51 protein-coding genes and 1 tRNA gene (1 of these 52 running past the window's edge) are annotated in these 57,671 nt (G+C 41.5%); 24 read left to right on the top strand and 28 right to left on the bottom strand.

The window, feature by feature from the left end; genetic code table 11:
* Nucleotides 1-2,052, bottom strand: partial view of a translocation and assembly module lipoprotein TamL gene (gene tamL / locus C5745_RS03930; protein ID WP_243403261.1) — the 5' portion only. It extends 261 nt beyond the left edge of the window; the window shows 2,052 of its 2,313 coding nt (coding positions 1-2,052); it begins with the start codon at nucleotides 2,050-2,052; its stop codon lies beyond the left edge, outside the window.
* 45 nt (nucleotides 2,053-2,097) lie between these two features.
* On the opposite strand from tamL, the gene C5745_RS03925 reads away from it, so the two are divergent.
* From C5745_RS03925 to C5745_RS03915, 3 genes are read left to right on the top strand one after another with little or no spacing between them, the layout of a single operon-like run.
* On the top strand, nucleotides 2,098-2,853 hold the full coding sequence (locus C5745_RS03925; RefSeq protein ID WP_105715681.1) for a TrmH family RNA methyltransferase: 756 nt from the start codon (nucleotides 2,098-2,100) through the stop codon (nucleotides 2,851-2,853).
* Nucleotides 2,846-4,027, top strand: a complete 1,182-nt coding sequence (locus tag C5745_RS03920) for an MFS transporter (RefSeq protein WP_105715680.1) — start codon at nucleotides 2,846-2,848, stop codon at nucleotides 4,025-4,027. The genes C5745_RS03925 and C5745_RS03920 overlap by 8 nt, the downstream gene beginning before the upstream one ends.
* Before the next feature lie 30 nt (nucleotides 4,028-4,057).
* The gene (locus C5745_RS03915) at nucleotides 4,058-5,320 is read left to right on the top strand and encodes an AI-2E family transporter (protein WP_105715679.1); all 1,263 of its coding nucleotides are present in this window, start codon (nucleotides 4,058-4,060) and stop codon (nucleotides 5,318-5,320) included.
* On the opposite strand, the gene holA is transcribed toward C5745_RS03915, so the two are convergent.
* Entirely contained in the window at nucleotides 5,304-6,314 is a 1,011-nt protein-coding gene (gene holA / locus C5745_RS03910; protein ID WP_105715678.1) for a DNA polymerase III subunit delta, read from the bottom strand. The genes C5745_RS03915 and holA overlap by 17 nt on opposite strands.
* Before the next feature lie 37 nt (nucleotides 6,315-6,351).
* Between holA and C5745_RS03905 the strand changes: the two genes are divergently transcribed.
* From C5745_RS03905 to C5745_RS03890, 4 genes are all read left to right on the top strand, one after another.
* Nucleotides 6,352-6,882: a type I restriction enzyme HsdR N-terminal domain-containing protein gene (locus C5745_RS03905; RefSeq protein ID WP_449448534.1), complete on the top strand. Its 531-nt coding sequence runs from the start codon at nucleotides 6,352-6,354 to the stop codon at nucleotides 6,880-6,882.
* A 58-nt stretch (nucleotides 6,883-6,940) separates the two neighbouring features.
* A complete protein-coding gene (gene clpP / locus C5745_RS03900) occupies nucleotides 6,941-7,636 on the top strand; it encodes an ATP-dependent Clp endopeptidase proteolytic subunit ClpP (protein WP_105715677.1) in 696 nt (231 codons plus the stop codon).
* A gap of 10 nt (nucleotides 7,637-7,646) precedes the next feature.
* Entirely contained in the window at nucleotides 7,647-8,897 is a 1,251-nt protein-coding gene (gene clpX, locus C5745_RS03895) for an ATP-dependent Clp protease ATP-binding subunit ClpX (protein ID WP_105715676.1), read from the top strand.
* Between the two features lie 184 nt (nucleotides 8,898-9,081).
* Nucleotides 9,082-9,900: an AMP nucleosidase gene (locus C5745_RS03890; RefSeq protein WP_105715675.1), complete on the top strand. Its 819-nt coding sequence runs from the start codon at nucleotides 9,082-9,084 to the stop codon at nucleotides 9,898-9,900.
* 11 nt (nucleotides 9,901-9,911) lie between these two features.
* Here the strand turns inward: C5745_RS03890 and C5745_RS03885 are convergent, their stop codons facing one another.
* The 9 genes from C5745_RS03885 to C5745_RS03845 form a co-directional block, all read right to left on the bottom strand.
* Nucleotides 9,912-10,211 (bottom strand): FtsB family cell division protein, encoded by a 300-nt coding sequence (locus tag C5745_RS03885; protein WP_105715674.1) that lies wholly within the window; start codon nucleotides 10,209-10,211, stop codon nucleotides 9,912-9,914.
* A gap of 76 nt (nucleotides 10,212-10,287) precedes the next feature.
* Nucleotides 10,288-11,583 carry a phosphopyruvate hydratase gene (eno, locus tag C5745_RS03880; RefSeq protein ID WP_105715673.1) on the bottom strand — a complete coding sequence of 432 codons (1,296 nt, stop codon included), beginning with the start codon at nucleotides 11,581-11,583 and terminating at the stop codon, nucleotides 10,288-10,290.
* A gap of 139 nt (nucleotides 11,584-11,722) precedes the next feature.
* Nucleotides 11,723-12,823 carry a glutamine-hydrolyzing carbamoyl-phosphate synthase small subunit gene (gene carA / locus C5745_RS03875; RefSeq protein WP_105715672.1) on the bottom strand — a complete coding sequence of 367 codons (1,101 nt, stop codon included), beginning with the start codon at nucleotides 12,821-12,823 and terminating at the stop codon, nucleotides 11,723-11,725.
* A gap of 242 nt (nucleotides 12,824-13,065) precedes the next feature.
* Nucleotides 13,066-13,260: a YwbE family protein gene (locus C5745_RS03870; RefSeq protein ID WP_105715671.1), complete on the bottom strand. Its 195-nt coding sequence runs from the start codon at nucleotides 13,258-13,260 to the stop codon at nucleotides 13,066-13,068.
* Between the two features lie 324 nt (nucleotides 13,261-13,584).
* Complete coding sequence (gene rseP, locus C5745_RS03865; protein ID WP_105715670.1) at nucleotides 13,585-14,904, bottom strand: RIP metalloprotease RseP; 1,320 nt, start codon at nucleotides 14,902-14,904, stop codon at nucleotides 13,585-13,587.
* Between the two features lie 66 nt (nucleotides 14,905-14,970).
* Nucleotides 14,971-16,125, bottom strand: coding sequence for a 1-deoxy-D-xylulose-5-phosphate reductoisomerase (locus tag C5745_RS03860; RefSeq protein ID WP_105715669.1), 1,155 nt, complete (start codon nucleotides 16,123-16,125; stop codon nucleotides 14,971-14,973).
* Between the two features lie 9 nt (nucleotides 16,126-16,134).
* Nucleotides 16,135-16,878 (bottom strand): hypothetical protein, encoded by a 744-nt coding sequence (locus C5745_RS03855; RefSeq protein WP_133166284.1) that lies wholly within the window; start codon nucleotides 16,876-16,878, stop codon nucleotides 16,135-16,137.
* A 131-nt stretch (nucleotides 16,879-17,009) separates the two neighbouring features.
* On the bottom strand, nucleotides 17,010-19,130 hold the full coding sequence (locus C5745_RS03850) for a S9 family peptidase (RefSeq protein WP_105715667.1): 2,121 nt from the start codon (nucleotides 19,128-19,130) through the stop codon (nucleotides 17,010-17,012).
* A gap of 90 nt (nucleotides 19,131-19,220) precedes the next feature.
* Entirely contained in the window at nucleotides 19,221-19,544 is a 324-nt protein-coding gene (locus C5745_RS03845) for a DUF3276 family protein (RefSeq protein ID WP_105715666.1), read from the bottom strand.
* A 268-nt stretch (nucleotides 19,545-19,812) separates the two neighbouring features.
* Between C5745_RS03845 and C5745_RS03840 the strand changes: the two genes are divergently transcribed.
* From C5745_RS03840 to purN, 5 genes are all read left to right on the top strand, one after another.
* Complete coding sequence (locus C5745_RS03840) at nucleotides 19,813-20,682, top strand: LiaF transmembrane domain-containing protein (RefSeq protein ID WP_105715665.1); 870 nt, start codon at nucleotides 19,813-19,815, stop codon at nucleotides 20,680-20,682.
* Nucleotides 20,683-20,687: 5 nt separating this feature from the next.
* Nucleotides 20,688-21,725 carry a sensor histidine kinase gene (locus C5745_RS03835; RefSeq protein ID WP_105715664.1) on the top strand — a complete coding sequence of 346 codons (1,038 nt, stop codon included), beginning with the start codon at nucleotides 20,688-20,690 and terminating at the stop codon, nucleotides 21,723-21,725.
* Nucleotides 21,718-22,455, top strand: coding sequence for a LytR/AlgR family response regulator transcription factor (locus tag C5745_RS03830; protein WP_105715663.1), 738 nt, complete (start codon nucleotides 21,718-21,720; stop codon nucleotides 22,453-22,455). The genes C5745_RS03835 and C5745_RS03830 overlap by 8 nt, the downstream gene beginning before the upstream one ends.
* Before the next feature lie 113 nt (nucleotides 22,456-22,568).
* The gene (locus C5745_RS03825; RefSeq protein ID WP_105715662.1) at nucleotides 22,569-24,014 is read left to right on the top strand and encodes a serine hydrolase domain-containing protein; all 1,446 of its coding nucleotides are present in this window, start codon (nucleotides 22,569-22,571) and stop codon (nucleotides 24,012-24,014) included.
* Between the two features lie 101 nt (nucleotides 24,015-24,115).
* Nucleotides 24,116-24,691, top strand: a complete 576-nt coding sequence (purN, locus tag C5745_RS03820) for a phosphoribosylglycinamide formyltransferase (protein ID WP_105715661.1) — start codon at nucleotides 24,116-24,118, stop codon at nucleotides 24,689-24,691.
* Nucleotides 24,692-24,743: 52 nt separating this feature from the next.
* On the opposite strand, the gene C5745_RS03815 is transcribed toward purN, so the two are convergent.
* A complete protein-coding gene (locus tag C5745_RS03815) occupies nucleotides 24,744-25,505 on the bottom strand; it encodes a 3-keto-disaccharide hydrolase (protein WP_105715660.1) in 762 nt (253 codons plus the stop codon).
* 218 nt (nucleotides 25,506-25,723) lie between these two features.
* Between C5745_RS03815 and purH the strand changes: the two genes are divergently transcribed.
* Nucleotides 25,724-27,250: a bifunctional phosphoribosylaminoimidazolecarboxamide formyltransferase/IMP cyclohydrolase gene (gene purH, locus C5745_RS03810; protein WP_105715659.1), complete on the top strand. Its 1,527-nt coding sequence runs from the start codon at nucleotides 25,724-25,726 to the stop codon at nucleotides 27,248-27,250.
* Nucleotides 27,251-27,465: 215 nt separating this feature from the next.
* Here the strand turns inward: purH and C5745_RS03805 are convergent, their stop codons facing one another.
* From C5745_RS03805 to C5745_RS03775, 7 genes are all read right to left on the bottom strand, one after another.
* Nucleotides 27,466-28,419: an MBL fold metallo-hydrolase gene (locus C5745_RS03805; RefSeq protein ID WP_105715658.1), complete on the bottom strand. Its 954-nt coding sequence runs from the start codon at nucleotides 28,417-28,419 to the stop codon at nucleotides 27,466-27,468.
* Nucleotides 28,416-29,012 (bottom strand): dephospho-CoA kinase, encoded by a 597-nt coding sequence (gene coaE / locus C5745_RS03800; protein ID WP_105715657.1) that lies wholly within the window; start codon nucleotides 29,010-29,012, stop codon nucleotides 28,416-28,418. The genes C5745_RS03805 and coaE overlap by 4 nt, the downstream gene beginning before the upstream one ends.
* A 1-nt stretch (nucleotide 29,013) precedes the next feature.
* Nucleotides 29,014-29,961 carry a CdaR family protein gene (locus C5745_RS03795; RefSeq protein WP_105715656.1) on the bottom strand — a complete coding sequence of 316 codons (948 nt, stop codon included), beginning with the start codon at nucleotides 29,959-29,961 and terminating at the stop codon, nucleotides 29,014-29,016.
* A 238-nt stretch (nucleotides 29,962-30,199) separates the two neighbouring features.
* Nucleotides 30,200-30,520, bottom strand: coding sequence for a preprotein translocase subunit YajC (gene yajC, locus C5745_RS03790; RefSeq protein ID WP_105715655.1), 321 nt, complete (start codon nucleotides 30,518-30,520; stop codon nucleotides 30,200-30,202).
* A 57-nt stretch (nucleotides 30,521-30,577) separates the two neighbouring features.
* A complete protein-coding gene (locus C5745_RS03785; protein WP_105715654.1) occupies nucleotides 30,578-31,009 on the bottom strand; it encodes a DUF1573 domain-containing protein in 432 nt (143 codons plus the stop codon).
* Nucleotides 31,010-31,013: 4 nt separating this feature from the next.
* A complete protein-coding gene (gene nusB / locus C5745_RS03780; RefSeq protein ID WP_165793012.1) occupies nucleotides 31,014-31,961 on the bottom strand; it encodes a transcription antitermination factor NusB in 948 nt (315 codons plus the stop codon).
* A 62-nt stretch (nucleotides 31,962-32,023) separates the two neighbouring features.
* The gene (locus tag C5745_RS03775; protein WP_317046831.1) at nucleotides 32,024-33,139 is read right to left on the bottom strand and encodes a Leu/Phe/Val dehydrogenase; all 1,116 of its coding nucleotides are present in this window, start codon (nucleotides 33,137-33,139) and stop codon (nucleotides 32,024-32,026) included.
* A 45-nt stretch (nucleotides 33,140-33,184) separates the two neighbouring features.
* Here C5745_RS03775 and C5745_RS03770 point away from each other — a divergent pair, with 45 nt between their 5' ends.
* From C5745_RS03770 to C5745_RS03760, 3 genes are read left to right on the top strand one after another with little or no spacing between them, the layout of a single operon-like run.
* The gene (locus tag C5745_RS03770; protein ID WP_105715652.1) at nucleotides 33,185-34,960 is read left to right on the top strand and encodes an ABC transporter ATP-binding protein; all 1,776 of its coding nucleotides are present in this window, start codon (nucleotides 33,185-33,187) and stop codon (nucleotides 34,958-34,960) included.
* A 47-nt stretch (nucleotides 34,961-35,007) separates the two neighbouring features.
* On the top strand, nucleotides 35,008-36,303 hold the full coding sequence (locus C5745_RS03765) for a BamA/TamA family outer membrane protein (RefSeq protein WP_105715651.1): 1,296 nt from the start codon (nucleotides 35,008-35,010) through the stop codon (nucleotides 36,301-36,303).
* Between the two features lie 11 nt (nucleotides 36,304-36,314).
* Nucleotides 36,315-38,399: a TonB-dependent receptor gene (locus C5745_RS03760; RefSeq protein WP_105715650.1), complete on the top strand. Its 2,085-nt coding sequence runs from the start codon at nucleotides 36,315-36,317 to the stop codon at nucleotides 38,397-38,399.
* A gap of 8 nt (nucleotides 38,400-38,407) precedes the next feature.
* Here C5745_RS03760 and C5745_RS03755 read toward each other — a convergent pair whose 3' ends face one another.
* Nucleotides 38,408-39,595 (bottom strand): class I SAM-dependent methyltransferase, encoded by a 1,188-nt coding sequence (locus C5745_RS03755; RefSeq protein ID WP_105715649.1) that lies wholly within the window; start codon nucleotides 39,593-39,595, stop codon nucleotides 38,408-38,410.
* Between the two features lie 42 nt (nucleotides 39,596-39,637).
* On the opposite strand from C5745_RS03755, the gene C5745_RS03750 reads away from it, so the two are divergent.
* Nucleotides 39,638-40,426: a Cof-type HAD-IIB family hydrolase gene (locus tag C5745_RS03750; RefSeq protein WP_105715648.1), complete on the top strand. Its 789-nt coding sequence runs from the start codon at nucleotides 39,638-39,640 to the stop codon at nucleotides 40,424-40,426.
* Between the two features lie 37 nt (nucleotides 40,427-40,463).
* Here C5745_RS03750 and trxB read toward each other — a convergent pair whose 3' ends face one another.
* From trxB to pyrE, 4 genes are all read right to left on the bottom strand, one after another.
* Nucleotides 40,464-41,432, bottom strand: a complete 969-nt coding sequence (trxB, locus tag C5745_RS03745; RefSeq protein ID WP_105715647.1) for a thioredoxin-disulfide reductase — start codon at nucleotides 41,430-41,432, stop codon at nucleotides 40,464-40,466.
* A 98-nt stretch (nucleotides 41,433-41,530) separates the two neighbouring features.
* Nucleotides 41,531-42,469, bottom strand: coding sequence for a 3'-5' exonuclease (locus C5745_RS03740; RefSeq protein ID WP_105715646.1), 939 nt, complete (start codon nucleotides 42,467-42,469; stop codon nucleotides 41,531-41,533).
* Nucleotides 42,470-42,624: 155 nt separating this feature from the next.
* A complete protein-coding gene (locus C5745_RS03735; RefSeq protein ID WP_105715645.1) occupies nucleotides 42,625-43,023 on the bottom strand; it encodes an SRPBCC family protein in 399 nt (132 codons plus the stop codon).
* Nucleotides 43,024-43,043: 20 nt separating this feature from the next.
* Nucleotides 43,044-43,688: an orotate phosphoribosyltransferase gene (pyrE, locus tag C5745_RS03730; RefSeq protein ID WP_105715644.1), complete on the bottom strand. Its 645-nt coding sequence runs from the start codon at nucleotides 43,686-43,688 to the stop codon at nucleotides 43,044-43,046.
* 22 nt (nucleotides 43,689-43,710) lie between these two features.
* On the opposite strand from pyrE, the gene C5745_RS03725 reads away from it, so the two are divergent.
* A complete protein-coding gene (locus tag C5745_RS03725) occupies nucleotides 43,711-44,295 on the top strand; it encodes an NUDIX hydrolase (protein WP_243403242.1) in 585 nt (194 codons plus the stop codon).
* A 74-nt stretch (nucleotides 44,296-44,369) separates the two neighbouring features.
* Here C5745_RS03725 and C5745_RS03720 read toward each other — a convergent pair whose 3' ends face one another.
* Entirely contained in the window at nucleotides 44,370-44,840 is a 471-nt protein-coding gene (locus tag C5745_RS03720; RefSeq protein WP_105715642.1) for a hypothetical protein, read from the bottom strand.
* Nucleotides 44,841-45,063: 223 nt separating this feature from the next.
* Here C5745_RS03720 and C5745_RS03715 point away from each other — a divergent pair.
* From C5745_RS03715 to C5745_RS03705, 3 genes are all read left to right on the top strand, one after another.
* Nucleotides 45,064-45,145: transfer RNA gene (locus C5745_RS03715), tRNA-Leu, on the top strand.
* 182 nt (nucleotides 45,146-45,327) lie between these two features.
* The gene (locus tag C5745_RS03710) at nucleotides 45,328-47,562 is read left to right on the top strand and encodes a bifunctional alpha,alpha-trehalose-phosphate synthase (UDP-forming)/trehalose-phosphatase (RefSeq protein ID WP_105716019.1); all 2,235 of its coding nucleotides are present in this window, start codon (nucleotides 45,328-45,330) and stop codon (nucleotides 47,560-47,562) included.
* Nucleotides 47,559-49,367 (top strand): glycoside hydrolase family 15 protein, encoded by a 1,809-nt coding sequence (locus tag C5745_RS03705; protein WP_105715641.1) that lies wholly within the window; start codon nucleotides 47,559-47,561, stop codon nucleotides 49,365-49,367. Before C5745_RS03710 ends, C5745_RS03705 begins: the two co-directional genes overlap by 4 nt.
* Before the next feature lie 38 nt (nucleotides 49,368-49,405).
* Here C5745_RS03705 and C5745_RS03700 read toward each other — a convergent pair whose 3' ends face one another.
* From C5745_RS03700 to alaS, 3 genes are all read right to left on the bottom strand, one after another.
* Nucleotides 49,406-50,095, bottom strand: a complete 690-nt coding sequence (locus C5745_RS03700; protein ID WP_105715640.1) for a response regulator transcription factor — start codon at nucleotides 50,093-50,095, stop codon at nucleotides 49,406-49,408.
* A 95-nt stretch (nucleotides 50,096-50,190) separates the two neighbouring features.
* The gene (locus C5745_RS03695) at nucleotides 50,191-51,285 is read right to left on the bottom strand and encodes a TlpA disulfide reductase family protein (protein ID WP_105716018.1); all 1,095 of its coding nucleotides are present in this window, start codon (nucleotides 51,283-51,285) and stop codon (nucleotides 50,191-50,193) included.
* Nucleotides 51,286-51,300: 15 nt separating this feature from the next.
* Nucleotides 51,301-53,913, bottom strand: coding sequence for an alanine--tRNA ligase (gene alaS, locus C5745_RS03690; RefSeq protein ID WP_105715639.1), 2,613 nt, complete (start codon nucleotides 53,911-53,913; stop codon nucleotides 51,301-51,303).
* Nucleotides 53,914-54,154: 241 nt separating this feature from the next.
* Here alaS and C5745_RS03685 point away from each other — a divergent pair, with 241 nt between their 5' ends.
* The 3 genes from C5745_RS03685 (at nucleotide 54,155) to C5745_RS03675 (ending at nucleotide 57,381) form a co-directional block, all read left to right on the top strand.
* Nucleotides 54,155-55,003 carry a universal stress protein gene (locus tag C5745_RS03685; protein ID WP_105715638.1) on the top strand — a complete coding sequence of 283 codons (849 nt, stop codon included), beginning with the start codon at nucleotides 54,155-54,157 and terminating at the stop codon, nucleotides 55,001-55,003.
* Nucleotides 55,004-55,014: 11 nt separating this feature from the next.
* Nucleotides 55,015-55,875, top strand: coding sequence for a universal stress protein (locus C5745_RS03680; RefSeq protein ID WP_105715637.1), 861 nt, complete (start codon nucleotides 55,015-55,017; stop codon nucleotides 55,873-55,875).
* 159 nt (nucleotides 55,876-56,034) lie between these two features.
* The gene (locus tag C5745_RS03675) at nucleotides 56,035-57,381 is read left to right on the top strand and encodes an OmpA family protein (protein WP_105715636.1); all 1,347 of its coding nucleotides are present in this window, start codon (nucleotides 56,035-56,037) and stop codon (nucleotides 57,379-57,381) included.
* The last annotated feature ends 290 nt before the right edge of the window (nucleotides 57,382-57,671 follow it).

Here is a 57,671-nt window from a genome sequence, read left to right as displayed (position 1 = left end):
AGTCGTTATTTCATTATCTCTAAGCAACCAAATGTTTCCAGCATCTACAAATGTCGCTCCGTTCAGCTTCGCACCCAAAAAATTATTCAGCATCCTGAAACGATATTCGGCGTTTGCTTCCAACTTGAGCTCACCCAGTTGGTCCAGATTCCGCAAGTTTAGTCGTAAACGTTCCGGTAAATCTGCCCGGTTGTAATTACCAGGTCCCAACGTCCGTGCTTGCCACGCCCGAATACCGTTCATCCCTCCCCCAAAGAAGCTTTTCTCAAATATCAATAACTGAGAATTGTTACCATATGGAACAGCGACACCACCGTTGAATCGCAACACAAATTGTTTGTTGCCCCCCAGATGGCGGTACCATCTGTAATCGATTTCCGTTTTTGCAAACTGTAAGTAAGGTACACCAAACAGCAGGCGCTCGCCTTCGGTCGATGTTTTCAACTTCAACACGTCACTTAGCACCCCCAATACGTTTCCGCTGCTTTCCAACCCTACACGGAAGTAATTAAAATTTTCTTTAGTTAAAAGCTTCGTGGCGTTATACGTATAATTGTACTGCGCACTTAAACCAAAATACTCTCGGTTATTACTTCTGACATAGAGTAAATAACCTTCGTCTTCTAATTGCCGTTGAAATGCCTCATCTAACCTTCCTACCCGGTACTCAACAGAAACCGGCGTTAAACTATGTTGTGAACGCGGACTGGTGTACCATATATAATTCAGGGAATTGGTAAAGTACCTGTTGGAATAGGTTTGGTCCTGTTGAAAAAATTGCAGTGTACTGGAAAAGGTGGTTCGTGGCAAACCATAGGTTCCGGTACTGGAATTTTCAAACGGAATCATCAGGCGTGGAATAATAAGATTGACCCCTACTTGAAAATCATTATTAAAAATCTTATTGGCAAGACTCCCTTCCAAACGAGGATCAAATAACACACCATACCGCATCTTTACTTCCAGTTGTTCCGCACCACCAAAGACATTGCGATGTGAAAAGGTATTCCCGACATTGAAACCACTCATACCCGAACTAAACGTAAACTCGCCTTCTACTTGATTCGCCATAACCGGACGGGGGGTTAGTTCGTAAAATGTATTCAACCGATTGTTCCCGGTTTTTCGATGGTTAATTTTCACGTTCCTGAAACCGTTCATTTCGTAAAGGCGGTCATAAGATTGATTCTCTTTCTTGAGATCATAGCGCATGTCTGGCAGCAAATACATATACCTGGATAATGGTTTCAGCCGAAAGCGTCCAGTTTCGTCGTTATATGTGATCCGTAGGTTCGTATCTACAACCGAATGAGGGTCCCTTGTACTGGTCTGCCCGTACGGCAATATTACTTTCACAAAAACGCTATCGATTTGGTAAACGGCATGCCGTGTGCTATCCGTTGGATCTTGTATTTCTACCTGGAGGTCAGCTTGTTTCGAAACAGTATTTGTATCAATCCCTACCCGCATGTATTGTCGCACGTAATCATAATACCCGCGTTCTTTCAATTTTTCATACAGCTTCTCGCGCTCATCAAGCAAATCTGCGCTGTCGAACTGCTTTCCAGTTTTGGCCAGCGATTTCGGTCTTACCTCTTGTACGTATATATCTTCAATCGCGGGATCGTCGGCACGATAGCGGATATGGCCAAACAGAAAGGGCTTTCCCAACGAAACATGAAAATCAATATGGGCTCGCTTTTTTTTCACGTCGACCTGAGGCGTTACAAATGCATTGAAATATCCCTTGGTCTGGAGATACCTATTAATTTGTTGTGCAGACAGTTCCACCAAGGATGAATCGAGTACGTGCGGAGGTTCTCCGACATTCCGTCTGTTTTCCTGTTTGTATTTCCCCTTCCGTGTATTGAAAAAATTGTATATCGTGAGATTTAGTCTCGAATTCGGCTTGATTTCATTTGATATATAAGCCGCCGCCCTTTCTTTTATATCCGGAGGAACGCCCGTGATATCCACGTCCGTCACCAACGCTTGCCCCTCTTCTAAGTATCTCGCCGAACGACAGGATGCAAAAAATAGCAACAAAAGCATTATACTTGCACAAACAAAAAAACGGTACTTATTAATCATTAAGCAATGTTATCAAAAGCGCAAATTAGTTTAATTACGTCATTGCAACATAAAAAGTTTCGCAAACAGCATGGACTTTTTATCGTCGAAGGTGTGAAGTCAGTACTCGAATTCCTATCCTCTGAATACCAAATCCACAGCTTATACACCACGGCGGAAGCTCGAACAAAAATGGGCAATTTACCGCAAAAATTAAAATGTATAACGATTACCACGAACGAATTTCAAAAAATTTCCGGTTTGAGCAATCCACAGGGGGTACTGGCACTCGTTCATCTACCAACCTCCGAAAGCTTCGATTGGGCCAGCTTAAAGCAGCAACACAGCCTGCTTCTGGATGATATACAAGATCCGGGAAATCTAGGAACTATCCTCCGAACCGCTGAATGGTTCGGCATAACCCACATTATCTGCTCTATGGGCACCGTTGACGCGTACAATCCCAAAGTTGTGCAAGCAACAATGGGCTCGTTGGCGCGCATTAAAATATACTACACACCGTTAACGGATTTCATAAATCAGGCCGATATGCCCACTTATGGAGCTCTTCTTGATGGAAAATCTGTATACGAGACAAAATTCGGAAATGCCGGGCTCATCATTATGGGGAACGAGGGAAATGGCATCAGCAAAGAAATTATAGATAAAGTGAAGGTTGCAGTTACCATTCCACGTATCGGGAATGCGGAGTCGTTAAACGTCGCTGTCGCTACCACAGTGTTCTGCTCCGAGATCGCAAGACAAAAATTGGGAAATGACTAACGTGGACGGATCCAAATCGATATATACTTTACCATTTATTTTATTGTGTTTAAGCTCCCTGCTCTTTTGTGCCAGCTTTAATATGATTATTCCCGAATTACCTAACCATCTTAGTGAGATGGGTGGAGCAGAGCATAAAGGGCTAATCATCGCCCTTTTTACGTTAACAGCAGGAATTTCCCGTCCTTTCAGCGGCAAACTGACAGATCGTTGGGGGCGCGTCCCTGTAATGGCTATCGGCTCTATTGTCTGTTTTGTTTGTGGGTTCCTGTATCCTATCTTAAGTTCAGTAGCCGGTTTTTTCTTTCTTCGGCTCGTCCATGGCTTTTCGACGGGGTTTAAGCCCACGGCGACAGCAGCCTATATTGCCGACATCATTCCACAAAGTCGTTGGGGAGAAGCCCTAGGGATGCATGGCCTTGCGTTTGCGGTTGGTAGTGCCATCGGTCCTGCTATCGGTAGCTACATCGCTAAAGATTATGGTATTGAGTTTATGTTTTACTGTTCATCCGCCTTTGCCTTGCTTTCTATTCTCATCGTAATGCGCATGGGCGAAACATTGGCTGACAAACAAAAATTCTCCTTGAGCATGCTTCGGATCAACAGCGGAGAGATTATCGAGTGGCGTGCCGTTCCGGCCGGTATCGTAACACTGCTCTCCTATTCGGGATACGGCGTAATTCTTACATTGATACCAGATTGGAGCGACTATTTGGGTATCAGCAATAAGGGCTTGTTTTTTACTGCCTATACCCTTGCTTCGATCAGTATCCGTTTTATCTCCGGCAAAGTATCGGATCGTTACGGTCGGATACGCGTCATGTATGTGGGAATCGTCGTTATCTCCATTTCGTTACTGCTCCTGGGACTAGGCAAGTCTATAGAGGGCTTGATTTTAGGCGCCATAGTATACGGCATAGGTAGCGGTATTCTGTCACCGGCCGTCAATGCTTGGACAATAGATCTCAGTCTACCACAACATCGGGGGAAGGCGATGGCGACAATGTATATTGCTTTAGAGATAGGTATCGGTGGAGGTGCACTGCTAGCAGGATATATTTATCATGATGAGATTAGCAAAATTCCTACTATATTTATACTCAATAGTATCATTATATTTTTAGCATTTTTTTATGTGCTTCGTTGGGATCTAAGAAACAAAAGAAGCCGTTAATCGTTTTGTATACAATTAAAAAACCGTAAGATGGATAACAATTCTAAAAAATACCCCTATTCGCTTGATTTAGCGTCGAGCCTCATAGCTATGGCACTTTTGCTAGCGTTCATGTACGTTACACAAAGTGTCCTCGTTCCGCTTCTGTTCTCCATTCTCATTTCGATTTCATTGTTTCCTCTTGCTCGTTTTCTGGAACGCATGCGTTTAGGCAAAGCGTTTGCCGCAATACTTTCGGTCCTTATCGCCATTGCAATCATCTGGACACTCGGTTGGTTTATTGTCCACCAGAGTATCGTCATCAGCAAAGATGCTTCTGCCATAACAGCCAAGGTGATGTCTTCGTTAGAACGGGCACAGGCTTGGGTTGAACAAAGTTTTGGTATTGAACGCACGGAGATAATGGACCAGCTACGGGACCAAGGCAATAAATTAGCGTCCAACGCGGGCAGCGTCATAACGGCAACATTTGGTTCTATAGGCAATATGGTTGCAGGTGTTATTTTAGTACCGCTATTTAGTTTTTTCTTGCTATACTATCGCGATTTCTTTCGAGAATTCTTTTTTAGAGCATTTAAAAGTGTTCCGCACACCAAAGTCGACACGACCTTGAACAAGATATATGACGTTGTACAAAGTTATCTATTGGGCCTAATCACGGTAATGGGAATTGTTGCTGTATTGAATACCGTCGGTTTGATGGCTTTGGGCATCGGTTATGCGTGGTTTTTTGGCACACTAGCTTCCTTACTGATGCTCCTTCCCTATATCGGGATTGCGATTGGGTCAATTTTGCCGGCGTTATTTGCATTAGCGGTAAAAGATAGCGCGTGGTACGCCGTCGGTGTCATCGCGTGGTTTCAGGTCGTGCAGTTCTTGGAAGGGAATATTATAACACCAAATATCGTAGGCAGTAAGGTTAGTATTAATCCGTTGATGGCGATCATCGCTATCCTGTTAGGAGGCATGTTATTCGGACTTTCCGGTTTGATCCTTGCTTTGCCATTAACCGCGACTATTAAGGTCCTCTTTGACGCAATCCCTTCTATGGAAGCTTTTGGTTTCTTAATAGGCGAGCCGGAGAAGGAACATCTAAAAAGAAATTCAACGCAGGTTCTACTCATGAAATGGGGTGTAGTCAGAAAACCTAAAACTTCAAAAAAGATAGAGGTCGAAACGGAAGTCGACACCGAAGTCGTCCCCGAAACTGTCACGATGAAGTATAAGGAAATTCACGAATCGGAAGAACTACCCAAAGACGATAATGACGTTGACGCTAATTCAAAATCTTGAACACGAGCTCCCGGATCATCTCGCCACTTTCGGTAAATGGCCCTACGTTCAATCCTTTGGTTTTTAAATCATAAGTACTCAAGTGCTGGATGACTTCAAATGTCTTTTTCCGATTGAAATTGCGTGCAGCCATTTCATATTCTTTCAGAAAAAAGGTGTGCACACCGAGTTGCTTTGAGGCGACTTGCGGTGATTTGTCCGGCAGGTAATGATACTTTAATATCTTTGTAAAGTAATTTCCTAAATTTCCGATAACAACGGGCATTGGGTTCGATTTCGGATTTGCAGCGAAATAATCGACAATTTGCATGGCTTTTACCGTGTTCCTTTTTGCAAGCGCAGATTGAAGCTCGAAAACATTAAAATCCTTACTTATCCCAATATTCTGCTCGATATGTAGTGGTTGAATTTCCTGTTCTTTAGGGACATTTAAAATCAGCTTACCGATTTCATTCGCGATTTTCGAGAGGTCTGTTCCCAAATACTCCGCCATCATAGCGGCAGCTTGTGGGTGAATCTGGCGTTGCGCAACACGAAACTGCTCGGTAACCCATTCCCCGACTTTGTTTTCATAAAGCTTGGCCGACTCTAGAACAACCCCTGTTTTTTCGATAGCTTTATAAACTTTCTTGCGTTTATCGAATTTACCGTACTTATAAGCAAATACCAGTATCGTAGTGGGTGTCAGGTTCTCCAGATATTTCAATAATAAGTCTTCTTCCGTCTTCCATTTCAGGTCCTGCGCTTCCTTAATAATAATTAGCTGATAGTCGCTCATCATCGGGTACCGTTTTGCCGCATTCACTACATTTATGACGCTCGTATCTTTTCCATACAATATGGTTTGGTCAAACCCTTTTTGGGCATCATTCAATACTTCCTCTTCCAATGCGTCACTTACCAAATCGATATAATACGATTCGTCCCCATGAAGAAGATACACGGGACTGAATTTTCTTTTCTTGATATCCGATACAACTGTATTTGCATTCATACGTTACGAAAATACGTTTTTTAACTGGGTTTGTTAAATGTTCACATTGACGGTGGTGGAAGATTTTTCATTTTTCCCTTTTAATTTTTTATTTTTGTTTATGTTTGAGCCGATTCCGTTGAATTTACCCCCGTATCTTTCTAGAATAACGCAAAAGCTTGACAAGTTGTTTATTTTCGATGAACTGCGGAGAAAAGATTTGGTGCTTACACCGGAAGAATGGGTAAGGCAGCATTGGGTCCATTACCTCCATAAGCACAAAGGTTATCCGAAATCGCTAATGCGTGTTGAAGGAGGACTCAAGCTGAACGCATTGCAAAAACGAAGCGACTTAGTAGTTTTTAACAATAACGGAGAAAAAATGCTTTTGGCAGAATTCAAATCACCTACTGTCAAAATTACCGATAAGGCATTCCGCCAGATTGCCAACTACAATAGCATCTATAAAATACCGCTACTCGTTGTCAGCAATGGCATACAGCATTATTATTGCAAAATACATTTCGAAGAAAATAGGTTTGAGTTTTTACCCGAACTGCCAAATTATAATTCGGTTCTAAATTTGTAGAGCATATTGAAATTATAGTTTTATATTAGTCTTTTGGAAACAGAAAAAATAGAACAGTATGAATATCGATAAAAACGAATTTAGAAAATATGCTATCAAGCATCATCGTATAGGGAGTCAACATGTAGATGGTTTTATTTCGCGTGTGCAGAACATGCCAACAAATCTTACACCTTATATTATTGAGGAGCGTCAGTTAAATGTCGCCCAGATGGATGTGTTTTCGCGCTTAATGATGGATCGCATTATTTTTCTAGGCGACCCTATTAACGATCAGGTCGCCAATATTGTACAGGCACAGTTATTATTTTTGCAGTCTACCGACGCCCAACGCGATATTCAGATTTATATTAACTCGCCTGGAGGCAGTGTATACGCAGGATTAGGCATTTACGACACGATGCAGTATATAGCGCCTGACGTGGCCACCATCTGTACCGGAATGGCAGCTTCCATGGGAGCTGTCTTGTTAGTAGCAGGCGCAAAAGGCAAGCGTGCTGCCTTAAGGCACGCTCGTGTAATGATTCATCAACCATCTGGAGGAGCGCAGGGCGTGGCCGCCGATATGGAAATCAATCTGCGCGAAATGCTGAAGCTAAAAGAAGAATTGTACACCATCATTTCCGAACATTCGGGTCAACCATACGAATGGGTTGAAAAGTCCTCTGATCGCGACTATTGGATGAAAGCGGCAGAAGCGAAAGAGTTTGGTATGATTGATGAGGTACTATTACCCAAAAAAGAAGTTAAATAACAATTAATCAATGAGTAAGATTAATAACAGGGATGTCCGTTGCTCCTTTTGTGGTGTCAGTAAGAACGACGCGCAGATGCTTATCGCGGGTGACGGGGCCCATATTTGTGATCGCTGTGTGACGCAGGCGGGTGAGATTTTGGCAGAAGAGCTAAAACAACGGAAAAGCAAATCGTTGCAAACCGCCTTAAAACTGGTTCGTCCCACCGAAATAAAACAACATCTTGACCAATATGTAATTGGGCAAGATGATGCAAAAAAGGTAATTTCCGTTGCCGTATACAACCATTACAAACGGTTGAACCAAAAAGTGGATAAAGATGAAATTGAAATCGAAAAATCAAACCTAATCATTGTTGGCGAAACTGGAACGGGAAAAACTTTACTGGCAAAAACAGTCGCGAAGATATTGAATGTTCCGTTCTGTATCGTTGATGCCACTGTTTTAACAGAAGCAGGTTACGTTGGCGAGGATGTAGAAAGTATTTTAACTCGCTTATTGCAAGCTGCAGATTATGACGTTGCAGCTGCCGAAAGGGGGATCATCTACATCGATGAAATTGACAAAATTGCACGTAAAAGCGACAACCCTTCCATTACGCGAGATGTATCGGGGGAAGGAGTTCAGCAAGCGTTATTGAAAATTCTAGAGGGCACGAACGTTAACGTCCCACCTCAAGGCGGCCGTAAACACCCCGACCAGAAAATGATTTCTGTTAATACCAGCAATATCCTCTTTCTTTGTGGAGGAGCATTTGACGGCATTCAGAAAAAGATAGCCAATCGTTTGCGGACGCAAACCGTCGGATATAAAATGAAAGAGGAAGAGCAAGATGTAGATCTTAACAACCTATATAAATATATCACGCCGCTGGACCTGAAGAATTTCGGGCTTATTCCTGAGTTAATTGGTCGTTTGCCCGTACTGACGTATTTGAATCCGTTGGATAAAGAGACCCTGTTAAGTATTTTGACAGAGCCTAAAAATTCCTTAATAAAGCAATATGTTAAACTATTTCAGTATGAGGATATTGAATTGGTTTTCGACAAAGATGTGTATGATTTCATTGTAGACAAAGCGTGGGAGTTCAAACTAGGCGCCCGCGGGCTGCGCAGTATCTGCGAGGCCATCATGCTTGACGCGATGTTTGAATTACCGACAAGTAAGGAGGAAGAGAATGCAACAGTCCTGCACATTACGCTCGATTACGCTAAGCAGAAGTTTGCAAAATCAGACATAAAAAAATTACACGTCGCTTAAAGCGCTATCCTGCATGAATTGCTAGAGGTCATAAATCAGCTGATGCAAGCTTCATTGCCTCTGACTGATAATTTATTTTAATGAAATCCCTCAACAATTTTGGGGGATTTTTTGTATATTATATAACGCATTTAAACGTCTAGAACAATTTTTGCGGCCATTGTTCACTAATCGAAAAACGCTTATGACAAAAAAGAAAAAAACAGTTGAGACGCCGGTCACGCCGGGACTCAACTCGAAAGAAGACATTGTTGCAAACTGGCTGCCTCGTTATACGGGGTGTCCGCTAGAGGAATTTGAGCCCTATGTATTATTGACAAACTTTTCGAAATATGTCAAGATGTTTTCCGAAATGCACGACAACGCGCCTATCTATGGCGAAGACAAGGCCATGCAAGCGTGTACAGCTAGCGGTATAACTATGATCAATTTCGGTATGGGAAGCCCTATGGCCGCTACGGTGATGGATCTTTTATCTGCTATCGCTCCGAAAGCCGCGCTGTTCCTAGGAAAAACGGGCGGATTAAAAAAGAAAATTCCTGTTGGGGAACTTATATTACCTATCGCTGCCGTAAGAGGTGAAGGGACGTCCAACGACTATTTCCCTCCTGAAGTTCCATCACTGCCCGCATTCGCTTTGCAAAAAGCGATTTCCACAACAATCCGAGATTATTCACTTGATTATTGGACGGGTACGGTTTATACGACCAACAGGCGTGTATGGGAACACGACAAAGCATTTAAAAAATACTTGAAGAGTATACGTGCTATGGCTGTCGACATGGAAACAGCGACGATATTTAGTGTTGGTTTCGCCAATAAAATTCCAACGGGGGCGCTACTATTGGTATCAGATCAGCCGATGTTACCAGATGGCGTTAAAACGGTTGAAAGCGATCTTACGGTAACAGAAAAATACGTGGAAACCCATTTAAAAATTGGTATCGATGCGTTAAAGCAACTGATCAATAATGGGTTGACCGTTAAACATTTGAAGTTCTAATAGCTAGGTTCTTATTGTTCTTGTTCAACGTATTGGATGACGTAAACATCTTCGTTATCCTTTTTCATTTTGTAACGCTCTCTTGCTATGCGTTGAATTTCGCCGGGGTTGTATTGGGCATCTTTTATCGCCTTCTCTATCCGCGTAATTTCAGATTCGTAGAATTGCTTTTCATGTTCTAATTTATTCCTTTCTTGCTGATAGGAGAATTGGGTACTGAAATCGTATCGATCGAAAAAGCACATCCAAATAAAAAATGCGATACCCGCGATAAGGTACTTATTCTGAATCAAAGCAAGGAACCGTTCCATAAAACCGCAAATTTAAAATCCAGTATAAAGGTAATATAAATTAAAATAAGCGGAGGCGTGCCTCCGCTTATTTTAATTATTTAATCGCGTATCTGAAATTTTTACCGATAAAGCGTGCATTATCACCCAATTCTTCTTCGATGCGCAATAACTGGTTATATTTTGCCATACGATCGGAACGCGACGCTGATCCTGTTTTGATTTGCCCACAGTTTAATGCGACAGCCAAATCAGCAATCGTAGAGTCTTCGGTCTCTCCTGAACGATGAGACATCACGGAAGTATAATCAGAATTTTGTGCCAATGAGACGGCATTAATTGTTTCCGTCAACGAGCCAATTTGATTTACTTTAACCAAAATAGAGTTTGCGGTGTTGCTGTCGATGCCTTGTTGTAGGCGCTTGGTATTTGTTACAAATAAATCGTCACCTACCAATTGTACGCGGTCACCGATTTTATCTGTTAACATTTTCCAACCAGCCCAGTCGTCTTCTTGCATACCATCTTCAATAGAAATTATCGGATATTTCTGTGTTAGTTCTTCCAAATATGCCGCTTGCTCCGCAGACGTTCGAACGGCACCGTTCGAACCTTCAAACTTCGTATAATCGTATTTACCGTCTACATAAAATTCCGAAGAAGCACAATCTAGTGCCAAACAAATATCAGTACCTGGTTTATAACCTGCTGTTTCAATTGCCTTCAAAATCGTCTCTACAGCATCCTCCGTACCATCAAATGCTGGCGCAAAACCACCTTCGTCTCCTACTGCGGTAGATAGATTACGATCGTGTAAAATTTTCTTCAAGTTATGGAAAACTTCCGTTCCCCACCGTAAAGCTTCCGAAAATGAAGGAGCACCAACGGGCATAACCATAAATTCTTGAAAAGCAATCGGTGCATCGGAATGTGAACCACCATTAACGATATTCATCATCGGAATAGGCAAGGTATTTGCATTTACGCCTCCAATATAACGATATAGTGGTTGATGAGACTCTTGGGCAGCGGCTTTGGCTACAGCCAACGAAACACCGAGTATAGCATTCGCACCTAAGCTTCCCTTGTTTTCCAGACCATCCAAATCAATCATGATTTTGTCAATTGTATTCTGTTCAAACACATCGACACCTTTAAGTGCATCGGCAATTTTTGTGTTTACGTTTTCTACTGCTTTCAAAACGCCTTTACCCAAGTATCTCGTTTTATCACCATCGCGTAATTCCACTGCTTCGTGTACACCGGTAGAAGCACCAGAAGGTACAGCTGCACGACCAACAAAACCATTTTGCGTAGTTACATCTACTTCAACTGTCGGGTTTCCGCGCGAATCAAGAATCTGACGCGCATGAACATCAATTATTAAACTCATTTTTTTATCTTCTTATATTCGTTTTTTCAATCTTAGTGTATAACCAACATCAAGATAGCTTTTATAATTAGCATGACCAAATGTATGCATTTCAATTATGCTGTACAACATTACTTTTACGTAGTCCCTACTTTTCCTATCACGCTTTAATCATTGCGATGAAATCATCAAATAGGTAACGTGAGTCGTGAGGGCCTGGCGAAGACTCAGGGTGGTATTGCACAGAGAAGGCTTTCTTTCCTTTCAACCGAATCCCCTCGATTGACTTATCGTTCAAATTGATATGGGTCACCTCTACTTTATCAGATTTCTCGAGGTCTTCCGCTACCACACTGAAACCGTGATTTTGTGAGGTAATTTCACAACGATTAGCGATTATATTTTTCACCGGGTGATTTATACCACGGTGTCCGTTATGCATTTTTTCGGTACGGATCCCGTGCGCTAGTGCTAGCATTTGATGACCTAAACATATACCAAACATCGGTTTATCCGCTGCCACGACTTCTTTGATGGTTTGGATAGCATAGTCTATTGCTGCTGGATCGCCAGGACCATTGGATATAAAATATCCATCAGGATTCCATTCTTCCATTTCTTTAAATGTCGTCTTTGCTGGAAATACTTTTGCATAGACTTGGCGCGCATCGAAGTTGCGTAAAATATTCTTTTTGATACCTAAATCCAAAACGGCAATGCGCGTAGGTGCCCCCTCTTCTCCGTAAAAATAGGGTTCTTTGGTCGATACGACAGAAGAAAGCTCCAATCCCTCCATGGACGGGACCTGCGCCAGCTGACCCTTTAATTCCGCGACGTCAAGCGTCTCGGAAGATATAATGGCATTCATCGCACCTTTGTCGCGTATGTGACGTACCAATGAGCGTGTGTCAATATCCGAAATGCCAACTAAGTTCTCTTCTTCGAAATAGGTTTGAATAGATTTATCAGCCATCTGACGGCTGTAATTGATATTATAATTTTTACAGACCAAGCCGGCAATCTGAATTTTATTAGACTCCGTATCGTCCTCGTCTATTCCGTAGTTACCAATATGGGCGTTTGTCGTTACCATAATTTGCCCGTAGTAAGATGGATCTGTAAAGATTTCCTGGTAACCGGTCGTCCCTGTGTTAAAACAGATCTCACCTGTCGTTGTACCGATTTTTCCGGCTGCCTTACCGTGATAAACCGTTCCATCTTCAAGCACCAAAATGGCTGGTAGTTTGCTGTAGTTGGTCATTCTCTTATTTCTCTATTAATGTTATGCTGTAATGTTTCTTTCCGTTATGGATATAAAAAAAGCCCAAACGGGCTAAATAAAATTCAAATATGATAGGGATCGATGTTACCACCGAAGCCTTGCGATATTATGACGAGATATGTTACCTCATTTTTCACGGGAGACAAAGATAAACATTAAAATGTGTTTTTACAAATGATGGGTTACAAATTATAAATGATGAGTACATCGCTAATTCATGCCTATTCCAGTATCTCTTGTACTCTACCAATCTGACCGTCTTCTAATCTGACTTTGATACCTCTATGGTGGAACGGCGCAGACGTAAGTAGGTCTTTTACAATACCCTCTGTCAAGATACCTGTACGTTGGTCTTTTTTCAATACAATATTTACCAGCATTCCCGGTTTTATATTTGCTCTTGTTTTTCCGTCCATTTATATTTTGTTTTCATTCAAATAATGATCTATGCGTGTTAGATCTCAATTGTATAGATGAGCTCGTTTCACTCGGTTTGTGTTTTAATGGTGATCTCGATTCGGTATTTTAAACCTGCTGCTCTTAAGCTGGGACCCGCTGCGCTTTGCTTGCTGCTCCAAGGCTTACTCCACAGCAGGTTTAAAAAGAATTCCTTAGACATCGAACTACTAATGACCTGATAGCTTCATTTAAGGCCCTTTGGTACGCATGAACAACCCAGGGGCGTGAGCGGAGCGAGCGTTCCAGTTGCGACGCGTCCCGAAGGGTCAGAAAACAACGAATCACCACTTTATAATATCATTTCCTAGCGTAAATAGCATGAGGGCAATCAGAATAAAGAAACCTACCATTTGCGCTTTCTCAAGGAAGTTGTCACTTAAAGGTTTACCCTGAATCATTTCAACGAGCAGGAATAAGACGTGTCCGCCGTCCAAGGCGGGTATCGGCAGAAGATTCATAAAAGCCAGCGCCATTGAAAGCATCCCCACTAGTCCCCAGAACTTATGCCAATTCACTTCTGTTCCGAACATTTTAGCAATCCCTACAGGTCCGGACAGGGCTTTATCCGCACGTACGTCACCTTTGAAAATCTTACCAAACCCTTTGATATTAACGGTGATAACTTCAAAAGCTCTTCTTGTACCAATAGGCAAGGATTCTAAGAAGCCATATGTATGTGCAATGATGGGTAAATCTTCGGTGATCAGTGAAACACCGACTGTCGCCGTAGAGTCCACCCGACCTGCTAAGCTCACTTCTTGGCCATCTCTCATAACCCTAACGTTTATCGGCTTATGAACATTCTTTTTAATCTCCTCAGAGAACTGATCAAAAAATATTGTTGGCGCACCATTCACAGCAAGAATACTATCACCGACCTGAAACTGCATACGCTCGGCCTCCGACCCTTTCTCAATCTTACCGACGCTTTTCATTTTGCGACGAGGTTCCGCAAATTCAACTACTTTATGCTCCGCCACCTTGTTTAGGATATCGGAAGGCATTTTTATGTCTTGACGATCACCCTGTCTTTCTATTGTCAAAACCGCATCACCCATCATAACTTCTGCGCTTAATATGTCCGAGCCAAAGGCTACTGCGGGTTTACCGTTTACCATTAAAATTTTATCTCCAGGCTGGATACCGACCTCCTTTCCGATAATACCCGGAACTACGCCGTAAGCCAATTTACTATTATCAACATCGCTTTCTCCATAGCTAAACGCCAACATCCAGAAAACAATAATCCCAACAATTACGTTAACAATAATGCCGCCTAACATGACAATAAGACGTTGCCAAGCTGGTTTGGAGCGAAACTCCCATGGTTGGGGCTCCTGCTTTAGCTGCGCAGTATCCATTGATTCGTCAATCATACCAGCGATCTTTACATACCCCCCTAACGGTAGCCAACCTATCCCGTATTCGCAACCCTTATAAGTAAACTTAAAAAGTTTAACACCCCATGCATCAAAGAAAAGATAGAATTTTTCTACTTTAATCCCGAATGCTCTTGCTGCTAGAAAGTGTCCTAGCTCGTGCAATATTATCAAAATAGACAGACCTAAAACAACCTGTCCGATCATTACCAATGTTCCCATTTATTAAACTAACGCTATCGGCCTTGAGTGGCATTACTGTTGGCCATATTAAAAATATTCGTTTTCTTATTTCACTAAACTTCGTGCCACAATACGTGTTTCGCTATCTATTGCTAACAAATCCTCCAAAGAGGGCTTTTTCACTATCTTTTGCTGACACATTGTCGCTTCAATCAAATCACTCATACCTAAAAAGGAAATTTCATCTGCCAAGAACGCTGCGACAGCAATTTCATTTGCAGCATTCAATACACAAGGCCGGTCCCCCCCATCCTTCAGAGCCTGATATGCGAGTTCCAAGTTACGAAAAGTATCTTTATCCACCTCTTCGAAAGTCAAAGAAGCATAATTCCTAAAATTAAAACGTTCATATGAGTTTGACTGGCGACGCGGATAGGTCAATGCATTCTGAATCGGCAATTTCATATCTGGCAGACCCATCTGTGCTTTCATAGAACCGTCTTGAAATTGTACCACGGAATGGATAATCGATTGTGGATGAACAATTACATCAATCTGTTCCACTTCCAAATCAAAAAGCCATTTTGCTTCGATGACCTCGAGCCCTTTATTCATTAACGACGCAGAATCTATCGTTATCTTGGCTCCCATCACCCAATTAGGGTGTTTTAATGCTTGCTGCTTCGTAACGGCAGTAAGGAAATCGCGGTCTTTCCCTAGAAATGGCCCGCCTGAGGCGGTCAAATATATTTTCTCTATTGGATTATCTTGCTCTCCTACCAGACACTGAAATATAGCGGAATGTTCGGAATCTACCGGTAACATTGCCACATCATATTGACGGACCAAATCCATGATCAACGCACCCGCTACCACCAGCGTTTCTTTGTTTGCCAACGCGATATCTTTCTTTCGTTCTATTGCTTTGACCGTAGGTCGCAAACCTGCTGATCCTACAATGGCATTGAGAACCATATCTATTTCTTCGAGCTGTACAACTTCCTCCAGCCCTTTATCTCCAGTATATACGACGATCCCCAGGCCATCCAAGGCGCTTTTAACCTGCGCATATTTCGTCTCGCAAGCAATGACCACGGCCTTAGGTTTAAAAGCTCGCGATTGAGCAATCAACAGGTCAGCATTTACACTCGCAGTTAACACGGAGACCTCGAGCATATCCGGAAATGCCTTTATTACGTCTAAGGCTTGCGTACCTATGCTTCCCGTAGAACCTAATATCGCGATATTCTTCTTCTTCAAAATGCGTGTTTAAATTATATTTTTTAATAATTGTGGGTCATCTCCTCCCTTATAATCCTTCATCATATTATGATAGGCCACTGCCATAACCAAACTAACGGATGGTATGATCACAAAAGTGTTGACTGCACTAAAGATTTTGGCTATAATAAAATACCCTAGATATTCAAATGAGACCTGAAGTATGTATGCGGTACCCACGATCAGCATTAGTAATAACAAATTAATAACGTTGCCTTTGGTCAGCGCGATACTTAAACGACAGGCCCGGAAAAGACCATGCTTTTTATCTACGATAAAATAAGGAAAAAAAGTGATCCGAAGCAATACGAACATCATAATCAAGCCCGTGAGAAACGGATTAACTTCCATACTCAATGTTTCCATATCCGCCCCTAAATACAGCAAAGGAAAACTTAGCGTAGAGGAAAGTAAATAAACTATTCCCAATAGGAAAGAATATAGAATGAAACCCATTAAAAAGTTCACAAATTGTTTTGCCGATGGAATATAGTCTTTAAGATCTGTATGTTCAACTCCTTGCGCAAGTAATAAGGCTCTTTTTATAAGCACCAATTGCGTACCGAAAAATAATGTCACAAAGACAAAGCACAACACCCCCTTAACCACGCCTCCACTTGAGTCTCCCAACGTAAATGCTAAATAGGATGACAGGCTGGATGTTATAAATAACAACAAGCAAAGCCCCGCAATTGAAAAATAATGGCTTTTCAAGATAGCTATTGCTTTCATAAGAACATCGTTTGCCTTAAATGTGCTTTGCTTCAAATGCTGTAACATGCTGAAAAATAATTATGCAAACCTAAAGAAAATGCCCTGCATTCACGAATACCGAAAAGAAAAAAACGATGATAAGTAATATACTATTTAAAATCTTCTGGCACAGGTTTCTCCAACAGATACTGATAATAAAAGCGTACCCGTTCTTTAAAATCATAAGCTGATTTAGAACGTGCAAATCCATGACGACTACCCGGATAAATCATCAACTCAAACGGAATATCCCTATCTGTCAACGCGTCTACCAGTTGCATCGTATTCTGCATATGTACATTATCATCGATGTCTCCATGCATGATGCGCAGCCCTCCTTTGTATTTATCTACATACGTCAATATCGAGCCCGCTTGGTATCCTTGTGAATTATCTTGGGGGGTGTCCATCCATCTCTCCGTATAATGCGTATCATACAGCTCCCAACTGGTCACAGGGGCACCCGCAATCCCATAATCGAAATAATCAGCACCTTTTGTCAATGCCAGACAGGTCATATAACCACCATAACTATGCCCAGTAATCAACAGTTTATCTTCGGCTACCCACGGTTTAGCTTTTAACCATTTTGCTATGGTAATGTAGTCTGTCATTTCCCATTTGCCTAGGTTTCTATGCATCCAAGCCACACCTTGTTTGCCAAAATGGCCAGACGCGCGGTGATCACAGGTAACTTGGATGACCCCCTCTTTCGCCCAGTACTGGTTAGATGTCCCTTTCCACGTGTTCCGCACCGTACCGGCGTCAGGGCCGCCATAGATACTCATAATGACCGGATAAGTTTCAGTTTCATCAAAATCGACAGGGTACGTCATAATAATCGGCAACTCAAATTTTCCGTCTTCTGAACGGACGGTAAAATAGTCAGTTTTCCCGATGTTATAATCGTTAAAATGACTTCCTTTACTGTCTGCCAATTCTTTTATCAGTTTACCTTTATTATCCACTAATGCTACTTTGTTGGGTGTAGAAACATTAGAATAGTTGGTTATAAAATGTTTTCCATCTGGCGAAACTTTTACTTGATGCGTGTAATCTCCGAATGTCAACCGTTTTAATCGCTTTCCAGTATAATCTACACGGTATAGATCTACAGTGGCTGAGTTTTCCTTACGCGCTGTAAAGTACACGACCTTGTTCTTTTCGTCTATCAACTCCAACGCCGTGACTTGCCAATTGCCAAATGTTAATGGATTAACTAGCTTACCATCCAAAGTATACAGATAATAATGAGCCCATCCTGTACGATCAGATTTTAAAATATAATGCTTGTTGTCTGCCAAATAGGTTATGCGCTCACTATGGTCAAGGTTAATCCAAGTAGGTTGTTCTTCATCGTATATCTCGCTTTTATTACCATCGGTCGGATTTACGGAATAGAATTTCAGGTTCGTCTGGTCACGATTCATCCACTGCACCATAATCGACTGACTATCAAAACTCCAGTAAGGCTCTCCAAAATACTGGTCGACTTTTTCGTTAAAGTCCGCCCAAACCACCGGAGACCCTTCCACCTTGACAAAACCTACTTTTACTTCAGGATTAGGATCCCCTGCTTTGGGATAGCGTGTCTCCTCCAAATATCCGTGTTGCCCTTTCGAAACATAAATAGGGAACATCGGTACCTGCGTGTCATCAAAGCGCATAAAAGCTAGTTGTTTACTATCGGGTGACCACCAAAAAGCACGGTAGTTGGTGGGGCGCCCTAAGATTTCTTCGTAATATACCCAAGATGACCAACCGTTATAGATTACGTCTGTACCATCTGAAGTGTAACGAACTTCACTTCCATTTTCCACTTTTACACTATATAAATCGTTATTACGCGTAAACGCTACGTAACGCCCGTCCGGCGATAACGTCGGGTTCTTTTCTTCCTCGTCAGGGGACTGGGTCAAACGTCTGGCTTCGTCATTTCCGTAACGGATATATATGTCTTTATCCTTGACGAAGACTTCCGTATCCGATTTTATAGGTGCTGTATACGGAGTCCGCTGACCTGTTTTAACGTGTACTTGATAAAGCTTTCCGTCTCCAATATCACGTTCGATATAATGATTGTTATCTGCCCAACCACTAAATTGGTTAATTGGTTTTGTAATCGAAGCCTCCTGTCCCCAGGCTTGAGCGAAACTTAGTGTTTTCTTTTGGGCTTGTAACTGTGTAACAAAGAGAAGCCCTATAAGCGAATTTACTAAAATCTTATTCATAATGGATGCTGATGAAGCCACGAAATTAATAATAATCTAATAAAAAAAGCCACTTAATAGTGGCTTCGTATGTTTTTAAGTCCGAATTCGTTAGAAAGAATAGTTATCTTTCTGCGCATATTCAGCGGACTCTTCCTGATTCGGTTCGTAACGTTTTTCGACAACTTCTTGGTTAGCCTTGATATAGTCCACAACCTCTGTCAACCCTTCAGCAAATTTCTCAAAATCTTCTTTGTACAAGAAAATCTTGTGCTTAATAAATTGTCCATCTTCAAAACGCTTTTTGCTTTCCGTGATGGTTACATAGTAATCGTTCGAACGAGTTGCTTTTACATCAAAAAAATAAGTACGTTTTCCCGCTCTCACCTTTTTTGAAAATACTTCTTCACGCTCTTTGTTTTCAAAATCTCCCATTAGTATTGTATTGTAAGTATTTAAGTTTAAATCCTTTTTCGCTATAAATATATAATAAATAATTTCATGTTTCCAAATTTAATTAAAAAAAACCTTTATCATCCAACGGGCAGCTATCATTTGTCTCTTTTTTCGAACGTCGGTTAATAGGAGTTTCACCGAAAAAAGAACGGCGTTTACCGAAAAAGTGCGTTGTATTACCTATTTTGGCTGCACTATTATTAAGTATTGCGCTACTTTTGAATTAAATATAAAAATACTAGTAGTAATGGAAAGAGAAAGAGATCATAAAACACCGCCCCCTACCCCCCCTCGCGGCAATAATAAAAGTGCCAATATCGTTGGGTTTGCGATCGTATTTTTGGGCATGGTTCTCTTGATGCGTAATCTGGATCTAGGTTTTCCGTTCCCGAGAAACATCTTCGGTTGGGAAATGATTTTAATTATCATCGGGATAGTAATTGGCGTAAATTCTAAATTTGAAAAGAAATCTTCGATCGTTTTAATTGCCATAGGTGGACTTTTCTTCCTCAGACGGTTACTCGACTTTTCTTTTGGTGGTGTCGTTATTCCTATACTAGCCATTACGATTGGCATCTATTTTATCGTGCGTAACCGTAATCAGCCCCCTCCACCTTTGCCGCCACCCATGCCATCCGATAGAGATGAATTCGATTGGGACAAGCGTGTGGATGTTGCTAATGAACCTGCCGATGCGTATAAATCCTCATTCGAACGACCGCGTGACGGATACCCTGATGATCAACAACAGACAAAAAAGGCATATACATATGAAGGGGAAAATTACATTAAAGTAGAGTCTATATTTGGCTACGCAAAAAAAATTATTTTCTCGAAAAACTTTCGCGGTGGCACTATGACTAATCTCTTTGGTAGCACCGAAATTAATTTACTGCAGGCTGATATACAGCAACCGGTAGCGTTAGATGTGTTTCAACTATTCGGAAGCACAAAGATAATTGTCCCTCCGCATTGGATCGTCGCAACAACGGCTTCAAGCATATTGAGCGAGAACGACGACCGTCGTGTGATATTGGCCAACGTAACGGATCAGAACAAATGCCTGTATATTACCGGTACATCTATATTTGGAAACATCACTATAAAAAACAGTTAATGTAAATGACGTTTAAGTTAACGACAAAAAACCGTCTAATCCATGTTAGTGCATGGACGATCTGCATTTTGTATTTTGCTGTTTCTTATTTCCTATTATGGTGGGACCTTAGTCCCAAAGCGGTTGCACCTTATGAGCCGATAGTGGGCGCGCTTTCGGTCACCATCTGTTGTTATCTAATTTACAGCACGTTGCAGTTCTATTTACCGCGCAAAAATCAATATGTGAAAATTATATTAATCTGTTTAGTTCTGACCGTTGTGAGTATCGGATTGTCTATATTTTTCCTAAATCAGTTTTTTGACGATTTCTCGTTGTCGCGTTTTTACCAAGTTTTACCCTATCGCTTTATCATTAACTTTCTATTATTACTGTGTGTAACAATTATCAATGTTTTTTGGAATATTCAGGAAGAGTATGAGGAAAATAAAAAAAGAAAAGAGGAGTCAGAACGCATACTGCGGGATGCGGAATTGTATAATTTGCGACAACAACTTCAACCGCACTTTTTGTTTAATAGCCTTAACTCAATCATCGCTCTTATCGGCATTAAGCCTGACGAAGCGCGTAATATGACATTCCAACTCTCTGATTTCTTACGTGGCACGATGCGGAAAGATGATAAACAACTAATCCCGCTTACGGATGAAATCGCCCATTTACGACTATATCTTGATATTGAGAAAGTACGTTTCGGGCATCGCTTAACGACAAAATTCCACTTGCAAGAGGAAGCAAATTACGCGAAAGTTCCGTCAATGATTATCCAGCCGCTATTAGAAAATGCTATCAAATTTGGTTTATATAACGTGATTGGGGAAGTCGAAATCACGATTGATATCCGTATAGAAAACTATATGTTGTATATAAAGATTACAAATCCATTTGATTCCGATCAGTTTGAGGGCAGAAAGGGCACCGGCTTTGGGCTTTCCAGTATCCAACGTCGACTGTTCTTACTGTATAGTCGTACAGATTTATTGGAAACCTCTATTCAAGACCATATATTTACATCAACCCTAAAAATTCCACAATATGATTAAGATTATCGTTATAGACGATGAGCCTTTAGCACGCATGGTTATCTCCGAATATTTGCAACAACACCATGATGTCGAAATCGTTGCTGAATGCGGAGATGGCTTTGAAGGCGCAAAAATGATTCAACAGATACGTCCTGATCTTATTTTTTTGGATATTCAAATGCCAAAATTGACAGGATTCGAAATGTTGGAGATTCTAGACGAGATGCCCAACGTCATCTTTACAACAGCTTTTGACGAATTTGCTATTAAAGCTTTTGAGAAAAACGCTATTGATTATCTTCTAAAACCCATCAATAGAGATCGATTCGAACAGGCATTAACAAAATTCAAAAATAGACATCTTGGCCAAACTCCGAAGGAAACTTCCGCAAAAATCGACGCTGTTAGAGATGAAGAAACATTGGAGCGCATCGTTGTCAAAAATGGCTCACAAATTAAGATAATCCCTGTACAACACGTTGTGTATCTGGAAGCATACGACGACTACGTCAAAATACACACGAAAGACGGCATGTTTTTAAAAAACAAGACAATGAGTTCTTTCGAAAGACAGTTGGATTCCAAGCAATTTGTACGGGTACATCGCTCGTTTATCGCGAAAGTAGATCAACTTGCAAAAATTGAACCGATGGAAAAAGAAAGCTACATCGCCACATTGTTAACAGGGGAAAAAATCAATATCAGTAAATCGGGATATGCGCGTTTAAAACAAGTCATTGGCTTATAAAGCTTTCTTTCTCATCTAAATATTTGTCTTTTAATGGCCATCTAGCATATGTATTTTTATCATTACACGGTTTAGTGTTTTATAAGAAGGGGATATTTCTGTAATTTTGCCGCATGATTCGGAAGTTATTTTTCTTACTGTTGATGTGCACCGCGCTGACGGGATTGGGACAAACGAGGACAGAAGAAGCCAATCGAGCTGTTTTCAATAAGATAGAATTTTTCATTAATATGCAAATGACAGACTCTATTTATAATCTTGGCTCCGATGGTTTTAAAGCACAAGTTAGCAAGGACCAGCTCTCCTTTATGCTGCAGAATCTTTACCAATTAGGTAGAATAACCGATGTGGAAGTGGAAGATTTTAAAGGTAAAACAGCCACTTATCGGGTATATTTTACAGAAGAACGTCAATTACTCGCTAAACTAGCCGTAGACAGTACATATCATTATACCGCATTGGCTTTTACTGCGGCGGCAGACAATAGGACCGAGAAACTCGAAACACCGGAGAAAGAAGAAGTGATTAGTCAAGTGGAAAAAGAAACTCCCTTAGATTTCTACATCGATTCCGTAGCCCACACCTATATCAAAAAAGCGAACACACAGTCTTTGGCTGTGGCTGTTTTTCACAAAAATAAATACAAAACTTTCCTATACGGTGAAACCGAGAAGGGAAACAATACACTTCCCACAGAAAACACATTGTATGAAATAGGGTCGATAACCAAAGTATTCACAGCGACATTGCTTGCTGATCTCGTCACGAAAGACATCATCCAGTTGGACGACTCCATCGCACACTTCCTCCCTGATTCAGTTTCTTCCAATCCGTCATTGAAAGGAATTACCTTTAAAAGTCTGGCCAACCACACATCCGGACTTCCGCGTATGGCCGATAACTGGAACCAGATTACTGGATATAATGAAAAAGACCCATTTGCACGTTATGATCAGGAAGCACTTTTTAGTTATCTAAAGCACTATCAACCGCTGCGTGAGCCGGGCTTGGAATATGAATATAGCAACGTTGGTTATGGGTTATTGGGCGAGCTGATTGCTATTATCAAGAAAAAATCTTACATGGAATGTCTACAAGAGATAATTTTGGATCCTTTACAGCTTACCGGTACAATCGATAAACCAAATGTAAAAAAGGAGCATACAGTTCTCTCAGGATTAGATGGACAAGGAAGTAGCACACCCCTGTGGAGTTGGAAAATAATGATAGGTGCTGGCGGATTAAAATCCAACATTAGCGATCTTATGCTGTTTGCGGTCGAACAATTCAAAATGCCAGAAAACGAACTACAGAACGCGATGGCCTTAACGAGACAATTCACTTTTTTTACGCCAGATAATATGGATATTGGCTTAGGCTGGCACATGAGCATGCTTGACGGTATAATATATTTCCATCACACGGGCGGAACGGCAGGCAGCAGTTCGTTTATAGGCATCTCTCCAGATACCAAAACAGCGGTGGTCATTCTATCCAATGCCTCCGAAAGCGTGCATCCGATCAGTAAGGAAATCATGGAAAAATTGTTGGGGGAATAGGCAAGAGCTTTATTAGAAAGATAAACGCGCACTGGAAAGTATCCGAAAAATTGCCTAAGTTTGGGTAAAAAATCAACTTAATAAATAAAAGACACATTATCGTGAAAAAACGCATTGCTATTTTTGCTTCCGGCTCGGGTTCGAATGCACAGAAAATTATGGAGCATTTTAAGTATTCCAATCTGGCCGAAGTAGCTTTGGTGTTGAGCAATAATCCTGAAGCCTACGTTCTACAACGTGCCGACAACTTTGAAATCCCATCTCATGTTTTTGACAAGAAAACTTTCTATGAAACGGAAGAGATCATTGATATTTTAAAACGTTTGGAAATAGACCTGGTTGTTCTAGCTGGTTTTTTATGGTTAGTTCCTCAAAATCTTTTGAAAGCATTCCCAAATAAAATCATCAATATTCATCCTGCTTTACTGCCTAAATATGGAGGAAAGGGAATGTATGGCGATACTGTTCATAAGACTGTTCTTGCAGCCGGAGACGAAGAACATGGCATTACCATCCATTTCGTGAATGAAAACTTCGACGAAGGGGAAATCATCCACCAAGCTAAGTTCAAGATTGAAGCGGAGGACACATTGGAAGTTATCAAGTTTAAAGGACAGCAATTAGAGCATCAATATTTTCCAAAAATCATAGAGAATCTATTAAAGAAATATAATTAAATTGGAATAATACCGTCTCCCCTATTTTGTTTTTAACAGCCGAAACTGTTCTTTATAGCTGTCTAATTTTAATATTTCGGAAAGACACTCCCCTTGACCAATCTTGTAGCGCAATACGTCCTTTGCTATGTTTTCCGAATGCTGGATAATCCCTAAATGCACTACTGCTGACTAACTTCTTCCATGTTGTCGAATTGAAATCTACTTGAGCCGTCATCTTGCCGTTAAGATAGAATTCCGTTTTTCCATTTATTTGTTTAATCCGGGAATGGTTCCATTTTCCCACTGTTTTTGTTTTTACAAAGTTCTTCTGAGGGAAAAACGTATATAAACAGCCAGGCCGTTTCAACGGTTTGTCAAAGTCGGCATGTGAATCTTCCAGAAGCTGATATTCCGGTCCGGAATGGTAGGTTGCATCAATATGGGGTTGTTCCTGAACGTTCACAAAAACACCACTGTTGCCCGCTTTCTCCAATTGCCAATCAAATGTCAGTTCATAATTTTCAAACTCTTCGTCTGTGACCAGATCCGCCTTTTTGAGATCACTGTTGGGATCGCAATAAAGGACGCCTCCTTGTACTATCCAAGCAGACGGCGTATTCCCTCGGTTATAAACATGCCAATTAGACAAAGATCGCCCATCGAAAAGCAATTCCCATCCTTCGTTTTTCTCTTTTTCGCTCAGTGTATTGGGCTCTGTATTGGCTACATCACCGCACGCGGCGAAAAACGATAAAACTAAAACACAAACGAGCTTAATTACTTTTATATTTTTAATATGTATACAGGTAAAATTATGAATATCTGAAAGCATCTGATTTTTTATTGAGTGGGGCTAAATTTAGAAAATATCCGTGAAATTTAAAAGGCTATGTTTTTTCCACCACTTAAATTCTTATCTTTGTCACTCCAAAAATAGAGCGATGAAATATCCATGTTCACTACAATGCAAATGAGTATAACTGAGCGTAGCGAGCTCTCCGTAGGAAATCTGGATATTCCATATGGCCCTTAAAAATAATGTTTACACATATGAATCATCCTGTTAAAATTAAAAATGCTTTGGTGTCGGTATATTACAAAGACAACTTAGCCCCCCTCATTAAGCTACTGAATAAATACGGAGTTACTTTCTACTCTACAGGCGGTACGGAAGCATTTATCCGTGAGCAGGGAGTCGACGTTGTCGCGGTAGAAGATTTAACTAGCTACCCTTCTATCTTAGGTGGCCGTGTAAAGACACTACACCCAAAAATATTTGGCGGCATATTAGCACGTCGACCATTAGCAGGCGATCAAGAACAGTTAGTACAATACGAAATTCCCGAAATTGACCTCGTCATAGTAGATCTATACCCATTCGAAGAAACAGTGGCTTCTGGCGCTTCGGAGCAAGATATTATTGAAAAGATAGATATCGGCGGTATCTCTTTAATCCGTGCTGCCGCGAAAAACTTCAACGACGTGGTTATTATCTCATCGAAAAGTGATTACCAAGAGCTTGAAGCTATCTTAGCTGCACAAGAGGGACAAACTACATTGGAGCAGCGCAGAGAATTTGCGAAACGGGCTTTTAACACTTCCTCGCACTACGATACTGCAATTTTCAATTATTTCAATCAAGAAAATCCGCTTGCTGTTTTTAAGCAATCAGTTCAACAAGCACAAACACTGCGATACGGTGAAAACCCGCATCAAAAAGGAACTTTCTTCGGTGATTTGGACGCTATGTTCGACAAACTAAACGGAAAAGAGCTTTCTTACAACAATTTAGTGGATGTAGACGCGGCCGTTGCTATCATCGATGAGTTTGACGACCCTACGTTTGCCATTCTAAAACATACAAATGCCTGCGGTGTTGCTTCTCGCCCTACTATTAAACAAGCGTGGACTGATGCTTTAGCATGTGACCCTGTCTCGGCATTTGGAGGTGTATTGATTACCAACGGAGAGATTGATAAAGAAACAGCGAACGAAATCAGCAACCTTTTCTTTGAAGTACTTATTGCGCCTTCTTATACGGAGGATGCCCTGAACATATTGACATCAAAGAAAAACCGCATCATTTTAAAACGCAAGGATGTCCAGCTGCCTAAAGAACAGTTCAAAACGTTATTGAACGGCGTTATCGTACAGGACAAAGATCACACTGTGGAAGGTCCTGACGCGATGACAACGGTTACCGAAACTCAACCAACATCAGCGCAATTAAACGATTTATATTTTGCGAATAAGATTGTAAAGCACACAAAATCAAATACGATTGTTTTTGCTAAAAACAATACCTTAATTGCTTCTGGTGTCGGGCAAACATCACGCGTGGATGCGTTAAAACAAGCTATTGAAAAGGCACAATCTTTTGGTTTCGATATTAAGGGGAGTGTAATGGCCTCTGATGCCTTTTTCCCATTCCCCGACTGCGTTGAAATAGCGGGCGATGCAGGAGTAGCAGCAGTACTACAACCGGGCGGATCTATCAAGGATCAGCTATCTATTGAGATGGCCAATGAAAAGGGTGTGGCGATGGTCACAACCGGTGTAAGACACTTTAAGCACTAAATAGATATTAGGGCGGTGCATTGCATTGGTTATGGCACTGCCCTCTTTATAAATATCCTAACAGCCAATAAATAATAATAAATGCGATAATTGTTCCAAAACAACCAAGGCCCAATTTTTTAGCTCCCCATCCTGCAATTATTGTCTTAAAAAATCGATTCATACGTTAACGCTTTTTCTTTCGTTTTAAACTACTACAAGAAAAATGCCGATTTTTAAACCGCTATTATATCCCGGACAATAAGTTTCCCGGCGAAATGTTTTTTTAAATATTTCCCATCCCCGTGGATTGTCCATATCTGTTTCGGCTGTACTTTGTCAATGAAATACAGAATATCCTTCCAGTCTACGTGATCAGAAATATATAACTCGATGTCGTTTTGTTTTTGTAACCGCTCCCAACCGGAGGCGAATGCTTTCAATACGTTTTTTGCTTTAAAATAGCTGTTGAACGTAAGCGGAGGTACCAAATAGATTTTGTTGGCACTCCCCTCTTTCATCACTTTGCGATTATATAAGGTAAAGCGAAGTGCCTTATATCCCAATTCATTATATAATTTATGAACAGCATACATCTTATGATGAACCAACACTTCTCTCTCCGGTAATAAATCGTTAATTAATGCCGTTAGGCGCTGCGCTTTGCCTAATGTATAACATCCAAGCATAATATTACTTCGCTTATCTTTTAACTTTAAAATCTCTTCTTTAACGTCTGGATGGGATACGGCAGGATTCGCGAAGGTCGACTCAGTGATCAGCACATCAGCTTTTGACAATACGACCGGTTCACAAGTGGCATCTTCCTGCAGTTTATAGTCTCCCGTATACAAATATTTCACCCTTAGATATTCCATCAAAATCTGTGCAGAACCTAATATATGACCCGCAGGAAAAAAAGTAACACGTACATCCTCTAACATAAAGGAACGTCCGAACGTTATCTCTACAAGATTATTTATCACCATTTTCGCAAACTTATTTTTCATAAATGCAAATGTGGCAGCCGTAGCGTACATTTTTTGATGCCCATTGGTGGCATGATCGCCGTGTGCATGCGATATGATATTTTTTGCAACGGGGTGCATAGCATCTATATAAAAGTTTCCATATCGACAATAGTAGCCTATATCATCTCTTACTAAAAAATCATCCAAAATCTCATTCATACTTTTCGCCCTTCTAGAAACTGGCTGTGTAACGGTAATATCTGCGGAAGTAAGGGGATTGAGCCGTCATTTATAATTGTAAAATCAGCAAGTTTTTGCTTCTCTTCGTCGGGCAGTTGCGCGTTTATACGATCCATCACCTCTTCCTTTGCTATAGCATCCCGCTGCATAACACGTGTTATACGAACAGCTATTGGTGCTGTCACCAAGATGGTATAGTCCAGTTTTTTATATGAACCGCTTTCAAAGAGCAAAGCTGCTTCTTTCAATGAATATGGAAAGTTTTGTGATAATGTCCAGTCTTCTCCATGCTTAATTACGATAGGGTGAACAATCGCATTCAATTTGTTTAGTTTTTCTTTATCTCGAAACACATGTGAGGCCAAATAACCGCGGTTCAGACGGCCCTCTATATCATAAACCGCTTTTCCGAATTCCGATATCAACGCGTGTATGATAGCTGGATTCGTATTCATTAATTCTTTCGCTTCTTTATCCGCATCGTAAAATGGTACTCCTAGCGCTTTGAAGACTTGCGCTATGTAGCTCTTTCCCGAACCTATCCCTCCAGTAATGCCAATCTTCAATCCCATATCATCTCCTTACAAAAAAATCAACGTTTTGTGGCTCTATACTAATCACCTGACAGTGTTCAGGAATTTTCGTTAAGATTACAGGCAGATTTTGTACTTTATTCCTTTCCCAACTTTCCATGTCTACAATAGCCTCAAAATCCCTTGCCGACCATTTATTATAGTCTTTCAACGACACCAGAAACGTAACTTTAATCTTGCTTGGTAAGGTACGAACGGAAGTATACCGCGAAGCGTTCTCCACTTTGAGTGGCAGCTCGATCACCTTTTCCGTAATTTCTCCCACCGGAATGGTAATCTCTGAAAACGTAGGATAAATCGTTATGTTATTTTTTTGATGTTTGTTTAAATAGGCAATCGTGCGAACATCTGTTGCTACTTCCGTACCTCGGATCGTGTCAGTTTCCAAATAATCTATATTGGCAACATCTTCCAATGGACCTGTGACAGTCACATACTCGGGATTAGCCCGCATGTCACCTATGATGCCGTACTGCTTTTTAAAGTGTATATCATATAGTGGGCGGATTGGCACTTTTCGTTGCGTCTGTTTAGAAAAGTCGAAATACAATGTATCTGGTATTACGCCTATCACTTGGTTATCTGCAGGAAATTGTCGGTTAATGTATCCCAATTGATTCGCAAATACAATATAGTTCCTCGTTTTTAGCCCGCTTAAATCCACTTGCACATGTGGCGTATCTGGGTGCAGTCTTTTCATGAACATTTTCCAACCGCTCATTCGCATCCGGATACTGACTGTATCCGATTGTAATGGATGAAATGCCTTGTTTTCCGGAATATTCACATAGGAAATACCCGCATCGATACGAAATATTTGTTCCGTGGATACGGCAAATAGCAACCACGCAATAAATGAAATACCCAAACACCGTAAAAATATTGCGATTTTTCGACGTTTTATCTTCGTGATGCGCGGTTGTATCATAACGACAAAAATAGTGATTTTTAATTTTCCTTTTTTTAGAAAAAAGGAAACAAAAAAGCGTCACTTCGGATATTTGAAATAATAGTTCATGCAAAAACAAATTTGTGCAAACTTCAAATATCCGGATGTGACAATAGAGCTCAAGGATGGGATTGTACAAACAATATTAGATTAATACTATAAAAAAAGAGAGTGTTTCACTGAAACGCTCTCTTTTTTTATGTTGCACAAACGGATTTTATTTCTTTACCGTCTCACCGTTTGCTGCTTTCGAAGCATCTAAAGCAACGGCAGATTTGTCGAATCGGATTTTCACTCCCGAACCAACATCCACAAGAAACGTCGTTTCACTAACCTCTACAATACGTCCGTGGATACCCGCTGTAGTCACAATTTTTGAATTTACGCCTAGTTCCTCGATATATTTTTTATGGTCTTTTTGCTTCTTCATTTGTGGTCTGATCATGAAGAAATAAAATACTACAACAATTAGAATCATAGGTAGGAAGCTCATCAATCCACCGCCTCCCGGTGTCGCTTGCAATAACGTAGTTATCATATTATATATAAAATTAAAAGTTACAATACTATTTTTTTACTAAAAGCACATTTATCCTTATTTCGGTAAAACCTCTCCTTTTAATTGAATGGTTGTGACCCGGTTATCAGCATTTGAAACAATTGTTACAATTTTTTGCTGTTTGCCCACTTGCCCATTACTGTCAAAGCTTACCTTTACTTCGCCAGATTTACCTGGAAGGACAGGAGTTTGCGTATACGATGGTGTCGTACAACCGCACGACGCAGAAACCTGAGACAAGATTACGGGCGCTGTCCCCGTGTTCGTGTAAGTATATATCCTTTCTACTATGTCGCCCTCTTTCACCTCTCCAAAATCAAAGACAGGCTCATTGAATTCAACTTTACCTCCTTTAGCAGATTCATTAGCTGCCGTATCAACCGTTTGTGCGTCCTTGTTACCAGCGTTCCCGCAAGAAACCAAAGTAGCTAATACAGCACAAATAAAAAAAGATCTAATTATATTCATTATATTAACCTTTAAGTCCTCTACCCGTTTTTTGGATCCGTCCTTGCTGAGTCAGCTCGGCGAATATTTTATCTAAAATACCATTGATAAATGTATTACTCTTTGACGTACTAAATGCCTTTGAGAGCTCAATATATTCGTTGATCGTAACTTTCACCGGAATCGTCGGAAAGTTAATTAGTTCACAAATTGCCATACGCATCAATAACGTGTCGACTAATGCTATACGATCTGCTTCCCAGTTCTTTGTTTTAACAGATATAAGCTGCTGATATTCATCCCCATAACGAATAGTCTGCTTTAAGAGTTCCACGATAAACTCCCGATCCTCATCCCAGTTAGGTGTTAAATCAGCTAATTTGTTTTGCCCCGGATTTTCACTGCTGAAGTTTTTGAACGTTTTAGCTATCATAGCTTGCAACACTTCTTTGTCCACAGGCCAGTTGATAAATTTTGTTTCGAAAGCTTGTTCAATTTCAGGCGACTTCAAGATCACTTTTTTAAAGATAAACTTGATAATATCTTTCTCTGCCGCAATAGATCTATCCTCTTGCTGCAGGTAAGCCATATATTCAGGTGATCCTTTCAATTGCGCGAAGATAGAACGTACTATTTCGGGATCGAACGTCCAAGAGACCTTATATTTCTTTACGTTTTCCAGGTAACTTCTGTTTTGCCGAAGGGACTCTATAAAACTATTACTATTTAATTTCGTCGTATAGATCTTATCCGTTTCGGTTGGCAAAAATTTATTGGCCCTCCCCTCCGCATCGATTAGTACGTATTCCGCAACTTCGTCAAGCAGGTTCAGTGTCCAAATATACATTTGGTTAACTTCGTCAACACTTGTCAAGAGTATCTTTTCGAAATCTTTCACTTGTTTATCCTGAGATAAACTAAACGCATATAGCGTCTGCATAACTTTCACCCTAAGGTGCCTTCTATTAAGCATAATTTAATTTAAAGAACGATTGTATATAAATAAGAACGTATTATACTTTTCCACGCTTTACGCTATTTGATTTTCTTGATGTCAAATATACGCTTTTCCGCCAATTGTTTTGCAGCTTCGTGTGTGGTAATATCATCTTCAATGGATTTTTGGATGACATGACGGGTTGCATTGTAGATATTTTTAATCAACGCTTCTGTACGTTCATTGCCATATCCCTCTAGCTCAGAATAACAACTAATTAACGCACCAGCGTTAATTAAAAAATCGGGTGTATATAAAATATCCCGTTCTTTAAGCAACCTATTCGTTTCCCCCTCTTCTTTCAGCTGATTATTGGCAGACCCGGCGATAATCCGACAACGCATACGTGGCACTGTTTCGGGGTTCACGGTCCCTCCCAATGCGCACGGCGCATATACATCAGCATCAAGTTCGAAACTAGTCGAGTAGGTAATTGGCTCCGCTTTATATTTCGCTGCTATTTTCATCTTGCGTTCTTCGGTCATATCCGAAACGTAGACGCGTGCATTCTCCGCGCGTAACATAGCAACCAATTGCTCTCCAACGCCCCCGACACCCTGTACCGCAATCTTTCGACCCGCCAACCCGTCATCTCCATATAACTCCTTTACCGCTGCTTTGATACCATAAAAAACTCCCCTCGCCGCAAAAATCGTTGTGTCTCCTCCTCCATTTAAAGACGCCGGCAAACCAGCTACGTAGTCCGTCTCAGACAACATGTATTCTAAGTCTTTCTGTGTCGTACCGATATCCGTCGAAGCGATAAAATTTCCATTAAGTCCTTCTATGAACTTTCCGAATCGACGCATTAAAACTTCTGTTTTTTCTGTTCGATGATTACCAATAATAATTGCGCTGCCCCCTCCCAGATTAAGTCCAGCCAACGAAGCCTTATAGGTAATTGCCTCTGACAGGCGCAGCGCATCGTCAACGGCATCTGTTAAAGATTCATATGGCAACATGCGAACACCGCCAATCGCAGGGCCTAATGTCGTATCGTGAATGGCTACAATTGCTTGCAATTGTACCGCTTTATCTTGGCAGAAAAATAAGTTTTGATGACCAGAAATGGCCATCTTGTCAAAAACAGAAGAATCGTTTACCTCCATAACATTGCTTAAACGCCGTATATTAAATACTTTTTGCTTCTGCAAAAGTAGGGAATATTTTTTCAAATTTTAGCCTTACATTTGTTTCCAATGAAGGAGTTGGCTTATCTTAATAAATACTTTTACAAATACCGTTGGAAACTCATTCCCGGTGTATTATTTGTCATTATATCCAACTATTTTGGCATCCTACCAGCGGTCGTTATCCGAGAAGCGTTTGACCTTGTGAAGGAAAACATCGATCTCTATCGGTTATATGATGGTTTTGATAGGCAAGAATTAGTGTACCAGGTATTCGGCAGCAGCCTACTATTTTTTGGTATTGTAGTCCTGGCACTCTCCTTATTACGGGGCATCTTTCTATTCTTTATGCGCCAGACAATCATCCTTACGTCACGACATATCGAGTACGATCTCAAAAATGAGATTTACAATCATTATCAGGAACTGGATTTTTCTTTTTTTAGGAAGAACAATACTGGTGATATGATGAATCGTGCCACAGAGGACGTCAATCAGGTCAGAAACTACCTAGGGCCAGCCATCATGTACGCAATTAACACCGTGGTACTGTCTGTCATGATTATCTATGCCATGTATAATGTGAATCCAAAACTTGCCACCTATTCCTTGCTACCGATCCCCATTCTATCAGCACTTATCCTGTTTATAAATAGGATTATTAATCAACGAAGCGAAAGAATACAGCGGCAGCTATCTACCCTGTCTTCCTTCGTGCAGGAAACTTTTTCGGGGATTCGCGTCATCAAAACCTATTCCCGCGAAGGCCAGAAAATGGACATATTTAGGAACGAAAGTAACGTTTACAATAGGGTGTCACTTGATCTCGTACGTGTACAAGCCATTTTTTTTCCATTAATTATCTTCCTAATCGGTTTCAGCACCATTATCACCGTATATGTTGGCGGTATCGAGGTCACTAACGGAACGATTACTGCCGGAAACATAGCTGAGTTTATCATGTATGTCAATCAGCTCACGTTCCCTGCAATGTCGTTAGCATGGGTAACCTCCTTATTCCAACGGGCTGCAGCATCACAAAAAAGAATCAATGAGTTTTTAAAAACAAAACCCGAAATTAAAGACGGTGATACGACTCCTACACTTCAAGGAAATATACGTGTAGAAAATCTTTCGTTCACCTATCCAGAAACGGGTATCAAAGCAATAGACAATTTATCGTTTACCATAAAACGCGGACAAACACTAGCTATTATCGGAAAAACAGGTTCAGGAAAATCAACATTAGCGAACTTACTATTACGTATGTATGATGCTGACCAAGGCAACATTTATTATGACGGCACACCGTTACAACAAATAAAAATAAAGGCATTGCGCTCTCAGATCGGCTTTGTACCACAACAGGTATTCCTCTTTTCAGATACGATTGCGAATAACATTGCTTTTGGCCTAGATATATTAGAACAAGATAAGGTGGAGCAAGCGGCAAAAGATGCGGCGGTCTACGACAACGTTGTGAATTTCGACAATGGCTTTCAGACCTCGATTGGCGAGCGTGGTCTCACGTTATCCGGTGGCCAGAAGCAACGGGTGTCTATCGCGCGGGCGCTTGTTAAAGACCCACAGCTACTCATTTTCGATGATTGTCTTTCGGCGGTCGACACCAAAACTGAAGAAGAAATTCTCCATAATCTTAGTCGTATTATGCGGAATAAAACGACTATTTTCATCGCCCATCGCATTTCCACTATCAAAAACGCCAACCATATCCTGGTATTGGACGAAGGCCGTATTGTCGAGCAAGGCACACACGAGGAATTGATGGCCTTAGAAGGGGAATACTTTGAATTACATGAAAAACAACTTTTAGAAGCCGAATAAAACGTTATAAATCAAAAAAGTATAACGAATATTTTTATTTTTGTGAGATGCATAAACAGTGGGTCTTCCTATTCTACCTCCTTATTTACTGTTCTGGGCTATTTGGGCAACAGGTAGTATTGAAAGACACACTCAGCACACAAGATACAAAAGACACTACAACGCAGACTTTTGACCATCTATATGATATTGGGGACGGCATAAAGGATATTATTAGGTTCGTCCGCCATGATACGACAACCCGGGTTTCCAAAAAACGTTCCGGGATTTCCATTCTTCCGAATATCAATTATAACCCCAGCATTGGCTTTCAAATTGGAGCAAAAGTTTTCGGCGGCGTGTACGTAGGAGATCCAGAAAACACGACCATGTCAACATTTGCTACCGCGCTAAGCTATACCACAAGAGGAATCGTCTACGGTTACTTGATGCACGATATTTACACCCCCAGAAATAAATGGAATTTAAAGGGGGGAATTGTTATTGCTAAAAGCGTGGGACTAGATTACGGTATGGGCATGGGGAATGTGGTGCAAACCGATATTCCAGAAGAACAAACGCTTAATAACCCGGACCGTACGCGCTTTGTCAACCAATTTATGGTTTATGGTCTTAATGAACGGATTTACAAAAGATTGTCACCAAATATGTTTGTCGGTGCAGGAATATTTTTTGAATTAAAACGTAATGTATATACGCTAGGCAACCATGAAGTTACTCCTTTAGAGGTATATAGCGACTTGACAGGCTATAATGCGGAGAAATATAACAATAATGGATTGATGTTCAATTGGCAATACATGACGCGTGATAATCCTAACAATGCTTATAAGGGCATTTACGCTGATGTTGTTTTGCGAATGAGCCAAAAATGGATGGCAAGCGCCCAAAACGCCTACCAGCTGCAAACCGATTTCAGAAAGTACTGGCAATTATCACAAAATCGTCCCAATCACGTATTGGCATTTTGGCATTGGGGATCGTATAACGTCGGGGGCAGCCAAGCTTATCTTGACCTTCCCGGCACAGGAAAAGATCCATTTGCGCGTACCGGACGCGGATACACCAATGGCTATTTCAAAGGAAATTCCTTTTTCTACTCCGAAGTGGAGTACCGATTTCCTATTTTGCGGAATCAGTTCTTAAGCGGAGTTGTCTTCGCTAATGTCCAAACGGCCGACGATCGGCTGGGCACAAAGCTGTTCCAGCAGTGGCAGCCAGCGGGTGGCACAGGGCTACGTGTGCTATTCAATAAAGCTACCCGAACAAATCTATGTATTGATTATGCCATTGGTCGATTCGGTCAGCGTGGTTTATTTCTTGGGTTAAACGAAGCTTTTTAAATCAGACACACATGCTATCTAAATTTGGATTTTTTCTTTTTACCATCACATTATACATTCCTTTTGCTGTTTGGAGCCAAACAACCGACAGCGTATCGGCTCGGCAAGAAATTAATCCCGTCGATATAAATGCGTATTTCAGCAAGCAACCTATTCTGGAACTAACGTCAGCAGCACAAACGATAAGCTCAGGGCTTATAGAAGCTCAACAAACTACGACTTTACTTCCTGCCCTCAACACCGTAGCAGGTGTGCGGATGGAAGAACGTTCGCCAGGAAGCTATCGTCTGGCGATGCGGGGGAGTCTTATCCGATCTGCTTTTGGGATCCGAAATGCAAAAATTTATGTGGATGATTTTCCCCTGACCGACGCGGGAGGGAATACCTATCTGAACCTTCTCGACCCAGCGGCTATAGATGCTATACATATCATTAAAGGTCCGGATGGTTCTTTGTATGGTGCTAATTCCGGTGGTGTTATTAACATTGCCCCAAACGGCTTCGACGTGCGCAAAAATCGTAGTTCTGTCTTATTAAGTGGTGGATCATTTGGCTTGTTTCAAGAACAGCTTTCTATACAGCGGAACGTGACGGATAATTACAGCTTCTCATTCGATCAGTCGTTTACACGATCAGACGGATACCGTGATAATACGGCACTGAATAAGAAAACGTTCCAAACGGCGCATCGTTGGAAATACATGCCTAGAAACGAAATTCGTTTTTTTGCTCTGTATAGCGATTTAGGTTATCGTACGCCCGGCGGACTGACACAAGCACAGATGAATGAAAATCCACGTATGTCTCGTCCGGCAGCTGGTCGTAATCCAGGAGCTAAAGAGCAACAGGCAGGTATTTACAACAAAACATTTTATGGTGGTATTGCACACCATGCTCAGGTATCGGACAAGCTTTCTCACGTGATTAGCATTTTCGGTTCTAATACCGATTTCGAAAATCCGTTTATTACCAATTACGAATATCGGAAAGAGAACAACCTCGGACTCCGTACCTACCTTTCATATAGAAACATAGATAAATCGCAGTTTCAATGGCAGATGCAACTTGGTTTTGAAGGACAAAAGGGATGGAATAAGATTGACAACTACAATAACGAAGGGGGAATTTCCACATCTCCGCAGGCAAAAGATAACTTAGATAATGTACAAAGTAGCTTCTTCTACAGGGTCATGGCAAAACTACATCAACGATGGACGATCGAAGGCTCACTCGGATTAAACCAGTCGAAAATAACCTATCGTCAACACTATCCGGAGATAACAAATCCAAGCGGTGCTATCGATTTCGGGAGTATATGGATGCCAAGGATAGCGACTTCCTATCTCGTAATGGATAGATTGGCGTTTCGGGGCTCTATTTCCAAAGGATATTCTCCACCAACCATCGGGGAGGTGCGGTCTTCGGACAATATCATCAATACTGAACTAGATCCAGAAAAAGGCACTAGTTATGAAATCGGCGCGCGTTTGGAAACAAAAAGTAGACGATTTATCGCTGATCTTAGTTTTTATAACTATTATATGCAAAATGGTATTGTTCGCCAATTGCGGGAAAATGGTGCGGAATATTTTATCAACGCGGGCGAAATGAAACAGAAAGGTATCGAAGCCGCGGTTTGGGCATATATACTGGCGCCCCAAACGGAAAGATTTATTCAGGCCCTAAATCTACATTCTAGTGTTTCCTATAGTCATTACCGTTTCGGGAAATACAGCGTAGACGACAATGATTTTTCCCGCAATAAGGTCACGGCAGTACCAGACTGGGTTTGGACAAATACGCTAGTTGTGGCTTTCCCGAAACAATTTGGATTGAATATTTCCCATAATTTCACTTCTGCCATGCCGTTAAATGATGCGAATAGTGTTTTTTCCGAAAAGTTTCATTTGATACAAGCCAAAGGAACGTGGAATTCGCGATTAAAAAACAAGCGACAATTGCAATTTTTCGCTGGCGTGGACAATCTCTTGAACGAAAGCTATAGTTTAGGCAACGATATTAATGCTTTTGGCGATCGATTTTTCAACCCCGCTCCTACCCGGAATTATTATGCTGGGGTAAAGGTTACCTTGTAGACCTAGCTTCAACATGACAGTCCCATCAACCGTTCTAGGTAGTGATAATCTATACCAAAATAGGCTTTGGTAGATTTTATTTTTCCCAAAATCTCTTGTCGCTTTTGTTCGGTCGTGGTCTTTTTTTCGCCTACCACCAACACATTTTTTGGTGTGTGGGCATCCGATACGAATTGAAAGACCCTAGTTTGATAACCGAAATATTCCATAATCAACGCCCGTATGCCGTCGGTGACCATTTCCGCCTGGCGTTCCATAAAAATACCATGTTTAAGCAGAAAATCAAACTCGTTCTTTGTTTTGTTCTTTTCCATTTCCCGACGGATTTGTTTATGGCAGCAGGGTGCGACCACAATAAGATCTGCGTCATGTTTAATCCCTTTGGCAATGGCATCGTCGGTCGCTGTGTCACAAGCATGCAAAGCGATCAAGATATCGAGGTCACTTTGGGGTTGATAATCCTCTATCGCCCCCCGCATGAAAAGCAAGTCCTTGAAATTCGATTTCACGGCAATTCGGTTACACAGGTCTACTAAATCTTTACGGTATTCCACCCCCACTAGGGAGGTCCGCTTTTGAAGCGTATGTACTAAATAATCATATAAAGCAAAAGTCAGATAACCTTTTCCCGCGCCCATGTCGACAACATTTAACGTATCTTTCTGCGGTAGTCGTTGTAATATGGCACTTAATATTTCTATATAGTGGTTAATTTGCTTCCACTTATCTTGTGCATTTTTATACACATTCCCCTTTGCATCCGCCAATTTTAACTCGCGTAAATAAATTTTGTCCGTGCTATCCAACTTCCGTACTTTCTGTTTATCGTGGGTGAGAATAACCGGTTTCTTAGCAGTTGGGTTCTCCCTTCTGAGAGACCATATTCCCTTTTTAGTAAATTGACATAATAGGTTTTCCGTTTCTGTGAACAAAGTTGCCACCCGAAATCCTTCTACTTTCAAAAGCCCTTGTATTTCCACGATACCTGTGTCGATCTCAAAGTTTTGCGTAATGTCTTGTGTCTTATAACGAAAAACAAAGGATAACTTCTTTTCCCGCTTTATAATAACCGGTTTGATATATACATTTTTCAAGTACAATTCTGTGCCATTATAATCTCCTAAAGAAATCTTAATAAATTCCTCCTGTTGAATCGACTCTCGAATTTTATCAAAAAAAGCGGCATAATTATCCATAGCGCAAAGATAGGGAATATAAAGAAATCGTACCTTTGTATTATGCAATATCCTAAAATCAAAGCTGTCTTTTTCGATATAGACGGTACCCTTTTAAGTTTCAAGACACACCAAGTCCCCACCTCTACCCGAAAGGCAATTGAACAATTGCAAAAACTTGGAATTAAGGTCATTTTATCAACCGGTCGGTCTATTAATAGCATTGACCATGTTAAGTTTCTGGATTTCGACGGATTCATTACTTTTAATGGGGGGTATTGCGTCACGAAACAAGGAGACCTCCTGTTTAAAAGAGCCATAGAGGCAAATGATATCGAATCCATGCTAGCATATAGCCGTGATCATGCCTTGAGTTTTTCGTTGATGTCTGAAAAAGAAATCTCCATTCACGATGTCACACAGGAAGTTGCAGGGATGTACGCACATCTAAACTTGCCTGTCCCCCCACCCGTAGATCTACAGAACATAGACGTCTCGAGCATTTTGCAAACCAATATTTTTTTGGGACCGGAAGACGAGGAGCTATTTATGAAAAACGTCATGCCTAACTCGGTTGCGTCTAGATGGACTCCTCTTTTCGCCGATGTGAATGCGAAAGGTCAGAGTAAACAAGTGGGGATCGATGTTTTCTGTAAACATTTCGGCCTGGATGTTTCGCAGACTATGGCGTTTGGGGATGGCGGGAATGATATCACCATGCTAAAACACGTCGCTATCGGTGTGGCAATGGGGAACGCAAACCCAGAGGTAAAAGAAATCGCAGATTACATTACAACGGACGTCGACGATAACGGTATTTGGAATGCTTTACAGTTTTTTAAGGTGATATAGAAAGTAGTGGTGTAAGTATCACACCACTACCTGTTCGTTATTCTTCTACAAAACTTTCTTTAGCAGCCAAATAACGTTCGGCCTCTAACGCCGCCATACAGCCTGTACCTGCTGCTGTAACAGCTTGACGGTATATATGATCCTGTACATCGCCACAAGCGAATACGCCCGGTATATTAGTCGCGGTACTATTGGACTTTGTAATCAGATAACCGGTTTCGTCCATATCTAATATATCTGCAAATAATTCTGTATTAGGTTTGTGCCCAATTGCTACGAAGAAACCCGTGATATCCAAATGACGCTCTGCCTGTGTCTGATTATTAATAACACGCACGCCGGTCACACCTGTTTCATTGCCCACTATTTCCTGAGTCTCGGTATTGTACAATACCTCGATATTCGGCGTATTCATTACACGATGTATCATCGCTTTCGATGCCCGAAATTCATCTCGGCGCACCAGCATATAAACTTTCCTACACAACTTAGCTAAGTATGTTGCCTCCTCCGCCGCAGTGTCTCCTGCGCCTACAATCGCCACATCTTGACCCTTGAAGAAAAAGCCGTCACAAACCGCACAGGCAGATACACCAAATCCATTATATTTTTCCTCTGATGGCAACCCTAACCATTTTGCGGTAGCACCGGTCGCGATAATAACCGTGTCTGCAGAAACCCAAGTCGAACCGTCAATTTCAACTTTGTGTACACCGCCATTTTCCGAGAACTCCACCTTCGTCGCATAGCCAAAACGCACTTCTGTTCCGAAGCGTTCCGCTTGACTCTTTAAATCTTCCATTAAAACAGGACCGGTGATACCTTGGGGATACCCTGGGAAATTATCCACTTCCGTCGTTTGTGTCAATTGCCCCCCAGGGACAATGCCCGTGTATACTACGGGATTCAGATCAGCTCTAGCCGCATAAATAGCTGCCGTGTAACCCGCAGGTCCTGATCCGACAATCAGGCACTGTAAGTGTTCCATTTCTTCCGTATTTGTCATTTTTTTAATTCGTTGTTCGTAACTCGCGCTTCGTGATTGATTGACTTGCCTATTATGAGCAACTTACCACGCGCCATTTTTAACTTATCGCTTAAAACTTATTTTCCAAACTTCCCCTGGAGCTGCTTAAGCATATCATTCGTAATGGGTTTAGCAGGTGCTTGATCCTTACGCGGACGTTCCTTGTTAGCTTCTACCCGGCTTGGTTGATTCTTTTGTTGCTGCTCTTTTCTTTTGTCACGATGTTCACTCCATAGTTTTTCGAGCACCTTCTTTGTATATCTTGGAAAATCACCCTGCTGCATCCATGCATAGTAGCTAGGCTCAGCGTCAAACACATCAACAACTTTTCTACCTTTGTGTTTACCAAAATTGATACACGGGTCGCCTTCCTCGTCATATACTAAGCGTCCTGCAAAATCTACCGGTTTGCTCAGATTTGTAAAGCGGTGCAATGCCTCCACGTCATTCACTACAGGAGTGGTTACCGTTCCGTGTTTATCTTCAAAAGCCACTCCTTCATATTTTGATAGTTGGGCCTTCAATACCTCATATGTGGCTCGCACGTCGGCTTCTGCTGTATGTGCATTTTCTAATGATGCATCACAATAAAACCTGTAGGCCGCTTTCAATGTACGTTGTTCCATTTGATGGAAAATATTCTGCACGTCGACGAACGCTCTTCCCTCTAACGAAAAATCTACCCCAGCACGCAAAAACTCCTCCATCAACATAGGTACGTCGAATTTATTCGAGTTGTATCCCGCTAAATCAGCATCTCCCAAAAAATTCCTGATTTCTTCTGCTCGTTCTTTAAACGGAGGAAAATCTTTCACATCATCATCGTAAATTCCGTGAAACATAGAAGATTCAGCAGGTATTGGCATTTCGGGGTTAACCTTAATCGTCAATACCTCTTCTTTGCCTCCTGGCGATATTTTTAATATGGATAGCTCAACAATACGATCTACGGCAATATTAACCCCCGTAGTTTCCAAATCAAAAAAGGCCAAGGGGCGTTTTAATTGTAATTCCATCTAATAGCGATTGATTATAAACTCTCGTACAGCAAATGTACAAAACTCTTTGGTCTTGTTAAACACATCGCCGATTAATGACATAATTATCACCGTAAATAAAAAATCCCCGGCGTTTCGTCGGGGATTCGATTTTCGTATGCAAATGAATAATGCTATCCAAGTATATTTTTCAATGTATTTACCTGATGGTCGGCCAGCTTTTGAAGCGGGCTGGAAGCCATCATCTTCATCATCATATTAAGCTCAGCCTCGATCACAAACGTTGCATTTGTAGTTTCTACACCTTTATCGTCCAATTTCCACCTTAAAGTAAGTGCAAACGGTGCTTCCTCAATTGGGATGCAAATAATTTCCTTATTTGCTACTCGTTGGCTGATTTTCAATGCTAACTTAGCCATATTCTTGATCGTAAAACGAGCTTCGTCTTCCGTTGACGACCAATCGTAGATATTGTCGGGCATCAACTGCTCATGGTTGTTCATGTCAGCTAAAAATGCATAGACTGCTTCTATAGGCCTATGAATATCAACACTGTTTTGAATAATAGTCATATGCTTCGTTTTTTAATACGTTATTGTCCGGTCCACGTCGAAGGATCTCTCCGCCATTGTTCTAGCAGCGCTACGTCTGATTCCAAAATATAGCCGTTGTTAACAGCTACATTAATAAGCGCGTCATAGTTGCACAAGCTAAAGAACGGACATTTAGCATCCGCAAAGTTTTTAACCGCCTGATCAAATCCGTAGGTAAAGATAGAAACTAACCCTACGACGTTACATCCCGCCTCGCGTAATGCTTCGACAGCCAACAAGCTGCTTTTACCGGTAGATATCAAATCTTCTACGATAACCACACGTTGTCCGCTAACAACTTCTCCTTCAATAAGATTTTGACGACCATGGTCTTTCGCACTACTGCGGACATACGTAAAGGGTAAACCAAGGTCCTGAGCGACCAATACGCCTTGAGGTATTCCCGCGGTTGCCACACCTGATATCATTTCGACGGTTCCAAACTCCTCTTGAATCAACTGGGACAGTTGTTGGCGAATATAAGTTCGGATTGCCGGATGCGATAATGCAATACGATTATCACAATAAATTGGAGACTTCCAACCTGACGCCCAAACAAAAGGGTTTTTAGGTTGTAATTTTATTGCTTTAATTTGCAATAAGGATTCAGCAATTTTTTGTTCAACCTCATTTAACTTATTCATGGCGCAAATTTATAAAATTTATATGAACGAATGTCAGCTTATTTTAGCCGATTTTCTTCCAAAGAAATTACCGAATGTTCAAACAATTGGTTTACAAGACATTGATCTCGAAAAACTTTTTCAAGCGTCCAAACATAAAACAACAAAAGGTATTACCTATCTGTATATACACCGTGATATTGAGAAAGTTTTCAAATCCGTCTTACAAGGTCTCGAAATTATCAAAGCAGCGGGAGGACTGGTCAAAAATGGTGATGGCGAGTACCTATTTATACACCGACTGGGAAAATGGGATTTACCCAAAGGTAAAGTAGAGAACAATGAAAAGATGAAAGAAGCTGCTATCCGCGAAGTAGAAGAAGAGTGCGGCATTCGTATAAATTACTTAGGCCCAAAGCTTCAAACGACCTACCACATCTACACCATGCGCGGAAACCTTGTATTGAAACAGACAAATTGGTATGAGATGGCGGTAAACAAATCACCAAAGTTGAGCCCGCAAAGTGAAGAAGATATTACGGATGCCCGCTGGATCGACAGAGACAATTTTGATGTCGTGTTGAAAAATACGTATCCGTTAATTGTGCAGATTATTAAGCAGGTATGACAGAACGGAACAAGGGGCTGTTGCTGCCCCTTGTTCCTTAACACAAACTAAACTACATACGAACATCTACGATGTTAGCCTTCCGTATTTTCGGCGCCCGTCATTTTCTTTTCTATCATTCCTCTTTTCTTGAATTCCCTTTTCGTTCCTTTAAAGTTTCCTTGATGACGTTGCGCATAACTTCTCTCTAACAGCTCTTTCTGCTCAGCTGTCAAAATTTCATTCATTTTCGCTCGGGAATCTTTCATATCCCCACGTTTTCTATCATGCAAGTTTTTCATTTCTTCGCGGTGAACTGCCGCTTGTTTTGCCTGCGCCAATTGTACAGCATATACTTCTGCTCGTTGCGCGTCAGTAAATTTTAAATGTTTATCCAAACGCACTGTTTTCAATTTGGCGACCTCTTCCGGTGTACCGTGTATCCTTTTCTCCATCCGCGGCTTCCGGTCTTTAGTAATCGGACGTCTCGTACCTTTTTCTTCCTGCGCAAATGTTGCTAAACTAATCCCTGCAAATAACACTGCTAATGATAGCGTCTTTTTCATATGCTCCGTATTTTTGGTGAACAATTATTTATTCTTCTTTAAAGAATAGATGCTAGATCCACACAAACGTTTAATTGATACGCGTTAAATAATGTTAACTGTGATTGTTCTGTCAGAAAAAATAAGCAGGTCAAAATCAGTTCGTTTATAAAAACGTAACAATATTTTTTTGAAAAAACTAAAACATCTCCTATATTTGCAACGTCAAACAAGGAAACAGCAAGCCCAGCTGGCGGAATTGGTAGACGCGTTGGTCTCAAACACCAATATCTTCGGATGTGCCGGTTCGACTCCGGCGCTGGGTACAGAAAAGCCCTTCTATCAATGATAGAGGGGCTTTCTCGTGTTAACCAATTTAGAAAATTGACCTTTTATCTTGTAAGGATGAATAAATTTTTCCAAAACAATTCCTCTTTTTAAAGGTTACTCTTATGACTTCTTATTAATTTTTAGAGGTTTTCCCAGTATTATCATGAAAAACATCCACATGAATAAAAAAAGAACAATAATTGTATCAAATCGATTGCCAATACGCATAGAAAAAAATGACGGAGAACTAAAATTTATTCAGAGTGAAGGAGGCTTAGCAACCGGGTTAGGCTCTATCTACAAACGAGACAATAATATTTGGATCGGCTGGCCGGGATATATCCCCGAATGCGAAGAAGAAAAGGAAATCATCCGCAAACGACTCGCGGAGCTCAACCTTATACCTGTCTTTCTCACTCCCGAACAGATCGAAGGGTATTATGAAGGGTTCTCCAATGAAGTGTTATGGCCTATCTTCCATTATCGCCTGTCTTACGCCATCTATAAACAAGAAAACTGGCAGTACTACAAAGAAGTAAACCAAGCGTTTTGCGACGCTGTGTGGGCAGAGCAGCCTAATGACAAAGATGAAATATGGATTCATGATTACCAATTGATGTTGCTCCCCAGGTTAATCCGTCAGGGCGACGCAAACATATCCATCGGCTATTTTCAGCATATCCCTTTTCCACCTGACGAAATTTTTCGATGCATTCCGTGGCGGGATGAATTATTGGAAGGCGTGTTAGGGGCCGACCTTATCGCATTCCATACTTACAACGATACACAGCATTTCTTAAATGCTGGCACCCATATTTTAGGGCTTACTATCAAAAACAACTGCTTACAGATAGGCGACCGAAGTGTGTATATTGAAGTTTATCCCATGGGCATAGACTACGACAAATTTAGCGCGTTGGCAGAAAACCAAGAGGTGCAGACGCGCGTGAAGTGTATAAAAGAGCACTATCACAACCGGAAAATCGTTCTTTCCATCGACCGGTTAGACTATAGTAAAGGCATACTCGAACGCCTCTATGCGTTCGAAAACTTTTTGATTAATTGGCCACAATATAACAATCAAGTCGTTCTCTATATGCTGGTTGTACCATCTCGCGACACCGTCCCGCAATACAAGCGACTTCGCGACGAAATCGATCGGCTCGTCGGGCACATCAATGCCGTATACGGTACTAACGAGTGGACACCTATTGCCTACTACTACAACACTTATCCGGTGGAGGAGTTATCCGCATTGTATGCCGCCGCGGACGTTTGTTTGGTCACTTCTCTGCGTGACGGAATGAATCTCGTCTGCAAAGAATATGTAGCCAGTAAGGAGAATAAGCAGGGAGTACTTATCCTGAGCGAACTAGCGGGCGCATCCAAAGAGTTACTAGACGCTATTCAAGTTAACCCTAACGCAATTGACGAAATCAGCAAAGCAATTGTGCAGGCCTTAGAAATGCCGAAAGAGGAGCAGCGAAAACGTATGGACGCTAATATCGCCATCGTCAAGAAATTTAATATCAACCACTGGGTCAGGTTGTTTTTTAATCGCTTGCGGGAAATCAAACACATCCAGAAGAACGAGATGTCGCGCAAGGTACGCGAAGGGGTTAGGGAAATGATTTTTAATCAGTACCAAAATAGCCAGAAGCGGTTGTTCTTTTTGGACTACGACGGCACTTTAATTGGATTCCACAAAGACGCGGATGATGCCGCCCCGACCACTTCGCTTTATCGTATTTTAGAGAAGTTACAGTCGGATGATGAGAATCAAATTGTCATTATTAGTGGCCGTCCTCGCGAAACGTTAACACGGTGGTTTGGCAATAAAGACTACTATCTCGTGGCGGAGCATGGCGCATGGACGAACTATCCTTCACACACGTGGACTCATCGCCCACAGCTTTCCAAACGCTGGAAAATCCCCGTAAGACACATTATGACAAAATTTGCAAATATCACAGCGGGTGCTTCCGTCGAGGAAAAAAGCTATTCACTGGCCTGGCATTACCGGAAGGCACAACAGGGGCTAGGACAGCTTCGCTCACAGGAACTGGTTGATTCCCTTCGCTATTTAATTCCGCAACACGGGCTGCAGCTGCTTCAAGGTGACAAGGTCATCGAAGTGAAAAACGGTGAAGTCAACAAAGGTTTGGCAGCTCTCGAAATTGTGAACCATTATCAACCCGACTTCATTTTTGCAATGGGCGATGATGTAACCGATGAAGATATGTTTATCGAGCTTCCTTCTTCGGCCCTTACGGTTAAGGTAGGAAATAAAAAGTCGGAAGCACATTTTTACGTAGAAAGCCAAGAAGACGCGGTAAACCTCGTTCACTACTTCGTTGAAAAAATTGAGTCCACACAGCATTCCAAATCAGGTCCACAAACAATAAAAATATGAACCAAAAGACAAGGCATAAATATAACTCGGGTATTATAGGCAACTGTGCTTATATTGCGCATATTGAACACGACACCAACATAAACTGGTTGTGCTGGCCTTCCTTTCAAGATTCTTTCGTGTTTGGTAGTCTATTGGATAAAAAGCTTGGAGGAACATTCCGCATTTCGCCTACCGAAGAACCGACAAATAGTAAACAATTCTACTTAGAGAATACAAACATTTTATGCACCGAAATAGAAACGAAGGACGGGGCGTATCGGGTCACGGATTTTGCTCCTCGTTTTGAACAATATGAACGTTACTATAAGCCGTTAACATTGATTAGAAAAGTTGAGCCGATGAGAGGTAATCCGAAAATCCGTGTAATATGCGCCCCCACCTACGAATATGGAGGTAAGTCATTCCATCGGTATAGAGGCAGTAACCATGTTCAATTTGAAATGGAACACATAAAGATACGTCTCGCGACAAATATGCCGGTCAGCCACTTTTTTGACGACAACACACATGTCTTGAGTCAACCGGTTTACTTGATATTAACCTACGGAAGTCCGTTTGAGGCCCCTATTGCCCGTACGGCAGAAGACTTTCTCTTACGCACAAAAGAATACTGGCATAAGTGGGTAAAACACGCCTCTATACCTGCATTTTATCAAAAAGAAGTAATTCGATCAGCTCTCACACTCAAAATGCACCAATACGAAGATACAGGAGCAATCATCGCTGCAAGTACGACCAGTTTGCCGGAATACCCAGGATCTGGACGCAATTGGGACTATAGATTTTGCTGGTTGCGTGATAGCTATTATGTACTAACCGCACTCAGTCATTTGGGGCAGTTCGAGGAAATGGAGAAATACGCTTCCTATATCGCCAATATCAGTCAGAATGATACAGGCAGGCTGCAGCCGCTATATGGCATTATGGGGCAGTCAGAGTTAGAAGAGTATACCATTCCATATTTGGATGGATATCTTGGAAATAAACCTATCCGGGTCGGCAATCAAGCTTCGGAACACATCCAAAACGACGTATATGGACAAGCGCTTATTGCGTTGCTCCCGTTGTTTTCTGACCATCGTTTTCGCCACCAAAACTTACACACAGCAAAATCTTGGACGCATCTTATTCTTCAGAAAATGGCACAGACCATCGACGAGAAAGATGCAGGAATATGGGAATTCAGGAATTTCCAAAATCGTCATTGTTACTCCAACTTATTCCAGTGGGCTGGCGCTACGGCGGCGCTTAAAATTGCCAAACAATATGGTTTTAAAGACATCGAGCAGCAAGCGAATACGATTCGCGAACAGGCAGAAAAGCATATCGAGAGCTGCTATGATACAGAGAAGGAAGTGTACACCAATGCATCCGAAAGTCAAAGCCTAGACGCATCTACGCTGCAGCTTATTATGATGAACTATTTAGATCCCTCATCAGAAAAGGCGAAAAAACATCTTCAGCAATTGGAGAAAGAGCTAAAAGGTAAACATGGTTTGTTTTACCGCTATTTGCACAAGGACGACTTCGGGAAACCAAAATCGACATTTCTCGTGTGTGCATTTTGGTATGTAGAAGCTTTAGCCTGCGTCGGTCGGTTAGACGAAGCACAGGAAGTGTTTAAACAGCTCTTATCCTTTGCCAACCATCTCATGCTTTTCAGCGAGGACGTTCACGAAGATGACGGTTCCCAATGGGGCAATTTCCCACAAGCGTATAGCCATGTAGGACTAATAAACGCCGCTTACCGTATAGCGGTCAAATTGGATAAGCCTACTTTTTTCGATAGTTTATACGAGTAATTATGAAATTCGATCCGTTAGTTGACGGATCGAATTTTTTAGGATACTTCGAACTTATACCCTACTCCCTTAACGGTTGATACATAATGATCTCCGATTTTTTCCCTAAGCTTACGGATATGCACGTCAATGGTTCGATTTGTGACCACAACAGAATCCTCCCAAATAGCCTTTAGTATCTGCTCCCTCGTAAAAACCTTATTTGGCTTCGAAGCCAAAAGATAGAGCAACTCAAATTCCTTCTTTGCCAAAACAATCTTTTCTCCCTCGCGATATACTAAAAAGGAATCTCTATCGATTACCAAATCCATGATTTCAAGTTTATCTGCGTGATCAATTCCCGATTCCGTATTATTACGTCGCAGTATAGCATTGATGCGGCTCATTAAAGCACGTGGTTTAATAGGCTTCGCAATGTAGTCGTCGGCACCCACATTAAAACCAGCGATTTCAGAATACTCTTCGCTCCTGGCAGTAAGAAAAACCATGAAAGTATGTTTAAACTCTGGCATAGAGCGCATTAAGCGACAAGCTTCGATTCCATCCATTTCTGGCATCATAACGTCCAAGATAATTAAGTCAGGGTTAGCCTGTTTTGCTACTTCTATTCCCTCTTTACCATTGTACGCTTGATAAACTTGATAGCCCTCTTTTGCAAGACTATAGGATATTAAATCGACGATATCTCGTTCATCATCTACCACTAGTATTTTTTGATTGGCGTTCATTATTGTTTTTTTGCTAAATTATGTACTAAATGGTAAGACAACGTTAAAAATATGTTATCAAATTGTTAACCACTTAACAGTTGTTAAATGTTATTTTAATTTAAAGTTTGCTGTAAAAATGTTTCAAGTTCCTTCCCTCGCAAATTTTTAGCTAATATTTTCCCTGCTGGATCTATTAAATAAGAAGTAGGAATAGCTTTGATTCGATAGTTTATAACCAGATCAGAGCTCCATGCCTGTAAATCTGAAACCTGCGTCCATTCTAACTGATCTGCTTCGATGGCGCGCATCCAACTGCCTGGATTATTGTCGAGCGATACGCCCAGTACGGTGAATCCTTTGTCTTTGAAAGCGTGATATTGTTTCACAATATTTGGATTTTCTTGTCTACATGGAGCACACCAAGAAGCCCAAAAATCCACCAACACATATTTGCCCCTGAAATCAGAAAGCTTCACTGTCCTGTTATTCGGCGTAAATGATTTAATTTCGGGCGCAGGCTGTCCTACAGCCAATCGTTTTAGTTTCTTTGCTTCTTCTTTAAATTGAGAGACGTATCGATTATCCGTAAATTCATCCTCAATTTCATCAGCATACCTGATGATCTCCGACTCCGCAATATCTGGATCTAAGGTACTGATAGCATAAAACCCTGCTAGATTTTTATGTTGCTCTGCAAATGTTATTACCTGTTGTGTATACAATGATAATTTGGATTTAAACTCCATTAAATACGCAAAGCGCAAACTTTCGATCTCTTCCGCTGATTTATTTAAGGTAGCCTTAACAAAAGCACCTTGTAAGGAGTCTTGCACGAATTCTTTCCGACGTTGGTAAGGAGCAAATGCCTTTAATGCAGAGGTCAATTCAGAGCCTTCTATTTGATAGTCCTCTGGATTGTGCATATCGGCTACAAACTCCAATGGTTCTCCGGGGGTTAAAATAACGGGGTACTTATTGTTTCCTACTTGAATAGAAAGCAAGCGTGGCTGCGTCGCCTGTCTTTCAAATTTAAATTTATTCCCGTTTGCAAGATAAACAGAGTCCAACTTTCTATCACCTTCGTAAAAAGCAATAACCTTCACATTTCCAGGGTTGTCAATATGGCCAGACACATAAATTACATCCGTCTTCGAACACGCACAACACAATGCAACCAATATAACAAGTAAACCAATAGCTTTCTTCATTTCTATCATTTTGTGTTATTTCACAAAATCCTTGGCCCTCGCGATTGCTTTCGGAAGGCCTTCAACTAATTTTCCTCCGGCCGTAGCAAAAAACGGCTGTCCTCCGCCGCCGCCTTGAATATCTTTTGCTAAGTCCTTAACAATCGCACCTGCGTTCCACCCTCGCTCCTTCGCTAACCCATCGGAAATCGAAACGGTCAGGCTTGGCTTTCCGTCAATATTTGCACCCAAAACTACAAACACGTTATCCATAGCGCCTTTCAAAGCAAATGCTAGTGTTTTCACTGCGTCCGGACTAGGAAGATCGACTATCATCGATAAAAAATTGATGTCATTGATTTTTTCCATCTTGTCTTCCAGTTCCTGCTTCATCCGCAATGATTTTTCACGAATGTGCTTTTCGACCGCCTTCTTTAGCTCGTTATTCTCATTCAGCACCTTTTCGAGTGTCGACAGAAAATCCTTAGGACTGTTCATCAGTTCTCGCATACTATCGATTAACTCAAACTGTTCACGGATTACCGCCGCGGCCTTCGACCCAGTAACTGCCTCAATCCGTCGTACGCCTGCAGCAACGGCGGATTCCGAAACTATCTTAAAAAATCCAATCTGACCGGTGGCACGGACATGTGTACCTCCACAGAGCTCTTTTGAAAAACAGTTATCGAAAGTAACCACTCGCACATGATCCCCATATTTTTCTCCGAACAGGGCTGTCACTCCTGATTCGATAGCCTGCTGGTAAGGCATATCGCGTTCTTCCTTCAACGGTATATTCTCGCGAATCTTTCCATTGACGATGTCTTCGACTAGCTTTAGTTCTTCTGTGGTAATTTTCGCAAAATGCGAAACGTCAAAACGTAAGATATCAGGAGATACCAACGAACCTTTTTGGTTCACGTGGTCGCCTAGCACCTGCTTCAACGCAGCATGCAATAAATGAGTAGCGGAATGATTATTCTCCGTATCGATACGTTTGTCACGATCTACTGTTGCAGTGAAGTTTCCTACCAGCACCGACGGCAGTTCCTTCACAAAATGTACGATAAGACCGTTCTCCTTTTTGGTATCCGTAACATAAATTTTTTCCTGCGCTTCAGAGACCAGCAGTCCCGTATCGCCGACCTGTCCTCCTCCTTCCGCATAAAATGGCGTCACCGAAAGGATAAGCTGATACTGTTGCTTTCCCTTTGTAGTTACCTTTCGGTATTTTAATATTTGCGTGGTCGCTTCCAGATCATCGTATCCCACAAAATCTGTTTCATCCCCTTCCGATACCGTAACCCAGTCGCCGGTATCGATGGCCGTTGCGGCACGCGAGCGTTCTTTTTGCTGTTGTAGGGCACGTTGAAAGCCGTCCATATCCACATGCAGACCTTTCTCCCGTGCCAATAACCCAGTGAGGTCAACAGGAAAACCATAGGTATCAAACAGTTCGAAGGCAAAATCACCGTCAATGGTCTTATGCTCTGCGGTGTAATTCTCAAATCGCTGTATCCCGGTGGTCAGTGTACGTAAAAAAGAAACTTCCTCTTCCAGCACGACCTTCTGTACAAAGCCCTGTTGTTGTATAAGTTCGTCGAACACGCCTTCAAACTGCTTTGCCAAAAGTGGCACCAGTTCATTAATAAATGGTGTTTTGAAACCGAGGAAAGTATAGGCATAGCGCACTGCCCTTCGCAATATACGTCGGATAACATAACCTGCCTTATTGTTGGAAGGCAACTGTCCGTCCGCGATAGCGAAACTTACGGCACGTATATGGTCGGACAGTACACGCATGGCGATGTCCATCTTTTCGTCGGCGCCATACTTTGTCCCTGCCTTCTCTGCGATAAACTGTATAATAGGTTGAAAAACGTCGGTATCATAATTCGATGTCTTCCCCTGGATAGAGCGGACCAAACGCTCAAAACCCATGCCTGTATCTACATGCTTGGCAGGCAGCGGTTCTAATTTCCCGCTCTTCAGACGGTTGAACTGTATAAATACCAGGTTCCATATCTCGATAACCTGCGGATCGTCGGCATTGACCAGATCCTGTCCCCTTACCGCTTCACGCTCTTCATCCCGACGCATATCGTAATGGATTTCTGAACACGGACCACACGGCCCCGTCTCTCCCATTTCCCAAAAATTATCTTTCTTGTTCCCCAATAAGATCCGGTCTTCTGCTACGTGGTTTTTCCACAGATCGTAAGCCTCTAGGTCCCGCTCCAGTCCTTCTTTCTGATCACCCTCAAAAATCGTCACATACAAGCGGTCCTTGTCCAACTTGTACACTTCCGTCAACAATTCCCAAGACCACGCGATGGCCTCTTTCTTAAAATAATCACCAAAAGACCAGTTGCCGAGCATTTCAAACAGCGTGTGATGATAGGTATCGATACCGACCTCTTCCAGATCGTTGTGTTTCCCCGATACGCGTAAACAGCGCTGCGTGTCCGTAACACGAGAATATTTTACCGGTACCTCTCCCAAGAAAATCTCTTTAAACTGATTCATCCCTGCGTTGGTAAACATTAACGTGGGATCATCTTTAACAACTACGGGAGCTGATGGCACGACGTGATGGGACCTGTCCCTAAAAAAACTTAAAAAAGCTTCGCGTATTTCTTTACTGGTCATGGAATCCTAATATATACTTATTTTGAGGTACAAAAATAGCTAAAAATGCTTGCTCTCACAATGCATAGTATTCCACTCGTCCAATCACGAACTTTTAAATTCTGAAAACCACATATTATTTGTACTTTTATACAGTAACATCAACTTCTAATGAAGAAACCTGCATGACCTACCACTCCGAAAAAAGATGTGGATCGTTGGTCCATGCAAGCTTCATTACCAATGAAAATAAATTATTCTAATGAAAATTTTAGTACCAACGGACTTTTCAGAAAATGCATTCTTGGCTGCTCGGTATGCTGCAGATATGGCAAAAAGGCATCATTATAGCTTGCACGTTATTCATTTCTATACGGCAGTCTCATCGGGTTTCGAGGAGAACGAGTTAGAAGAAGACCAAGAGGAATCTGATTTATTAAAGGCCGACCTTACTATTAAGGATTGGGTAGGCAGGCTTCAAGCTCAATATCCTGACGTAGCTATATCCTATCACAATGATCGGGGGCTTTTGGAGGAGGCACTCCTCAAGGAGGCAAAAAGGGGAGACTACGTCGCTATCGCCATGGGTACTACAGGAGCATCGGCAAACAAAAATATATTCTGGGGAAGCAACACGGCGTTGATTGTAGCAAAATCACCTATTCCAGTCATTGTCATACCTAATATCCATATCACGACAGCGATAAAAAAGGTGGGACTGCTAACCAATTTCAAGCAAGAGGAGCTGACGACGCTTCAAGAGTTCGTCCATATTTTCAAACAGGAGATCGACGTGGCACTCATACATGTTTACAAGGAAGGTGAAAGCGTAACCTCCGTAAACAACCGATTAGATTCTTGGGGATTTAATGTGGACGAGTTTTCCGCGGTGAGACATACGACCAAAATAATAGCTCCGACGTTAAAAGAAGATAAGGATCAAGATACTATACCGGAGGTTATCAGTAAATTGATTGATGTGCAAGACATTGACATTATTTTGGTTTCAAAGACTAGAAAAACCTTTTTTGAAAGATTGTTCACCTCGTCGGTATCCAAAGCCATGACATTGCGACTGCAAAAGCCTGCTTTTTTTGGGAAAACAATATAAACAATTATATCATGAACAAAATATTAATACCCGTTGATTTTTCCGAGCACTCATTAACCGCTATTCAGTATGCTTGTGGGGTCATTTCGCAAAATGAACGAAAACAAGAAGTGGACCTTATCCATGTTTTCACGCACCATTCCAATTCGTATGTAAACCGACAAGCCTACCCTATTGAAGATCCACAGGTAAAAATTTCGGAAAACGAGATGAAAAGGCTCTTAGCAAATCTCGATAGTGAATATCCCGACATTAAATTCAACAGTGTATTTAAAGAGGGTAATCTGTTTGAAGAGATCAGTAAAGTGACTGCCACATTCAATTACGATGCCGTTGTTATGGGAACAAAAGGTTCTTCCGGATTGGAAGCAGTATTTCTAGGCAGTAATACATATGATGTCATTTTAAATACGAAAACCCCCGTACTTGGGGTCCCGCAAAACACTGGAAAACTCAAGAAAGACAGAGTTGGTTTACTCTGTAACTTTAAGGAGGGGGAAATCGAGGTACTCCTGCACGCTATCAAGCTTATTGGCGCCGACTTCGAGCTTGTATTGATTTATGTGAACAAAGATGACCGACGTATCAGCGATATTGATACACAATTCAAAAGCTGGATTGAAGAGATAATCAACCGAACTGAAATACAGAACATTTCCTATACCATAAAGCCACAAGTGCTATACAATCGAGCCGCGGAAAATGTATCACACGCTATTTCTAATGTATTAATAGACGAGCAGATAGATTTCCTACTTATTACCCGTAGCCGTAAAAGTATTTTCCGAAAGCTGGTCGAAGAAAACATTGTGCGGAAGATGGCTTACAATATGACCATACCAACTTTATTTGCTCCGGTACGCGCTTATTAAAACGCCTCGTATGACATCTTTCTCTTCTCTTGTAGCCGCTATGCTACAAGCGTTTTTTTTCTGGATGCTTTTCGCACAACATTCATGTTTCCGGCCTACTTTTGGCAAACAATTGCATCGCAGCGCATGTTGATATACAAATATTATTAATAGTCTTATATGAAGAACTTCAACTTAAAAAATGTAGCCATCGTTGGTATGGCCAGTTTCTTGGGCACTATTTCTGTTGCCCAGGCTCAAAAACAAGGTAGTATTGAGGGCACTACTCCCCTCGGCTCCGAAACTCAATACAGAACGTGGTCAGTGGGGTTAAATGCAGGTGTATTGAACCAGTCTAATATCTTCGGTTTCAACCAAGACGGTTTCGACAAATTAGAACACAACCTTGGGTATAGCGCTTATATTAAAAAGCAAATTTCCCCCTCTTTCGGCCTAAAAGCCCAATATATGGGTGGAAAAGTCGCTGGAAAAAATGAAGATGTCACCGGAACAGGTATCGCCGCATTTGAAGCAAAAACACCTTGGTCGGCTGCATTATCTGGAGAGTGGACAATGGCCAATACCAACTGGCGCTTCTTCAATAGCTTTATCAAACCCTATTTCGCAGTAGGTATCGGTGCCCTGAACTTTGAAACAACAGTGACAGACGCAGATGGCGCTGCCACAACACATGATGCGACGACCAAACTGTATGTACCCGCGGATTTCGGACTCAAGTTTGCTGTTGCCAGAGGCATTAACATTGATCTAGGCTATCAGTTGAACTGGGCAAATCAGCATTTCGATGGAAAAGCAGGTGGTACATTTAAAAATGACCTGTTCTCTTACGCACATGCCGGGCTTGAAATCGCATTAGGTAATAGTTTTAAACCTGCACTTAACAACTCTAATCCCGTTGCCACATTGGTCAACGACTACACCGTGAAATACGACGACCTGAAGGCACAAAACGATGCATTAAAACAAGCAAACGAAGCCTTGTCTGCACAGCTTGCTGGTTTAAACAACGACCTACAAGACGATGACGGCGATGGTGTTGCAAATAAATTCGACAAATGTCCAAATACACCGGCTGGTGTTAAGGTAGATGGTTCTGGTTGCCCCCTTCCGGAAATGAAAAATGAAACGAAAGTAATTGAAAAGATTGTTGTGACGGAAGAAGACAGAAAAGTAGTCGATGAAGCCATTAAAAACCTAGAATTTGATTTAGGAAAATCGACTATTCGTTCAAGCTCCTACCCTTCATTGAATAGGGTAGCTACCCTACTCATCGAGAAAAACTTTAGTTTGAAACTTGCTGGACACACGGACAACACCGGTTCTATGCAAACCAATATGCGCTTGTCGAAAGAGCGTGCCGAAGCCGTAAAATCATACTTGGTTTCTAAAGGAGCTAATGCTTCCCGTATTGAAGCTACGGGGTATGGCCCAACACAACCAATTGCGACAAACGCTACTGCCGATGGCCGACAGCAAAACCGTCGCGTAGAATTTACATTGTACTAGTTTCTTCTTCTTTTTCCCCGTGAAAAAGAAGCAAAACCGGAACGAAGTGGAGCTCACCGAAGGTAAACCTCGCCGCTTCGAATGTTTTACATTAAGGATAGTACTAAGAATAAGTTCGTACAGTTGTAAAACATTCGGATGCGGCATCTAGATGTTAAGGAAGGAGGCCGTCTCAAAAATAACTGAGGCGGCTTTTTCATTTTTGGAGGTTTCCCAATATTTTTATCGAAGGTTTTCTGTTTTTCTGATTCTGTAATGGTTTTGGGAAGACCGGAAGGCATGTTCTGTTT

Origin of the sequence: Sphingobacterium haloxyli (assembly GCF_002980525.1) — a bacterium.
Taxonomy (GTDB): Bacteria; Bacteroidota; Bacteroidia; order Sphingobacteriales; family Sphingobacteriaceae; genus Sphingobacterium; species Sphingobacterium haloxyli.
The sequence above is the reverse complement of the archived record's forward strand: the minus strand, read 5'-3'. Positions and strand labels throughout refer to the sequence as shown.

Bases quoted from the DNA above. Each gene is read 5' to 3' on its own strand.
- C5745_RS03805 (WP_105715658.1), bottom strand. From the start codon at position 28,419: ATGAATGAGATTTTGGATGATTTTTTAGTAAGAGATGATATAGGCTAC.
- C5745_RS03725 (WP_243403242.1), top strand. From the start codon at position 43,711: ATGAACGAATGTCAGCTTATTTTAGCCGATTTTCTTCCAAAGAAATTA.
- C5745_RS03765 (WP_105715651.1), top strand. From the start codon at position 35,008: ATGCATAAACAGTGGGTCTTCCTATTCTACCTCCTTATTTACTGTTCT.
- C5745_RS03835 (WP_105715664.1), top strand. From the start codon at position 20,688: ATGACGTTTAAGTTAACGACAAAAAACCGTCTAATCCATGTTAGTGCA.
- C5745_RS03755 (WP_105715649.1), bottom strand. From the start codon at position 39,595: ATGGATAATTATGCCGCTTTTTTTGATAAAATTCGAGAGTCGATTCAA.
- C5745_RS03915 (WP_105715679.1), top strand. From the start codon at position 4,058: ATGGATAACAATTCTAAAAAATACCCCTATTCGCTTGATTTAGCGTCG.
- C5745_RS03870 (WP_105715671.1), bottom strand. From the start codon at position 13,260: ATGGACGGAAAAACAAGAGCAAATATAAAACCGGGAATGCTGGTAAAT.
- C5745_RS03830 (WP_105715663.1), top strand. From the start codon at position 21,718: ATGATTAAGATTATCGTTATAGACGATGAGCCTTTAGCACGCATGGTT.
- C5745_RS03675 (WP_105715636.1), top strand. From the start codon at position 56,035: ATGAAGAACTTCAACTTAAAAAATGTAGCCATCGTTGGTATGGCCAGT.
- C5745_RS03740 (WP_105715646.1), bottom strand. From the start codon at position 42,469: ATGGAATTACAATTAAAACGCCCCTTGGCCTTTTTTGATTTGGAAACT.
- C5745_RS03720 (WP_105715642.1), bottom strand. From the start codon at position 44,840: ATGAAAAAGACGCTATCATTAGCAGTGTTATTTGCAGGGATTAGTTTA.
- carA (WP_105715672.1), bottom strand. From the start codon at position 12,823: ATGACCAACTACAGCAAACTACCAGCCATTTTGGTGCTTGAAGATGGA.
- C5745_RS03680 (WP_105715637.1), top strand. From the start codon at position 55,015: ATGAACAAAATATTAATACCCGTTGATTTTTCCGAGCACTCATTAACC.
- purH (WP_105715659.1), top strand. From the start codon at position 25,724: ATGAATCATCCTGTTAAAATTAAAAATGCTTTGGTGTCGGTATATTAC.
- eno (WP_105715673.1), bottom strand. From the start codon at position 11,583: ATGAGTTTAATAATTGATGTTCATGCGCGTCAGATTCTTGATTCGCGC.
- C5745_RS03825 (WP_105715662.1), top strand. From the start codon at position 22,569: ATGATTCGGAAGTTATTTTTCTTACTGTTGATGTGCACCGCGCTGACG.
- C5745_RS03735 (WP_105715645.1), bottom strand. From the start codon at position 43,023: ATGACTATTATTCAAAACAGTGTTGATATTCATAGGCCTATAGAAGCA.
- coaE (WP_105715657.1), bottom strand. From the start codon at position 29,012: ATGGGATTGAAGATTGGCATTACTGGAGGGATAGGTTCGGGAAAGAGC.
- C5745_RS03685 (WP_105715638.1), top strand. From the start codon at position 54,155: ATGAAAATTTTAGTACCAACGGACTTTTCAGAAAATGCATTCTTGGCT.
- pyrE (WP_105715644.1), bottom strand. From the start codon at position 43,688: ATGAATAAGTTAAATGAGGTTGAACAAAAAATTGCTGAATCCTTATTG.
- C5745_RS03850 (WP_105715667.1), bottom strand. From the start codon at position 19,130: ATGAATAAGATTTTAGTAAATTCGCTTATAGGGCTTCTCTTTGTTACA.
- C5745_RS03695 (WP_105716018.1), bottom strand. From the start codon at position 51,285: ATGAAGAAAGCTATTGGTTTACTTGTTATATTGGTTGCATTGTGTTGT.
- C5745_RS03925 (WP_105715681.1), top strand. From the start codon at position 2,098: ATGTTATCAAAAGCGCAAATTAGTTTAATTACGTCATTGCAACATAAA.
- C5745_RS03855 (WP_133166284.1), bottom strand. From the start codon at position 16,878: ATGAAAGCAATAGCTATCTTGAAAAGCCATTATTTTTCAATTGCGGGG.
- alaS (WP_105715639.1), bottom strand. From the start codon at position 53,913: ATGACCAGTAAAGAAATACGCGAAGCTTTTTTAAGTTTTTTTAGGGAC.
- C5745_RS03750 (WP_105715648.1), top strand. From the start codon at position 39,638: ATGCAATATCCTAAAATCAAAGCTGTCTTTTTCGATATAGACGGTACC.
- C5745_RS03795 (WP_105715656.1), bottom strand. From the start codon at position 29,961: ATGATACAACCGCGCATCACGAAGATAAAACGTCGAAAAATCGCAATA.
- C5745_RS03885 (WP_105715674.1), bottom strand. From the start codon at position 10,211: ATGGAACGGTTCCTTGCTTTGATTCAGAATAAGTACCTTATCGCGGGT.
- C5745_RS03890 (WP_105715675.1), top strand. From the start codon at position 9,082: ATGACAAAAAAGAAAAAAACAGTTGAGACGCCGGTCACGCCGGGACTC.
- C5745_RS03770 (WP_105715652.1), top strand. From the start codon at position 33,185: ATGAAGGAGTTGGCTTATCTTAATAAATACTTTTACAAATACCGTTGG.
- C5745_RS03700 (WP_105715640.1), bottom strand. From the start codon at position 50,095: ATGAACGCCAATCAAAAAATACTAGTGGTAGATGATGAACGAGATATC.
- C5745_RS03785 (WP_105715654.1), bottom strand. From the start codon at position 31,009: ATGAATATAATTAGATCTTTTTTTATTTGTGCTGTATTAGCTACTTTG.
- C5745_RS03845 (WP_105715666.1), bottom strand. From the start codon at position 19,544: ATGGGAGATTTTGAAAACAAAGAGCGTGAAGAAGTATTTTCAAAAAAG.
- holA (WP_105715678.1), bottom strand. From the start codon at position 6,314: ATGAATGCAAATACAGTTGTATCGGATATCAAGAAAAGAAAATTCAGT.
- C5745_RS03905 (WP_449448534.1), top strand. From the start codon at position 6,352: ATGTTCACATTGACGGTGGTGGAAGATTTTTCATTTTTCCCTTTTAAT.
- C5745_RS03815 (WP_105715660.1), bottom strand. From the start codon at position 25,505: ATGCTTTCAGATATTCATAATTTTACCTGTATACATATTAAAAATATA.
- nusB (WP_165793012.1), bottom strand. From the start codon at position 31,961: ATGCTTAATAGAAGGCACCTTAGGGTGAAAGTTATGCAGACGCTATAT.
- C5745_RS03920 (WP_105715680.1), top strand. From the start codon at position 2,846: ATGACTAACGTGGACGGATCCAAATCGATATATACTTTACCATTTATT.
- yajC (WP_105715655.1), bottom strand. From the start codon at position 30,520: ATGATAACTACGTTATTGCAAGCGACACCGGGAGGCGGTGGATTGATG.
- C5745_RS03760 (WP_105715650.1), top strand. From the start codon at position 36,315: ATGCTATCTAAATTTGGATTTTTTCTTTTTACCATCACATTATACATT.
- C5745_RS03705 (WP_105715641.1), top strand. From the start codon at position 47,559: ATGAACCAAAAGACAAGGCATAAATATAACTCGGGTATTATAGGCAAC.
- clpP (WP_105715677.1), top strand. From the start codon at position 6,941: ATGAATATCGATAAAAACGAATTTAGAAAATATGCTATCAAGCATCAT.
- trxB (WP_105715647.1), bottom strand. From the start codon at position 41,432: ATGACAAATACGGAAGAAATGGAACACTTACAGTGCCTGATTGTCGGA.
- C5745_RS03710 (WP_105716019.1), top strand. From the start codon at position 45,328: ATGAATAAAAAAAGAACAATAATTGTATCAAATCGATTGCCAATACGC.
- rseP (WP_105715670.1), bottom strand. From the start codon at position 14,904: ATGGGAACATTGGTAATGATCGGACAGGTTGTTTTAGGTCTGTCTATT.
- clpX (WP_105715676.1), top strand. From the start codon at position 7,647: ATGAGTAAGATTAATAACAGGGATGTCCGTTGCTCCTTTTGTGGTGTC.
- C5745_RS03840 (WP_105715665.1), top strand. From the start codon at position 19,813: ATGGAAAGAGAAAGAGATCATAAAACACCGCCCCCTACCCCCCCTCGC.